Source organism: Nocardioides sp. NPDC127514 (assembly GCF_040302125.1).
Taxonomy (GTDB): domain Bacteria; phylum Actinomycetota; class Actinomycetes; order Propionibacteriales; family Nocardioidaceae; genus Nocardioides.
Genome location: NZ_JBEORF010000012.1, coordinates 112,465 through 158,035, shown reverse-complemented (window position 1 = coordinate 158,035; position 45,571 = coordinate 112,465). Strand labels below are relative to the sequence as shown.

General features: G+C 70.6%; 39 protein-coding genes and 1 pseudogene (1 of these 40 cut by a window edge). 13 read left to right on the top strand and 27 right to left on the bottom strand.

Annotation, left to right across the window (positions count from 1 at the left end):
• Nucleotides 1-516: 516 nt before the first annotated feature.
• The gene (locus tag ABTX24_RS11905; RefSeq protein ID WP_350839781.1) at nt 517-1,791 is read right to left on the bottom strand and encodes an HNH endonuclease signature motif containing protein; all 1,275 of its coding nucleotides are present in this window, start codon (nt 1,789-1,791) and stop codon (nt 517-519) included.
• 399 nt (nt 1,792-2,190) lie between these two features.
• On the opposite strand from ABTX24_RS11905, the gene ABTX24_RS11900 reads away from it, so the two are divergent.
• Nucleotides 2,191-2,610 (top strand): pyridoxamine 5'-phosphate oxidase family protein, encoded by a 420-nt coding sequence (locus ABTX24_RS11900; protein WP_350839779.1) that lies wholly within the window; start codon nt 2,191-2,193, stop codon nt 2,608-2,610.
• On the opposite strand, the gene ABTX24_RS11895 is transcribed toward ABTX24_RS11900, so the two are convergent.
• Nucleotides 2,520-3,683, bottom strand: coding sequence for an NAD(P)-binding domain-containing protein (locus ABTX24_RS11895; RefSeq protein ID WP_350839777.1), 1,164 nt, complete (start codon nt 3,681-3,683; stop codon nt 2,520-2,522). The two genes, ABTX24_RS11900 and ABTX24_RS11895, sit on opposite strands and share 91 nt — an antisense overlap.
• A 123-nt stretch (nt 3,684-3,806) precedes the next feature.
• On the opposite strand from ABTX24_RS11895, the gene ABTX24_RS11890 reads away from it, so the two are divergent.
• The 6 genes and pseudogenes from ABTX24_RS11890 (at nt 3,807) to ABTX24_RS11865 (ending at nt 10,510) form a co-directional block, all read left to right on the top strand.
• Nucleotides 3,807-5,147, top strand: a complete 1,341-nt coding sequence (locus tag ABTX24_RS11890) for a cytochrome P450 (RefSeq protein ID WP_160022476.1) — start codon at nt 3,807-3,809, stop codon at nt 5,145-5,147.
• 8 nt (nt 5,148-5,155) lie between these two features.
• Nucleotides 5,156-6,745 carry a succinic semialdehyde dehydrogenase gene (locus ABTX24_RS11885; RefSeq protein ID WP_350839775.1) on the top strand — a complete coding sequence of 530 codons (1,590 nt, stop codon included), beginning with the start codon at nt 5,156-5,158 and terminating at the stop codon, nt 6,743-6,745.
• A pseudogene (locus ABTX24_RS11880) lies at nt 6,742-7,083 on the top strand (AMP-binding protein); the annotation flags it as partial. The gene ABTX24_RS11885 and the pseudogene ABTX24_RS11880, both read left to right, overlap by 4 nt.
• 92 nt (nt 7,084-7,175) lie before the next feature.
• Nucleotides 7,176-8,288, top strand: a complete 1,113-nt coding sequence (locus tag ABTX24_RS11875) for a class I adenylate-forming enzyme family protein (protein ID WP_350839773.1) — start codon at nt 7,176-7,178, stop codon at nt 8,286-8,288.
• Nucleotides 8,285-9,115 (top strand): SDR family oxidoreductase, encoded by an 831-nt coding sequence (locus ABTX24_RS11870; RefSeq protein ID WP_160022470.1) that lies wholly within the window; start codon nt 8,285-8,287, stop codon nt 9,113-9,115. Before ABTX24_RS11875 ends, ABTX24_RS11870 begins: the two co-directional genes overlap by 4 nt.
• A gap of 84 nt (nt 9,116-9,199) precedes the next feature.
• Nucleotides 9,200-10,510 carry an APC family permease gene (locus ABTX24_RS11865; protein WP_350839771.1) on the top strand — a complete coding sequence of 437 codons (1,311 nt, stop codon included), beginning with the start codon at nt 9,200-9,202 and terminating at the stop codon, nt 10,508-10,510.
• Here ABTX24_RS11865 and pdxR read toward each other — a convergent pair.
• Together pdxR and ABTX24_RS11855 are read right to left on the bottom strand one after the other, a co-directional pair.
• Nucleotides 10,433-11,824, bottom strand: coding sequence for a MocR-like pyridoxine biosynthesis transcription factor PdxR (pdxR, locus tag ABTX24_RS11860; RefSeq protein ID WP_350839769.1), 1,392 nt, complete (start codon nt 11,822-11,824; stop codon nt 10,433-10,435). The genes ABTX24_RS11865 and pdxR overlap by 78 nt on opposite strands.
• A gap of 39 nt (nt 11,825-11,863) precedes the next feature.
• A complete protein-coding gene (locus ABTX24_RS11855; protein WP_160022464.1) occupies nt 11,864-12,436 on the bottom strand; it encodes a hypothetical protein in 573 nt (190 codons plus the stop codon).
• 50 nt (nt 12,437-12,486) lie between these two features.
• Here ABTX24_RS11855 and ABTX24_RS11850 point away from each other — a divergent pair, with 50 nt between their 5' ends.
• Nucleotides 12,487-17,148 (top strand): Lhr family helicase, encoded by a 4,662-nt coding sequence (locus ABTX24_RS11850; RefSeq protein ID WP_350839767.1) that lies wholly within the window; start codon nt 12,487-12,489, stop codon nt 17,146-17,148.
• A 4-nt stretch (nt 17,149-17,152) separates the two neighbouring features.
• Nucleotides 17,153-17,905 (top strand): DNA-formamidopyrimidine glycosylase family protein, encoded by a 753-nt coding sequence (locus ABTX24_RS11845; RefSeq protein WP_350839765.1) that lies wholly within the window; start codon nt 17,153-17,155, stop codon nt 17,903-17,905.
• On the opposite strand, the gene ABTX24_RS11840 is transcribed toward ABTX24_RS11845, so the two are convergent.
• The 10 genes from ABTX24_RS11840 to ABTX24_RS11795 all read right to left on the bottom strand — a co-directional run bounded on the left by ABTX24_RS11840 (nt 17,902) and on the right by ABTX24_RS11795 (nt 26,985).
• Nucleotides 17,902-18,144, bottom strand: coding sequence for a hypothetical protein (locus ABTX24_RS11840; protein WP_160022459.1), 243 nt, complete (start codon nt 18,142-18,144; stop codon nt 17,902-17,904). The genes ABTX24_RS11845 and ABTX24_RS11840 overlap by 4 nt on opposite strands.
• A gap of 113 nt (nt 18,145-18,257) precedes the next feature.
• Nucleotides 18,258-18,545 (bottom strand): helix-turn-helix domain-containing protein, encoded by a 288-nt coding sequence (locus tag ABTX24_RS11835; protein ID WP_160022457.1) that lies wholly within the window; start codon nt 18,543-18,545, stop codon nt 18,258-18,260.
• A gap of 60 nt (nt 18,546-18,605) precedes the next feature.
• Complete coding sequence (locus ABTX24_RS11830) at nt 18,606-19,091, bottom strand: CinA family protein (protein ID WP_160022455.1); 486 nt, start codon at nt 19,089-19,091, stop codon at nt 18,606-18,608.
• Between the two features lie 65 nt (nt 19,092-19,156).
• Nucleotides 19,157-21,130 carry an ExeM/NucH family extracellular endonuclease gene (locus ABTX24_RS11825; protein WP_350839763.1) on the bottom strand — a complete coding sequence of 658 codons (1,974 nt, stop codon included), beginning with the start codon at nt 21,128-21,130 and terminating at the stop codon, nt 19,157-19,159.
• A 154-nt stretch (nt 21,131-21,284) separates the two neighbouring features.
• Nucleotides 21,285-21,926 (bottom strand): CDP-diacylglycerol--glycerol-3-phosphate 3-phosphatidyltransferase, encoded by a 642-nt coding sequence (gene pgsA, locus ABTX24_RS11820; protein WP_350718267.1) that lies wholly within the window; start codon nt 21,924-21,926, stop codon nt 21,285-21,287.
• A 10-nt stretch (nt 21,927-21,936) separates the two neighbouring features.
• Nucleotides 21,937-23,340 (bottom strand): 30S ribosomal protein S12 methylthiotransferase RimO, encoded by a 1,404-nt coding sequence (gene rimO / locus ABTX24_RS11815; protein WP_350839791.1) that lies wholly within the window; start codon nt 23,338-23,340, stop codon nt 21,937-21,939.
• 106 nt (nt 23,341-23,446) lie between these two features.
• Complete coding sequence (locus ABTX24_RS11810; protein ID WP_350718269.1) at nt 23,447-23,869, bottom strand: universal stress protein; 423 nt, start codon at nt 23,867-23,869, stop codon at nt 23,447-23,449.
• Nucleotides 23,869-25,398 (bottom strand): tripartite tricarboxylate transporter permease, encoded by a 1,530-nt coding sequence (locus ABTX24_RS11805; RefSeq protein WP_350839761.1) that lies wholly within the window; start codon nt 25,396-25,398, stop codon nt 23,869-23,871. Before ABTX24_RS11805 ends, ABTX24_RS11810 begins: the two co-directional genes overlap by 1 nt.
• Nucleotides 25,399-25,408: 10 nt before the next feature.
• Nucleotides 25,409-25,939, bottom strand: coding sequence for a tripartite tricarboxylate transporter TctB family protein (locus ABTX24_RS11800; RefSeq protein WP_350839759.1), 531 nt, complete (start codon nt 25,937-25,939; stop codon nt 25,409-25,411).
• Nucleotides 25,936-26,985 (bottom strand): Bug family tripartite tricarboxylate transporter substrate binding protein, encoded by a 1,050-nt coding sequence (locus tag ABTX24_RS11795; RefSeq protein WP_350839757.1) that lies wholly within the window; start codon nt 26,983-26,985, stop codon nt 25,936-25,938. The genes ABTX24_RS11800 and ABTX24_RS11795 overlap by 4 nt, the downstream gene beginning before the upstream one ends.
• A 101-nt stretch (nt 26,986-27,086) precedes the next feature.
• Between ABTX24_RS11795 and ABTX24_RS11790 the strand changes: the two genes are divergently transcribed.
• Nucleotides 27,087-28,781 carry a sensor histidine kinase gene (locus ABTX24_RS11790; RefSeq protein ID WP_350839755.1) on the top strand — a complete coding sequence of 565 codons (1,695 nt, stop codon included), beginning with the start codon at nt 27,087-27,089 and terminating at the stop codon, nt 28,779-28,781.
• Nucleotides 28,778-29,503, top strand: coding sequence for a response regulator (locus ABTX24_RS11785; RefSeq protein WP_350839753.1), 726 nt, complete (start codon nt 28,778-28,780; stop codon nt 29,501-29,503). Before ABTX24_RS11790 ends, ABTX24_RS11785 begins: the two co-directional genes overlap by 4 nt.
• A gap of 9 nt (nt 29,504-29,512) precedes the next feature.
• Here ABTX24_RS11785 and ABTX24_RS11780 read toward each other — a convergent pair whose 3' ends face one another.
• The 4 genes from ABTX24_RS11780 to ABTX24_RS11765 all read right to left on the bottom strand — a co-directional run bounded on the left by ABTX24_RS11780 (nt 29,513) and on the right by ABTX24_RS11765 (nt 36,673).
• Complete coding sequence (locus tag ABTX24_RS11780; RefSeq protein ID WP_350839751.1) at nt 29,513-30,529, bottom strand: LacI family DNA-binding transcriptional regulator; 1,017 nt, start codon at nt 30,527-30,529, stop codon at nt 29,513-29,515.
• A gap of 24 nt (nt 30,530-30,553) precedes the next feature.
• A complete protein-coding gene (locus ABTX24_RS11775) occupies nt 30,554-31,924 on the bottom strand; it encodes a glycoside hydrolase family 16 protein (RefSeq protein WP_350839749.1) in 1,371 nt (456 codons plus the stop codon).
• Nucleotides 31,925-32,126: 202 nt separating this feature from the next.
• Complete coding sequence (locus ABTX24_RS11770) at nt 32,127-34,013, bottom strand: helix-turn-helix domain-containing protein (protein ID WP_350839747.1); 1,887 nt, start codon at nt 34,011-34,013, stop codon at nt 32,127-32,129.
• The gene (locus tag ABTX24_RS11765) at nt 34,010-36,673 is read right to left on the bottom strand and encodes an FtsK/SpoIIIE family DNA translocase (RefSeq protein WP_201450991.1); all 2,664 of its coding nucleotides are present in this window, start codon (nt 36,671-36,673) and stop codon (nt 34,010-34,012) included. The genes ABTX24_RS11770 and ABTX24_RS11765 overlap by 4 nt, the downstream gene beginning before the upstream one ends.
• 76 nt (nt 36,674-36,749) lie before the next feature.
• Between ABTX24_RS11765 and ABTX24_RS11760 the strand changes: the two genes are divergently transcribed.
• On the top strand, nt 36,750-37,403 hold the full coding sequence (locus ABTX24_RS11760; RefSeq protein ID WP_350839745.1) for a lysoplasmalogenase: 654 nt from the start codon (nt 36,750-36,752) through the stop codon (nt 37,401-37,403).
• Here the strand turns inward: ABTX24_RS11760 and ABTX24_RS11755 are convergent.
• The 9 genes from ABTX24_RS11755 to gcvT all read right to left on the bottom strand — a co-directional run bounded on the left by ABTX24_RS11755 (nt 37,400) and on the right by gcvT (nt 45,363).
• A complete protein-coding gene (locus tag ABTX24_RS11755; protein WP_350718289.1) occupies nt 37,400-39,085 on the bottom strand; it encodes a ribonuclease J in 1,686 nt (561 codons plus the stop codon). The genes ABTX24_RS11760 and ABTX24_RS11755 overlap by 4 nt on opposite strands.
• A gap of 11 nt (nt 39,086-39,096) precedes the next feature.
• Nucleotides 39,097-39,984 carry a 4-hydroxy-tetrahydrodipicolinate synthase gene (gene dapA / locus ABTX24_RS11750; protein WP_350718291.1) on the bottom strand — a complete coding sequence of 296 codons (888 nt, stop codon included), beginning with the start codon at nt 39,982-39,984 and terminating at the stop codon, nt 39,097-39,099.
• 16 nt (nt 39,985-40,000) lie between these two features.
• A complete protein-coding gene (locus tag ABTX24_RS11745) occupies nt 40,001-40,939 on the bottom strand; it encodes an LLM class F420-dependent oxidoreductase (RefSeq protein WP_350839743.1) in 939 nt (312 codons plus the stop codon).
• Nucleotides 40,940-40,966: 27 nt separating this feature from the next.
• Complete coding sequence (locus tag ABTX24_RS11740) at nt 40,967-41,587, bottom strand: hypothetical protein (RefSeq protein ID WP_350839741.1); 621 nt, start codon at nt 41,585-41,587, stop codon at nt 40,967-40,969.
• Between the two features lie 183 nt (nt 41,588-41,770).
• Nucleotides 41,771-42,250, bottom strand: a complete 480-nt coding sequence (locus tag ABTX24_RS11735) for a dihydrofolate reductase (protein WP_350839739.1) — start codon at nt 42,248-42,250, stop codon at nt 41,771-41,773.
• Nucleotides 42,251-42,272: 22 nt separating this feature from the next.
• Nucleotides 42,273-43,067, bottom strand: a complete 795-nt coding sequence (locus ABTX24_RS11730; RefSeq protein ID WP_350839738.1) for a thymidylate synthase — start codon at nt 43,065-43,067, stop codon at nt 42,273-42,275.
• A 26-nt stretch (nt 43,068-43,093) separates the two neighbouring features.
• Nucleotides 43,094-43,924 carry a PhzF family phenazine biosynthesis protein gene (locus tag ABTX24_RS11725; RefSeq protein ID WP_350839736.1) on the bottom strand — a complete coding sequence of 277 codons (831 nt, stop codon included), beginning with the start codon at nt 43,922-43,924 and terminating at the stop codon, nt 43,094-43,096.
• 33 nt (nt 43,925-43,957) lie between these two features.
• A complete protein-coding gene (locus ABTX24_RS11720) occupies nt 43,958-44,215 on the bottom strand; it encodes a hypothetical protein (protein WP_160022416.1) in 258 nt (85 codons plus the stop codon).
• Nucleotides 44,216-44,220: 5 nt separating this feature from the next.
• A complete protein-coding gene (gene gcvT / locus ABTX24_RS11715; RefSeq protein ID WP_350839734.1) occupies nt 44,221-45,363 on the bottom strand; it encodes a glycine cleavage system aminomethyltransferase GcvT in 1,143 nt (380 codons plus the stop codon).
• A 77-nt stretch (nt 45,364-45,440) separates the two neighbouring features.
• Between gcvT and ABTX24_RS11710 the strand changes: the two genes are divergently transcribed.
• Nucleotides 45,441-45,571: the start of a leucyl aminopeptidase gene (locus ABTX24_RS11710; RefSeq protein ID WP_350839732.1), read on the top strand. Its footprint extends 1,411 nt past the window's final position; 131 of the gene's 1,542 nt are visible here — the first part of the coding sequence; the start codon lies at nt 45,441-45,443; its stop codon lies off the right edge, out of view.

Genomic DNA, 45,571 nt, shown 5'->3' with positions numbered 1-45,571 from the left:
AGGACGGCCTTCGGCCGCCGGCTTCGCCGGTCGCCTTCGGCGATCCTTGACACCGGGCTCCGTCGAGAATTTTGGCTGGCTATCGGGTCGGCGGCAGGGTCTGGCGCAGCAGATTCAGTTTGGGCACGGGCTTGGGGCCGTGGGCTGGTCGTGCGCCAGCGGATCGTGCTTCGCGGGTGCCTACGGCAGTGGGCGCGACCTTGTGAACCGTTCACAAGATCGCCGTCGCTCTTGGCCGGGGCGGATTTAGTGCCGGTCGAGTCGCGAGTTCCCCACCGATCGGGAGAGCTCCCCACGGGCGTGGAGGTTCCCCATGCACCGGAGCGTGGGGAACCGTCGCTGCGGTGGGGAAGCGTCCCCGCGAGTGGGGAGTCGGCGAGCGTGGGGTCCAGGAAGCTGACCGGAACGCTCATGCGGGCACCGGGTCGGGCGCTTCAGCGAGAGCTGACGACGGGTTGATGTTGGAGTCGTCGGGCCGAGGGGCAGGCCCGGTGGTGTAAGTCCTTGCCCGGCCGGCTAGGGGCGGCGGGTGAACCTGACGGTCCCATCGGGTAGTCGCTCATGAACGTAGGCCGCGTTGTGCGCCAGGCGATGATGATGCGGACACAACAACGCCCCATCTTTCAGATCGGTCTTGCCGCCGGCGGCCCAGGGGTCGAGGTGGTGGGCATCGCACCATTCCGGTGGCATGTCGCAGCCCTCGGCTTGGCAGCACTTCTGCTGCAACCGCAACGCCTTGCGCTGGATCGGCTGGAAGAACCTGCTGCCCCTACCGGCGTCGAGGACCTCACTGTCACCACCCAACACCCAGGGGATGATGGTGGCGTTGCACGCCATCCGCCTCGCCTCCGCTGCGGAGATCGTGACCCCGTTGGTCTCGTCGTAACCCAGGGTGGCGATGCCGAGGTCCTTGCGGAGCTCCTCCAGGCTGATCACCACGTTGATGGTCGTCGCGTCGCCGCCGTGGCGGGGCAGGGCGGCGGGGTCGATGGTCTCGAGCAGCCGCGAGAAGCCCTGGCCCATGAGTCGCTCCCACGGCGGCAGCGGGGCACCCTTGGCGACCAACTGTTGCTTGCGGGGCTGGGCCCAGGCCTCGACCAACCGCTTGAACCGCATCCCGATCAAGGTCGGCAGCACGCCGTCGAACCCGACGGTGCCGTCGTGGTTGTCCCACACCCGCAACGCGGTCCTCTGCTGAGCACGCTCTTCCTCGGCGAGGAGTGCTTTGGCTTCGGCGTCTTCGAACCGGGCCGGGTCGATCTCGGCCAGGATCCGTCGTCCGACGATCCGGAGCTCGTTCGCGGTCAACCGACCGGCGTAATCGACCAGCAGCTTCTCGGCCAACACCAGGTCCTCGCCGCTCGCGACCGGGTTGGCCTCGATCTTGTCGAGCGCTTGGGTGATCACCCGTGCCTTGTCCTGGGACACCACACCTTCGGCGAGGCCGGTGGCGACGAGGTCGTACTTCGCGACACTGGTCGCGAGTTTGATCTGGGAGCGCGCCGCGCCCTTGTCGACCAAGAGCTCGGTCCGCATCCACGCGGAGGCGTCCTTCGCGCCGGTCTCCTCAGCGATATCGCCGGCAGATGCGAGCACCCGGAGTTTGACCGCGGCCAGCTTGGCCTGGAGCTTCTCCAGCCGCTCCAGGGAGTCCTTCTTCTGCCCGGTGCGCCAATAGGCCGGATCCCGGGTCAGCAGTCGATCGAGGGAGGATTCGATGGCGCTCAGGTCTGCGTCGATCGCGTCACCGGGGTTGGTGCCCCAGTGGTTGGTGTCGCGTTCAAGACTCATCGCCATCCCTCCCTTCAAAGAGGTGTTGTGATGGGTCTGATTCTACGCTTTCAACGCCTGGCTGACTATCTATCTTCCCTGATCAGACGCCATTTTCGCGGTGAGCGAACGACCTCGTTCCTGTGGATGGTAAGTGGCCCGAAGGGCCACCCTTCCACCCCATCAACCTCACCCGTCCCAAGCAAGATTCCGCTGCGCCACACCCGGGCCGCCGCCCCGATAGCCAGCCAAATATTTTCTCGACGGGCCCCGGTGTCAAGGACCGCGAAGCGGCCGGCGCAGCCGGCGGCCGAAGGCCGTCCTTGACTCCGGGGTCCGTCGAGAACACCCTCAAAGAACGGGTCGGCGGCCCACCCCAACCCCGAAAACACCCCTGGCCCACGACGTACGGTAAAGAGCATGGGTATCCCACTCGAAGACCGCCAAGAACTCCTGACCCAGCCCCTGATCGCCGCACTCTCTGTGAGCAGAGATGACGGAAGGGCGCCCCTGACAGTCCCGATCTGGTACGACTACACCCCCGGCGGCGAGGTGTGGTTCGTGACCGGGAAGGACTCGCTCAAGGCCCGGCTGCTCGCAGCCGCGGGACGGTGCACCCTGATGGTGGAGCGGCTGGATCCGACGGTGCGGTACGTGTCGGTCGAGGGGCCGGTGCGGATCGCCGACGCCGCCGAGGGCGAGTCGGAGGCGATGGCGCGACGGTATCTGCCTCCGGATGCAGCCGACGCCTACCTGGCGGAGGCGGCGAACTTCCCGCCCGAGGTGACCGTCCGGCTGTCGCCGGAGAACTGGCTCTCCGCCGATCTCGGCGCCTTCTGAGGCTCAGCCGCCTGAGGCTCGGCCAGCTGGCGCCGGACCGCAAGCGCCGCGGCCCGGCCGGCGCGACTGGCCCCGATCGTGCTCGCGGAGGGACCGTAGCCGACGAGCTGGACACGCGGGTCGTACGCAGCGGTGACGGCGGTCTGGACGTCGGCGGAGTCGCGCAGCAGCGGGATCCCGCCGTGAGAGCTGCGCAGATGAAGGGGAGCGAGGTGGGTGACGGCGGGGCGGAAGCCGGTGGCCCACAGGATCGCGTCGACCGGCTCGAACGCCCCCGAGTCCCATCGCGGCCCGTCCGGCTCGATGCGACTGAACATCGGCAGCCGGCGCTCGTAGACCCCGAGCCGCGCGGCCTCCTGCTCCTGCGGCCGCAGCGAGAGACCGGTGACGCTGACGACGCTGGCCGGCGGCAGCCCGGCCTCGACCCGCTCGGCCACGAGCGTGACCGCCTCGCGCCCGCGCTCGGCATCGAAGTCGGAGCGCCAGACCGGCTCCCGCCGCGTGATCCAGAGCACCGAGGTCACCGGCGCGAGCTCGCCGAGGAACTGCACCGCCGAGGCTCCGCCACCGACCACCGCGACCCGCTTGCCCCGGAAATGAGCAGAACCCGGATAGTCGTGGGTGTGCACCTGCTCCCCGAGAAAGGTCGATGCCCCCGGGTAGTGCGGGACGAACGGTCGCGTCCAGGTCCCGGTCGCGTTGACCAGCGTCCGGGTGAACCAGGTCCGTCCGTCGGCCGAGTGCACCGCGAGCAGGTCGCCGACCGAGGTCACCGAGGTGACCTTCACCGGCCGCTCAACGGGCAGGTCGTGCATGGACTCATACGTCCCGAACCATCCCGGCACGGCGACGTTGGCCCGCTCCCCCGACTCACCCGGCGCCCGCCCGTCCGGCAGATCCGCGACCCCGTGGACGTCGTGCATGGTGAGCGAGTCCCAGCGGTGCTGCCAGGCGCCGCCCGGGCGACGCTCGGCGTCGAGCACGACGTGGCGTACGCCCAGCCGGCTGAGGTGGTAGGACGCCGACAGACCGGCTTGACCGGCACCGATCACCACTGATTCGTAGCTCTCCACGCACATCTCAACAACGCTCCGCCGAATTCCATACCCGCAGAATGCTGCGGGAACACGTTCTACTTGACTAACCTCAGCAGAGTCACTCGGGACCGGGAGGTCGGACACGATGGATCAGGCACCATGACAGCGACCGAGGCACTCCGCGAGATCCCACGACTCGTGCCCGGCGACCGGGGGCTCCCCTGGATCGGCCGGCTGCTGGACTACTCCCGCGACCCGGTCGGCTTCTACCGGCACCAGTGGGAGACGTACGGTCCGGTCTCGCCGTTCTTCCGGGCCGGCGAGGCCGGGGTGGTCGCGCTCGGACCGGACGCGTGCGAGGCGGTGCTGCGCAACAAGGACAAGGCCTTCGCCAACGGGCCGGCCTGGGGGCAGATCGTCGGCCCCTTCTTCGACCGCGGCCTGATGCTGCTCGACTTCGAGGAGCACCACGCCCATCGCCGCATCATGCAGGAGGCTTTCACCCGGGACCGGCTCGCCACCTACACCACCGCGATGCACCCGGCGATCGCGCACGGCATGCGCGGCTGGGCCAACGCTCCGGCGTTCCAGGCCTATCCGCGGCTCAAGCAGCTCACCCTCGACATCGCCGCCGACATCTTCATGGGCGGTGCGGCCGAGACCAGCCGGGCCGAGATGGACCGGGTCAACAAGGCGTTCATCGCCTGCGTGCAGGCGGCCGCCGGTGTCGTACGCGGCGATGTGCCGTTGACTCGCTGGGGCCGCGCGTTCCGCGGCCGGAAGGTGTTGGAGGGCTTCCTGCGCCACTACCTGCCCGCCAAACGGGCCACCGCGACCGACGACATCTTCTCGGTGCTGTGCCACATCGAGACCGACGACGGCGAGCGGTTCAGCGACGAGGACGTCGTCAACCACATGATCTTCCTGATGATGGCCGCGCACGACACCTCGACCATCACCTCCTCGACGATCCTCCAGTACCTCGGCCAGCATCCGCAGTGGCAGCAGCGCTGCCGTGAGGAGGCCCTCGCGCTCGGCGAGGCGCCGACGATGCAGGAGATCGAGAACCTCACCAGCCTGGACCTGGTGATGCGGGAGGCGCTGCGGCTGCGCGCCCCGGTGCCGGCGCTGATCCGGCGTACGGTCGAGGAGACCAGCCTCCTCGGAGTCCGTATCCCGGCCGACATGGGGGTGATGGTCGGGGTCCAGTTCAGCCACATGATGGAGGACTACTGGACCAACCCGAGCGTCTTCGACCCCGAGCGCTTCGCGCCGCACCGGCGCGAGGACAAGAGCCACCGGATGGCGTGGGAGCCGTTCGGCGGCGGCGTGCACAAGTGCATCGGCCTCTACTTCGCCGGCCTCGAGGTCAAGTCGATCCTGCACCGGCTCCTGCGCAGCTACCGGTGGAGCGTCTCCCCCGGCTACCGCGCGCCCCTCGACAACAGCTCGCTGCCGTTCCCGAAGGACGGCAACCCCATCCATCTGACCAGGATCTGAGGAGATCGATGACCACGAAGACAACGGAGGCCGCGAGCGTACGTCCCGGCTGGATCGACGAGGCCCGGCTCGCCTCCTGGACGCGCTGGGTCTCGGCTCCGGTCTCCGGGGGCGACGGCACGCTGACAGCGGTCGCACCCTACGACGCCCAGCCGACCGCCCCGGTGCCGTCGGTGACGGCCGCGGACGTCGCCGAGGCCGCGACGGCGGCGCGGGCGGCCCAGCCCGACTGGGCCACGCTGGACTTCTCGGACCGCGCCGAGGTCATGCTCCGCTTCCACGACCTGCTGGTCGAGCGTCAGGATGAGGTGCTCGACCTGATCCAGTGGGAGATGGGCAAGGCCCGCTTCCACGCCTGGCAGGAGATCCTCCAGGTCGGCACGATCGCTCGCCACTACGCCCGGCACGGCCCGGCGTACCTGGCCGACAAACGGGTGCGCGGGGCCATCCCAGGCATCACCTCCGTGAAGGAGGTGCGGGTGCCGAAGAAGGTGGTCGGGATCATCTCGCCGTGGAACTATCCGCTCTATCTCGGGGTCGGCGACGCCATCCCAGCCCTGCTCGCGGGCGCGGCCGTGATCAGCAAGGCCGACCCGCAGGCGCCGCTGACGCTGCTGTGGGCGAGGGCGCTGATGGCCGAGGCCGGGCTCCCCGAGCACGTCTGGCAGGTCGTCACCGGGCCGGGCGCGGCCACCGGTGAGGCGGTCATCGACAACGTCGACTACATCGCGTTCACCGGTTCGACGGCGACCGGGCAGATCGTGGCCCAGCAGGCAGCGGGCCGGCTGATCGGCGCCTCGCTCGAGCTCGGCGGGAAGAACCCGCTCATCGTCCGCCGCGACGCCGACCTCGCCCAGGCCGCTCGCGGCACGGTGATGGCGGCGTTCGCCAACACCGGCCAGATGTGCGTCCACATCGAACGCGTCGTGGTGCACGAGGACGTCTACGACGCCTTCCGTCAGGCGCTGGTCGCCGAGACGGAGAACCAGGTCGTCGGCCAGACCTTCGACTACTCGGCCGACGTCGGGTCGCTGGCCTCGCAGGCGCAGCTCGACAAGGTCACCGCCCACGTCGCCGACGCGGTCTCGAAGGGCGCGACCGTGCTCGCGGGCGGCGAACCGCTCGCCGAGGTCGGTCCGTACGCCTTCGCCCCGACGGTCCTGGAGGGCGTGACCTCCGAGATGGATCTGTGTCTCGGTGAGACCTTCGGCCCGGTCCTCGCGCTCTATCGCGCCGACAGCGACGAGGAGGCGGTCCGGATCGCCAACCAGGGCGAGGCCGGGCTCTCGGCGAGCGTGTTCAGCAAGAACGTACGCGAGGCCGACATGATCGCTCGGCGCATCCGCGCGGGCGCGGTGAACATCAACGACGGCGCCGCCCTGGCGGCCGGGAGCATCGAGGCCGGGATGGGTGGCATGGGGTCGAGCGGACTCGGGCGCCGCCACGGCGCGGACGGGATCCGGAAGTTCACCGACGCCCAGACCGTCGCGGCCTCCCGGATGGGCCCGATCGGGCCCTTCAAAGGCCAGACGGTCGAGAAGTTCGTCGCACTCGGCAACGGGCAGCTCAAGGCGTTGCGGAAGCTGGGCGCCCGATGAGCGGGGCCGCGAGCAAGCCGGGTGAGCACAACCTGGCGGTGCTGGCCGAGGAGTCCTATGCCCGCCACGGCGACCACCCGATGGTCTTCTTCGAAGGCACCTGGCACTCGTCCAAGGAGATCGCCGAGCGGTCCGCGCGGGTCGCCGGCGGTCTGCGCGAGCTCGGGATCGAGCCCGGCGACCGGGTCGTGGTGCTCACCATGAACACCCCGGAGGTCTTCGTCAGCTATCGCGCCCTGTGGCGCCTCGGCGCGGTGGTGACGCCGGTGATCTTCCTGCAGACCCCGCCCGAGCTGCGGCACATCCTGGAGGACTCCGGAGCCAGGGCGGCCATCGTGACGCCCGAGCTCCTGCCGCTGATCCAGGCGGCGGCGGAGGGTCTCGAGCTCACCGTCATCGTGGCCGGACCCGTCGAGGAGGGGCGGGCGTGGTGGCGTACGAGAGCCTGGAGAGCGCCGACCCGATCGACATCGCCCCGCGCGACGACGACGACCTCGCGGCGCTGCTCTACACCGGCGGCACCACCGGGCGGGCCAAGGGCGTCATGCTCAGCCACCGCGGGCTGTGGGAGTCCGGGCACGCCCTCCACCGGGTCGGAGAGAGCCAGGGCACGACACGATGGCTGCTGCCGCTGCCGCTCTCCCACGCGTACGGCCTGATCGTGGTCATCAGCGGGATGCACTCCTCGCGCCCGCAGAGCTCGGTGCTGCAGCGCTGGTTCGACGCCAAGGGATGGCTCGAGCTCGCCCAGGAGCACCGGGTCGAGTCGAGCACTGTGGTCCCGTCGATGCTGCAGATGCTGCTCGACCAGCCCTACCAGGACTACGACCTGAGCTCGCTGCGCTCCTTCGGCAGCGGTGGCGCGCCGCTGCTGCCGGCGCTGCGGGAGAAGGCCGAGGAGGCCTTCGGCGTGACCATCCTGGAAGGCTACGGCTGCACCGAGTCGAGCGCGGTCATCGCCGCCTCGACCATCGAGGAGTCGCGGCCCGGCAGCGTCGGCAAGCCGCTCTCCCACGCCGAGGTGATCATCGCCGGACCCGACGGCTCGCCGGTCCCGACCGGCGAGGAGGGCGAGATCTGGGTGCGTGGCCCGGGGGTGATGCAGGGCTACTGGAACGACCCGGCACAGACCGCCGCGACCGTCGTCGACGGCTGGCTGCACACCGGCGACATCGGCCACTTCGACGCCGACGGCTACCTCTACGTCGACGACCGGATCAAGGACCTGATCATCCGGGGCGGGTTCAACGTCTTCCCCCGCGACGTCGAAGACGCGCTCCTCGCCCACGAGGCGGTCACCGCCGCCGCGGTGGTCGGGCGCCCGGACGCTCACAAGGGCGAGGAGGTGGTCGCGGCCGTAGCCCTCCATCCCGGCGCACGCGCCACTCCCGAGGAGCTGATCGCCTTCGTCAAGACGCGGCTCGCGCCGCACAAGTACCCCCGCGAGGTGCTCATCCTCGACGCCGTCCCCGTCACCAGCGTGGGCAAGACCGACAGAAAAGCCGTACGCAGCCTGGTCCGCACCACCGAAGGAGAGTCATGACACGCCAGATCGAGGGAACCGCCGTCATCGTCACCGGAGGCGCCCGTGGCATCGGCCGCGCCACGGTCGAGCGGCTGGCCCGCGCCGGGGCGTCGGTCGCCGTCGGCGACCTGGACCCGGACCTGCTCGACGATGTGACCGCCGAGTTCGGGTCGCGGGTGATGGCCGCACATCTCGACGTCACCGACCCCGCCTCCTGGCGTACGTTCCTCGAGTCGGTCGAGGACCTGGGGCCATGGGACGTGCTGGTCAACAACGCCGGGATCATGCCGCTCGGGTCGGTCCTGAAGGAGGAGGACGCGCTCACCCGGGCGATCTTCGAGGTCAACGTGCACGGCCCGATCAACGGGATCAAGGCGGTCGCGCCGGCCATGGTCGAGCGCGGCCAGGGCCACATCGTCAACGTCTCCTCGGCGGTCGGCCGGGTGCCGGTGCCGGACGCGGCGACCTACTCGGCCTCGAAGTTCGCCGTGGTCGGCTTCTCGGAGGCGCTACGGATGGAGCTGGCACCCTCCGGGGTCGACGTCTCGCTCATCCTGCCGGCGGTGGTGCAGACCGAGCTCTCCGACGGCGTGCCCCAGGCGAAGGGGATGAAGCCGGTCACTCCCGAGGACGTCGCGGCCGCGATCGAGGACGTCATCCGCGAGCCGCGGCCCGAGGTCTGGGTGCCCAACTGGGCCCAGGCCCTGACCAAGATCACCCAGGCGATGCCGCGCCGGTTCCAGGACTTCGTCGACCGGACGACCAACGCCTCGCAGCTGCTCGCAGGCGTCGACCCGGCGGCTCGGGCGGCGTATGAGGAGCGGGTGCGGCGCAACGTACGTTAGTCGGGATCGGACCAGGATTGGCCCAGGAGATGAGGGCCTGATTGGCCGGGCGCGGAGAGCTCTGGTCTCACTAGCGTCACGCTCGTGAAGAACGACGGACTCTCCGTGCCCCAGGGCGCGGCTCTCACCCTCGGTGCGGTGCTCGGCACCGGTGTCATCTCCCTGCCCGCGCTGGCGGCGAGCGAGGCCGGACCGGCCTCGCTCGTGGCCTGGCTGGCGCTGATCGTGCTCTCGGTGCCGCTGGCGGCGACCTTCGCCGCGCTGGGAGCTCGCCATCCTGACGGCGGCGGGGTGGCGACGTACGCCCGGCTCGCCTTCAACCAGCACGTCGCGACGATGGTCGGCTGGGCGTTCTACCTGACGATCGGCGTGGGGGCGCCGGTCGCGGCGGGGTTCGGTGGGGCGTACGTCGCCGACGCCGTCGGCGGCGGGCGGGGTACGTCGCTGGCGGCGACGGCGGCGATCATCGTGCTGGTCACCGCGATGAACTGGTTCGGGATCAAGGTGTCCGGGGGCGTACAGCTGGGGATCGCCGGGGCCATCGCGGTGCTGCTCGCGGTGGCGGTCGTGGTGGCGCTGCCGCATGCCGAGCTGGAGCGGCTGACGCCGTTCGCGCCGCACGGGTGGGGTGCGGTCGGCACCGCGGCGGCGATGCTGGTGTGGGCGTTCGCGGGGTGGGAGATCCTCTCCTCGCTCTCGGCCGACTATCGCGACCCGGCGCGTGACATCCGCCGGGCGACGTTCCTGGCGCTCGGAGTCGTGACGGTGCTCTACCTCGGGATCGCGTTCGCGACGGTCGCCTCGCTCGGCTCCACCTCCGGTGCGGCGCCGCTGGCGGACCTGCTCGTCCTGGGCTTCGGAGAGCCGGCTCGACCGGTGACAGCCGTCGTGGCCGTGCTGCTGACCGTCGGGGCGATCAACGCCTACTTCGCCGGAGGCTCACGCCTGGGAGCGTCGTTGGCGCGCGAGGGTGCGCTGCCACGGGCTCTGGCAGACCCTGCGTCCAGCATCCCGCGCCGCTCGCTGCTCGCCATCAGTGCCGTGGCGCTCGGTTCCCTCGCGTTCATCTGGGTCGCCGGGTCCTCGACCGACACCCTGCTCCTGATGGCTTCTGGGACCTTCTCGCTGCTGTACGTGGTGGGGGCGGCGGCTGCGCTGCGACTGCTTCCTCGTGGCACCGGGTCCTGGTGGGCGGCGGCCTGCTCGATGGTCGCGGCACTGGTGCTGCTCGGCCTCACCGGCGCCCACCTGCTCGGTCCGGTGCTCTGCGGCGGTGCCGGTCTCATGTGGTCGCTGGTCCGCACGCGTCGTGAGCGGTCACGCCCAGCCCGCGAGCTCGGCCAGCAGCTCGAGCCCGTCGGGCAGGCTGTCTGTCCGGACGGCTCCGTAGCCTAGGAAGAGCCCGTCGCGTCCAGGCAGCTGGCGATGAGCGGCGATCGTGTCCAGAGCCAGCCCCTCGGCAGCGGCACGCTCGGGCAGGTCGGCGGGGAGCTCCGCGTAGGCGGACAGGTGCAGTCCGGCAGCCGACGGGAGCACCTCGACCGGCCACGTGGAGAGGGTCTCGAGGAGGAGCGAGCGGCGCTCGGCGTACGTCTTGGAGGCCTTGCGCACGTGACGGGCGAGGAGGCCCTCCTCCAGGAAGCGGGCCAGGGCGGCCTGGGGCTGGACCGGACCGAAGCCGTCGCCGAGCTGCTTGGCGGCCAAGAGGCTGTCGACGAGCGAGCCCGGGGCGACCAGGTAGCCGGTGCGCAGGCTCGGCAGCAGCGACTTGGAGAAGGTGCCGACATAGATCACCCGGCCCTGGTCGTCCATGGCGTGCAGCGGTTCCAGGGGCCGCTCCGTGAAGCGGAACTCGCTGTCGTAGTCGTCCTCCACGATCCCCGCGTCGTGCGCGTTCGCGAAGTCGAGCAGGGCTCGGCGGCGTGGGAGGGAGAGGCGTACGCCGAGCGGGAACTGGTGGCTCGGGGTCGTGTAGACGAGCCGTGCCTGCTCCGGGATCTCCTCGACGACCAGACCTTCCTCGTCGACCGGGACCGGCACGACCCGGGCGCCGTGGGAGGCGAAGAGGTCGATCGCGGACGGGTATCCGGGATCCTCGACGGCGACGACGTCGCCGGGCTCCAGCAGCACCCGGGCGACGAGGTCGAGCGCCTGCTGGGTGCCGCTGGTGACCACGATCTGTCCCGGGTCGGCCCGCACCCCGCGGTGGTACGCGACCGTGTGCGCCAGCGCCTCGCGCAGCCGCGGCAGACCGGCGGGCGAGGCATAGGTGCCGGGGCTGTGGCCGCGTAGCCGCGACTCCGCCGCGAGGATCCGTCGCCAGGTGTCGAACGGGAAGAGCTCGGCCTCGGGGATTCCCACCCGCAGGTCGTACGCCGGCACCCCCGCCTCTGCGCTCGTCGGCCGGGGCGCCCAGCGCCAGCCCGGGCGCGGGGTCAGCGACCCGGGGGCGTGATCTCGTCGCCGCCGCGTGGTCTCGGCGACGTACGTCCCCGCGCCCACGCGCGACTCCAGGAACCCCTCCGCGACCAGCCGCTCAAAGACCGTGGCGACCGTGTTCCGGGAGATGCCGAGGTCCTTGGCCAGCGCCCGGCTCGGGGGCAGCCGGTCGCCCGCCTTCAGCCTGCCGTCGCCGAGCGCGTCGCGCAGCGCCTGGTAGAGCGACGCGGATCGTACGGCGCGGTCGGTCAGGTCAAGCGCGAGGTCCACAGCGGGATTGGACCACATCCCTGTCGGCGGCGGGGGCTTTCAGCTCGGCAGCCCCAGACGCGCGATGATCTTCTCGGCCACCTCGGCTGCCGACAGATCGGTGTTGTCGATGACGAAGTGCGGGAGGTCGAGCGGGAACGGCACCTCAGGGCCCGTCGAGAGCTCCCAGCGCTCGTTCGACCCGATGACGTCTCCGCGTGCCCATTCGGTGTCGCGTTTGGACGGCTTCGCGGCCAGCCGCTCGGGCGTGCCCTCACGGGCGAGCCGGACCGTCACGTCGGCGTACAGCTCCACGAAGTCGATCCGCGCTCCCGCCTCGACCGCGGGCGCGATCATCCACTCGACCTCCTCCGTATCCGCGGGGACGTCCAGCGCCCAGGCGAAGGTCAGGATCAACCCCGGAAGGTCGTACGCCACCGCCTCCTCGATCACCCGCCGGCGGAACTCCCTCTTCAGCGTGTTGAACGGCTCGGTCCCCCAGTCGAAGACCTCCAGCAGCGGCTCGATCGTGGCGTGGTTGTGAAGGAGGCGGTAGGTCGTCCGGGACGCGATCTCCCGGCCGACGCTCATCTTGCCGACCGCCTGCGGGCCGAAGAGGACGACGAGGTGCATGAGGATCAGTGTGGCGGCTGAGTGTCGGTGGTCGCGACTAGGTTTGTCCCATGAGCGGCAGCACGGACTCGGCGTTGGCTCGCTTCAGCGACCCGACACGTACGTGGTTCGCCGCTGCCTTCGCGGCGCCGACCGCGGCGCAGGCCGGTGCCTGGGAGGCGATCGGGGCGGGGCGCAACGCCCTGGTGGTGGCGCCCACCGGGTCGGGCAAGACGCTGAGCGCGTTCCTGTGGTCGATCGACAAGCTGCTCAGCGAGCCGGTGCCCGAGAAGAAGAAGCGCTGCCGGGTGCTCTATATCTCCCCACTCAAGGCGCTCGGCGTCGACGTGGAGCGCAACCTGCGCAGCCCGCTGGTCGGGATCAGGCAGACCGCCGAGCGGCTGGGCGTGGAGGCGCCCGAGGTGCGCGTCGGCGTGCGGTCGGGCGACACGACCGCGGCCGACCGGCGCAAGCTGACCACCGCTCCCCCGGACATCCTGATCACCACGCCCGAGTCGCTCTTCCTGATGCTCACCAGCCAGGCCCGCGAGACGCTGCGCAGCGTCGAGACGGTGATCGTGGACGAGGTCCACGCAGTCGCGGCGACCAAGCGCGGCTCTCACCTGGCACTGACCCTGGAGCGCCTCGACGCGCTCCTGGACAAGCCTGCCCAGCGGATCGGGCTCTCCGCGACCGTCCGGCCCCTGGAGGAGGTGGCTCGCTATCTCGGTGGCGCCCAGCCCGTCGAGATCGTCGCGCCACCGGCCGAGAAGCGCTGGGACTTGAGCGTGGTCGTCCCGGTCGAGGACATGACCGCGCCGAGCGCCTACGGCGAGGAGGAGGACGACGACCCGCAGCGGGCCTCCTCGATCTGGCCGCACGTCGAGGAGCACGTCGCCGACCTGGTCACCGCCCACCGCTCCACCATCGTCTTCGCCAACTCCCGCCGGATCGCGGAGCGGCTGACCGCGCGGCTCAACGAGATCGCCTCAGACCGGGTCTTCGAGACCGGTCCGCCGCCCGCGCAGGTGATGGCCCAGTCGGGGCAGTCCCACGGCGCGGCCCAGGTGATCGCCAAGGCCCACCACGGAAGCGTGTCCAAGGAGCAGCGTGCGCTGATCGAGGACGATCTCAAGTCCGGTCGGCTGCCCGCCGTGGTCGCGACCTCCAGCCTGGAGCTCGGCATCGACATGGGTGCGGTCAACCTCGTCGTCCAGATCGAGTCGCCGCCCAGCGTCGCCTCCGCTCTCCAGCGCGTCGGGCGAGCCGGCCACCAGGTCGGCGAGATCTCCCGCGGCGTGCTCTTCCCGAAGCACCGCGGCGACCTCGCCCAGACCGCGGTCAGCGTGCAGCGGATGCGGCAGGGCCTGATCGAGTCGATGAGCCTCCCGGCCAACCCCCTCGACGTACTCGCCCAGCAGATCGTCGCCGCCACCGCACTGGATACCTGGGACGTCGACGAGCTGTTCACGCTGGTCAGAAGGACGGCTTCGTACGCAACCCTCCCCCGCTCCGCCTACGACGCCACCCTCGACCTGCTCGCCGGGCGCTATCCGAGCGAGGAGTTCGCCGAGCTGCGTCCCCGGATCGTGTGGGACCGGGTCGCCGGGACCGTGACCGGGCGTCCCGGAGCGCAGCGGCTGGCCGTCACCAGCGGAGGCACCATCCCCGACCGCGGGCTCTTCGGCGTCTATCTGGTTGGTGAGGGGGTGGGCAGGCGGGTCGGCGAGCTCGACGAGGAGATGGTCTACGAGTCCCGGGTCGGCGATGTCTTCGCCCTCGGCGCGACGAGCTGGCGGATCGAGGACATCACCCACGACCGGGTGCTGGTGACCCCGGCTCCCGGCATCCCCGGACGCCTGCCGTTCTGGAAGGGCGACTCGCTCGGCCGGCCCGCGGAGCTCGGCGAGGCCGTCGGCGCCTATACCCGCGAGCTCGCCGCGCTGCCTGCCAAGAAGGCCGAGGCGCGAGCGCAGGAGGACGGCCTGGACGCCTACGCCGCCGCCAACCTGGTCACCTACCTGCACGAACAGGCCGAGGCCACCAACGTCCTTCCCTCCGACAGCAACATCGTCGTCGAGCGCTTCCGCGACGAGCTGGGCGACTGGCGACTGGTGGTCCACTCCCCCTACGGCCGCCCGGTCCATGCACCGTGGGCGCTGGCGATCAACGCCCGGATCCGGGAGCGCTACGGCGTCGACGGGCAGGCCATCGACAGCGACGACGGCATCGTGATCCGCCTCCCCGACACCGATGCCGAAGCACCGACCGGCGAGATCATCGTCTTCGAGCCCGACGAGATCGAGGACCTGGTCACGACCGAGGTCGGCGGCTCGGCGCTGTTCGCCAGCCGCTTCCGCGAGTGCGCGGCGCGGGCCCTGCTCCTGCCTCGTCGTGACCCCGGCCGTCGCTCGCCGCTGTGGCAGCAGCGCCAGCGCTCCGCCGCCCTGCTCGAGGTCGCCTCGCAGTACCCGAGCTTCCCGATCATCCTCGAGGCCGTACGCGAGTGCCTCCGCGACGTCTACGACCTGCCTTCCCTCGTCGGCCTCCTCCGTCGCATCGAGCGCCGCGAGATCTCGATCGTCGACGTCGCCACCCCGACCCCCTCCCCCTACGCCCAGTCGCTCCTCTTCGGCTACGTCGCCCAGTTCCTCTACGAGGGCGACTCACCCCTGGCCGAGCGCCGCGCCGCCGCCCTCACCCTCGACCAGGGCCTCCTCGCCGAGCTGCTCGGCCGGGCCGAGCTCCGCGAGCTCCTCGACCCAGAAGTCCTGGCCGAGGTCGAGTCCGAGCTCCAGCGCTTCGCCCCCGGCCGTCGCGCCCGCGGCGCCGAAGGCATCACCGACCTCATCCGCACCATCGGCCCGCTCACCCTCGACGAGATCACCGCCCGCACCACCCCCGCCGAGGCGTCAGCTACGTCGGCCGAGACGTCAGCTAGGTCGCCCGAGGCGTCACCGACTGCCATCTCGGCCGACGCAAGTGACGCTTCGACCGACGCCCGCGACGCCTCGGCCGACCGGGGTGACGTCTCGGCGATGCTGGAGGACCTCGCCACGGCTCGACGGGTGGTCGAGGTACGGGTTGCCGGGGAGGCTCGGTGGGCGGTGGTCGAGGATGTGGCCAGGCTCCGGGACGGGCTGGGGGTGGCGGTCCCTCCGGGCGTACCGTCGGCGTTCACCGAACCGGTCGAGGACCCGGTCGGCGACCTGGTCTCGCGGTATGCCCGCTCGCACGGACCGTTCACGACCGCCGACGTGGCCTCGCGGCTGGGGCTGGGCGAGGCGGTCGTACGGCACGCCCTGGCGCGGCTCTCGGCGCGCGGGCGGGTGCTCGACGGGGAGTTCCGGCCCGGCGGGAGCGGGCTGGAGTGGTGCGACGCCGACGTGCTCCGGATGCTGCGGCGACGCTCGCTGGCCCGGCTGCGCAAGGAGGTCGAGCCCGTCGAGCCGGCGGCGCTGGGCAGGTTCCTGCCGGCGTGGCAGAAGACATCTGTACGCAAGGGCGCGCTGCGCGGCGTCGACGGGGTGCTGAGCGTGGTCGACCAGCTCGCCGGCTGCCCAGTCCCGGCCAGCGCGCTGGAGAGCCTGATCCTGCCGGCCCGGGTGGTGGACTACGAGCCCGCGTTCCTGGACGAGCTGACCTCCGGCGGCGAGGTGCTCTGGGCCGGCCACGGCACCCTGCCCGGCACCGACGGCTGGGTCTCGCTGCACCCGGCCGACACCGCCGAGCTGACGCTGCCGTCGCCCGCTGAGATGCCACCGGGGCCGCTCGCCGAACGGCTCCTCGAAGCCCTGGCGCCCGGCGGCGCCTGGTTCTTCCACCAGCTCGCCCGGACCATGGCGGCCGACGACGAGAAGACTCCGAGCGACGCGGATCTGAGCGCGGCGCTGTGGGAGCTGGTCTGGTCCGGGCGGGTCAGCAACGACACCCTGCTGCCGTTGCGGGCGCTGACCCGTTCCGGCACGCCGTCGCACCGCTCCCGCCGGCCACCACCGCGCGCCCGCGGCGGGCGCTACACCGGCGGTGCGCGGATGCCGGCCCGGGCCGGTCTCCCGGAGACAGCCGGGCGCTGGACGATCCTGCCCGAGCCCGATCCCGACCCGACCAAGCGCGCCCACGCGGCCGCCGAGCGGCTCCTGGACCGCCACGGTGTGGTCACCCGCGGGGCGGTCCAGTCCGAGCGCACCCCGGGAGGGTTCGCCGCCGTCTACAAGGTTCTCAGCGCGTTCGAGGACTCCGGCCGGGCCCGCCGTGGCTACTTCGTGGAGGGCCTGGGGGCGGCCCAGTTCGGCACCGCGGGCTCGGTCGACCGGCTGCGTACGTTCTCCAGGGTCGAGCCGGCCGACAAGCCGGTCGCCCTCGCGCTGGCCGCGACCGACCCCGCCAATCCCTACGGAGCGGCCCTCCCGTGGCCGGCCGCGGAGGAGGGCCATCGGCCCGGCCGCAAGGCGGGCGCGATCGTGGTGCTGGTCGACGGCGAGCTGGCGATGTACGTCGAGCGCGGCGGCCGCACCCTGCTGACCTGGTCGGAGGACCCCAACCTTCTCGAGCCCGGCGCCGAGGCGCTCGCCGAGGCCGTCCGGCGAGGGGCACTGGGACGGCTCACGGTCGAGAAGGCGGACGGCGCCCCGCTGCTCGGTTCGGGAGACACCCCGCTGCGCCAGGCGCTCCAGTACGCCGGCTTCGTCGCCACCCCGCGCGGCCTGCGCCTGACCTCGACGAGCAGGTGAGGTCGTGCCCGAGGGTGACGCGGTGCTCCGGACCGCCCGCAGGCTCGACAAGGGACTGGCGGGACAGGTGCTCACGCGTACGGACTTCCGGGTGCCACAGCTGGCCACCGCGGACCTGTCCGGCGGCACCGTGCGCGGGACGCTGACCCGCGGCAAGCACCTGCTGACCCGGATCGACCACCGCACCGGCGAATGGACGCTGCACACCCACCTGAAGATGGAGGGCTCCTGGCGGGTCTTCGAGGCGGGCCGGCGATGGCCGAAGCCCGGCTTCCAGGCGCGCGTGGCGCTCCGCACCGAGAAGACCGAGGCGGTCGGCTTCCTCCTCGGCATCGTCGAGCTCGTCCCCCGCGACCAGGAGGAGCGACTGGTCGGCCACCTGGGCCCGGACATCCTCGCCGACGACTGGGACCCCGACGCAGCCGTCGAACGCCTCGCCCGGGAACCCGACCGGCCACTCTTCGACGCGCTGCGCGACCAGACCAACCTGGCCGGGATCGGCACGATCTACGCCGCCGAGACCTGCTTCATCACTGGGATCAGCCCGCTGCGCACGGTCGCGGATGCCGGCGACCGGCTCCCCCGCATGCTCCAGCGCGCCCGCGACCTGATGCAGGCCGACTGGTCACGCTCTCGCCGGATGTGGGTCTATGGCCGCCGGGCATGCCGACGCTGCGGCGGCACCGTGACCGTCGCCCGCGTCGGCCCTCCGGGCAAGGAGCGCCCGGCCTACTACTGCCCGAGCTGCCAGCCCTAGCGGCCGTGCAGCAGACGCAACCGGATCTGGGCGATCCGGACGCGGGTGTCACGCATGTGGCGGGCGACATGCGTCCGCTCGCCGGGAGCGACCGAGGTGAACTCGTCGCGAAGGATGTTCAGGGTCTCCTCCAGCCCGAAGAGCTCGGCCTCGAGCAGGTCGGGGGAATGCACGTCGCCCTCGAGACACGGTGACGGCACCGTCAGGTCTGGACGCTCGTTCTCGACTGCCATGGTCATCGCACCATCTCCCCATGAATGCGCGAGCCCGTGGTGGGCTCACATCAGCAAGGAGACGGAACGGACCCCGTTGAGACACGGGTGAGGAAAACTCCCCCAGATTGGGGAGAGAATCAAGCAGCAGCGGCGTCGGCCGCGGCGCGGACCGGCATCCGGAGGATGGTGGCCTCTTCGACGGCGACCGCGTGGGAGACGTCGCGAAGGACGTCGGAGAGGGCGACGTCGAGGGCGCTGCAGAGCGAGGCGAGGAGCTCGGAGGAGGCTTCCTTCTGGCCACGCTCGACCTCGGAGATGTAGCCGAGGCTGACTCGCGCCTGCGCGGAGACCTCGCGCAGGGTCATCCCACGCTCCAGCCGCTGGGCACGAAGCACCTCGCCGAGAAGTCGACGGAAGAGCACCATTGCGGTCAGCCTCCTACAGTTCACAAGTCACCGACATCTGGGTGACGTCTTGCTCCAACGCTACCTGACCCCTCGATGTTCCCGCCGAAGTAGTCCGAGTAGTTCATCAACAGCGAACAAACACGTATCACGCTGGATCTCCATGCGCGAGCCCGACAGTCCGAGAAGCGTCGTTGTTTCACCGTGCGGACCGGAAAGGCCCACATAGACCGTCCCGACGGGCTTTCCCTCCTGCTCCTCGGGCCCGGCCACACCCGTGGTCGAGAGTCCGTACGTCGCCCCCGACCGCTCCCGCGCCCCCGCGGCCATCGCCGCCGCGCACTCCGCGGAGACCACCCCGACGGTCTCGATCACCGAGATGGGAACACCCAGCAGGGTGTGCTTCAGCTCCGTCGCGTACGTCACGAAACCTCCGCGGAACGTCTTCGACGCACCCGGCGGATCGGTGAGCAGCGCGGCCAGGCGGCCAGCGGTCAGCGACTCGGCGGTCGCCACGGTGGCGCCGGCTTCCCGCAGAGCGGCATGGAGGTCATCGACTGCTGCCATGGGGAAAAGGTAGCGGCCCGGTCACCATTTCGGTGACCGGGCCGCCTCGAGCGGTTCGCGAGCCGTCAGCCCGCGTTGCGCTCCAGCCCGACGATCACGGGATCGTGGTCGGAGGAGCGGTACGGCGAGTCGGTGTGCAGGTCGACACCGGTGTAGTTGTAGCGGCTGTACTCCATCAGCAGGGACTCACCCGAGTTGATCGACCAGATGTCCGAGCCGGCGAAGCGGCGCTGAGCGTGCCTGTTGAGCAGCACGTGGTCGAGCGATCCGGCGAGACCCGAGAAGGAGTAGCTGTACTCGTCGTTGCCGCTGAGCGTCTCGGAGTCGGCGTAGCCGGCCTGGTAGAGGACCTGCATCGGGTCCTCCTGGGTGTAGGAGTTGAAGTCGCCGGCGAGCGCGACGTCGGTGACCCCGGTCTGGGAACGGATCGAGGAGACCCAGGAGACCAGTGCGGTGGCCTGGCGGACCCGCGACTCGTTGGAGGCACCCTGGCCGTCGCCGGTGTCGCCGTCCCCCGGCCACGGGCCGGGCGAGCCCTTCGACTTGAAGTGGTTGACCACGAAGAAGAACGGCGCGCCACCGTCGGCGGGCTTGAAGATCTGGCCGATGGGCTCGCGGGCGTTGCCGAAGGCCTGGTCGTCGCCGCTCTGGTCGCCCAGCGCACGGGCCTCACCGATGCGGCGTACGGCCGAGCGCTTGTAGATGATCGCGTTGGTGATCACGTCGGCGCCGGACGCGTCGGGCAGCTCGGCCGAGGACGGGTTGGCCGTCCAGACCTTGCGGCCGGCGGCCGCGTTGAGCGCGGCGACCAGCGAGCTGGTCGCCTCGTCCGGGGTCTCGCCCAGCCGGGCGGAGTTCTCGATCTCCATCAGGCCGACGACGTCGGCGTCGAGCGCGTTGATCGCGGAGACGATCTTCGACTGCTGACGACCGAAGTCGGCCGGGTCCCAGGCGCCGCGCTGGTCGCAACCACCGCTGACGTTGTTGCCGTCGCCGGCGCGGTCCTTGTAGGCCGTGCAGCCACCATCACCGACGTTGTCGTCGTTGGCGTCGCCGAGCGTGGTGAAGTAGTTGAGCACGTTGAACGAGGCGATCTTCACGTCGGCACGGCGGCCGATCTTGCCCTCGTCGGGGGCCTCGGTGCGTACGTCACCGAAGTCAGCCGGCCACGACGCCGGGTCGGCGGTGGCGACCTGGGTCGGCTGGAAGCGGTAGGTCGGCGCCGAGGGCGAGCCGCCCTCGGAGAGGATCACCGGGCCGCGGAAGTCGACGGAGGCTCCGACCACGACGGGCGCGGCGTTGGAGACGTACGGGATCGTCCGGCTCGTCGGCGGGCGCAGCGTGGTCGAGGAGCCGTCGTCGAGCACGATCCCGCGAGCGGCGTTGTCGGCCTCGACGGCCTCGGCCTCGGCCGACCCGGGACGGGCCACCTCGGTCGGCTGGAGCAGCGGGCGGTCTCCCTGGGCCAGGCCGAGCTCGCCGAAGTTCTCCACACCGTAGGTGTTGCTCACGGTGACGTCGCCCTGGGGCGCGAAGAGCATCCCCTCCAGCGACTCCTTCTGCGTGGCGGTCGCCGGCCACTGCGACACGACCGGGTCGATCGACCCGGTGCCGTCGGTGACGATGTCGGCGGCCGTGGGCACCGAGATCTCGGTCAGCCCGGCGTACTCGACCACCGCACCGGTCACGGTCACCGCGTCGCCCGGCTTGACGGTGACGGCACCTGCCGAGCGGGGCTGGTAGACGAAGACCGCGTCGGAGGCGTCGTGGGCCCCGAGGTCGAGCGACCCGCCCGTGCCCGGCGTCTGGAGGTAGAAGCCGAAGAAGCCGCCCGAGGGGTAGGCGGCGGTGACGATGCCACTGGTCGTGACGGTCTCACCGACGAGCGGGCTGGCGGTGCCGGTGCCCTGGATGTCGGCGATGGTGACGGCCTCGGCCGTCGTGGCGGCGCGCGCGGTCGGGATGGCGACCGCGCCGATGCCGGCGACGGCGGCCGTCAGGCCGACCATCGAACCGAGCACCTGACGTGCTGAGAACATGGATGACTCCCCGCGTGGAAGTAGAAAGCGATGGGCGGTCTGCCCGATTCAGCACCGACCGAAACCACGCGACCATAACGCGGCGTACGCCCTCGCGGCGGGGATCTTGGGTGAACGTCCGGTAACGGAGTTACAACTACCCGAAATTGGAGATCTACGAGGAGCGGAGCGCGGCGCGCTGCTTCCACACGCCGTGGAAGAACTGCGCGCCCGACCACATCGTCAGCGCGACCGCCACCGCGAGGCAGATCTGGAAGGCGTAGAAGAGCAGCTCCCAGACCAGGGCGTCACCGAAGGCACCGCCGTGGGCCGAACCGTGCGGCAGCGGCATCAGCAGGCCGCCGAGGGCGACCGCCTGCACCGTGGTCTTGATCTTGCCGAGCTGGTCGGCGGCGATCACGATCTTCTTGAGCACCGAGAGGCGCAGCAGGGTGACGCTCCACTCGCGCAGCAGCACGATGATGGTCACCCACCACCAGATGTCGCCGACGATCGAGAGGCCGATGAAGGCCATCCCGGTGACCGCCTTGTCGGCGATCGGGTCGGCGATCTTGCCGAAGTCGGTGATCAGGTTGTGCTTGCGGGCCAGGTCACCGTCGATCTTGTCGGTGATCATCGCCAGCGCGAAGATCGCGAAGGAGACCCAGCGCAGCGTCGGGTTGTCGCCGCCGTCGGCGAGCAGCGCCCACGCGAAGAACGGCACGGCGAGGATCCGCAGCGTGGTCAGCGCGTTGGGTACGTTCCAGTTGCTCGTCTTCTGCACCGATGCCTCGGGGGCAGTGCTCTCGTCGTTCACGCGGCGAACCCTATCCGTTCACTTCGGCGACCAGGTCAACGCCTTCGGAGGCGATGACGGTCGCGCTCACGAGATCACCGGGACGTACGCCCTCGACGTCTCCCTCGAGGGAGGTCATGCCGTCGACCTCGGGGCCCTGGTGGGCGGCCCGGCCGAGGATCTCACCGTCTTCGACCTCCTCGACGAGCACGACGACCTGCTCGCCGATCCGCTCCTCCGCGCGCTGGGCGGTGAGCTCCTCGACGAGCTCGTTGACGTGCTCGACGCGGGCACGGATCTCGTCGGCGTCCAGCTTGAGCGAGTCGTCGAAACCGGCAGCCTCGGTGCCCTCCTCGTCGGAGTAGCCGAAGACGCCGGTGACGTCCATGCGCGCGGCGACCAGGAAGTCGGTCAGGATCTGGAGGTCCTCCTCGGTCTCACCCGGGAAGCCGACGATCACGTTGGACCGCACCCCGGCCTCGGGCGCGTAGCCGCGGATCTGCTCGAGCAGGCCCAGGAAGCTCTCCGGGTCGCCGAACCGCTTCATCCGCCGCAGGACTGCGTTGGAGGCGTGCTGGAAGCTCAGATCGAAGTAGGGCGTCACGCCGGGCGTGGTGGCGATGACCTTCAGCAGGTCGGGCCGGGTCTCGGCGGGCTGCAGGTAGGAGACGCGTACGCGCTCGATGCCGTCGATGGCGGCCAGCTCCGGCAGGAGCGTCTCGAGCAGCCGGATGTCGCCGAGGTCCTTGCCGTAGGAGGTGGAGTTCTCCGAGACCAGGAAGAGCTCCTTGACGCCCTGCTGGGCCAGCCACTGGCCCTCGTGGAGCACGTCGGAGGGGCGCCGAGAGACGAACGAGCCGCGGAACTGCGGGATCGCGCAGAAGGTGCAGCGCCGGTCGCAGCCGCTGGCCAGCTTCAGCGGCGCCCACGGGGCGTCGTCGAGCCGCGTACGTCCCGCGAAGCCGGGCACCTGGTCGACCGCGGCCATGCCGGGGACCGAGATGGCGGACGCGTCGCGCTCGACCGGGGAGATCGGGAGCAGCAGGCGCCGGTCCTGAGGTGTGTGCGGGTGGTGGGCCTCGCCGCTGAGGATGGAGCGCAGCTTGGCGGCGATGTCGGGGTAGTCGTCGAAGCCGAGCACCGCGTCGGCCTCGGGGAGCTCGGCGGCCAGGTCCTTGCCGTAGCGCTCGGCCATGCAGCCGACCGCGACGACGGCCTGAGCGCGGCCGGTCTCCTTGAGGTCGGCCGCCTCGAGCAGCGTGTCGACCGAGTCCTTCTTCGCCTGCTCGACGAAGCCGCAGGTGTTGACGACCACGGTGTCGGCCTCGTCCGGGTCGGCGACCAGCCGGAAGCCTCCCGCCGTCAGCCGGCCGGCGAGCTCCTCGGAGTCCACCTCGTTGCGGGTGCACCCGAGGGTCACCATGGCGACGGACACGAGGGGCTGGTCGGTCTCGGCGGAGGGTTCGGTCGCAGTGCTCATCACCGTGAAGTATGACGGGCACACCCGCCTGAGACCGAACCCTCGCGCCGGGATGGGGCGATCAGTCGGGCACGGAGCCCGGCTTCACGGAGAGGACCGGGCAGGACGCGCCGAGCAGGATCCGCTGCGCGACGCTGCCCATCAGCAGCTTGCCGACCGGCGTACGCCGCCGCAGACCGACCACGACCAGCTTGGCGTCGAGCTGCTCGGCGGCATCGAGGACGGCACCGGCGACGTCCGGGTCGATCGACTGCCGGATCTCGTGCGGCCGACCCGACTCGGTGAGCCGGCGTTCGAGCTCGCCGACCTGCTCCTCGAGGGCGTAGCGGTCGTCGACCAGGGCGTCGCCCCGGGAGGCGTTGACGACCACGACGCCACGGTCGCGGCGCTCGGCGTCGGCCAGCGCCCAGTCCAGCGCGACCGAGCCGTAGACGTCGGGCGCCCACGCCACGACCACCCAGCCACCTGCGGGGGTCTCACTCATCACAACACCTTCTCCTTCTCGTCCTCGTCCTCGATCTCGGCCGACTGCTCGGCCCGTGCCCGGAGCCGGGCGATGAACGGCCGGCCCAGGATGAACAGCGCGATCAGGACGTAGATGACCACCGCGAGCGGCTCGCTCAGCAGCGCCGCGTAGTCACCGCCCGAGATCGTCAGCGCCTCCCGCAGCTTGGTCTCCATCAACGGCCCCAGGATGACACCCAGGATCAATGGGAGCACCGGCAGTCCGAAGCGGCGCATCATCAGCCCGAGCAGGCCGAAGGCGACCAGCAGCGCGATGTCGAACGGGTCCAGGTTGGTGGCGTACGCACCCAGGCAGGCGAAGAACAGGATGCCGGCGTAGAGCTGCGGCCTCGGGATCCGCAGCAGCCGGGCCCACAGCGGCGCCAGCGGCAGGTTGAGCACCAGCAGCAGGGTGTTGCCGATCAGGAGGCTGGCCAGCAGCGTCCACACCAGGTCGGCGTGGTCGGTCATCAGCTGCGGACCGGGGGTGATGCCGTAGCCCTGGAGCGCGGAGAGCATCACCGCGGCCGTGGCCGTCACCGGCAGGCCGAGAGCCAGCATCGGCACGAACATCCCGGCGGCCGAGGCGTTGTTGGCCGCCTCCGGCCCGGCGACGCCCTCGATCGCGCCACGGCCGAAGTCGCCGCGCTTGGAGAGCTTCCGCTCGGTCAGGTACGAGAGGAACGTCGGGATCTCCGCGCCACCGGCAGGAAGCGCGCCGAACGGGAACCCGAAGGCGGTGCCGCGCAGCCACGGCTTCCAGGAGCGGCCCCAGTCGTCGCGTCCCATCCAGGGCCGGCCGACCGGGACCACGTGCGCCGGGCGACGGCGCAGATGGGCGGCCACCCACAGGGCCTCGCCGAGAGCGAAGATGCCGACCGCGACGACCACGATGTCGAGCCGGTCGACGAGCTGGGTCACGCCGAAGGTGAGCCGCGGCTGGCCGGTGTTGAGGTCGAGACCGACCAGACCGATCGTCAGGCCGAGGAACAGCGCGGCGAAGCCACGCAGGGCCGAGGTGCCGAGCACCGTTGTGGTCATGACCAGGGCCAGGACCATCAGCGCGAAGTACGAGGGCGCACCCAGCTCGACGGCCACGTCGGCCAGGGCCGGCGAGAAGAAGGCCACCAGGATGGTGCCGATGGTGCCGGCGACGAACGAGCCGACCGCGGCGGTGGCCAGCGCCTGCGCGCCACGCCCCGCTCTGGCCATCCGGTTGCCTTCCAGCGCCGTCATCACCGAGGCGGACTCCCCCGGTGTGTTCAGCAGGATCGAGGTGGTGGAGCCGCCGTACATGCCGCCGTAGTAGAGGCCGGCGAACATGATGAACGCGCTGGTCGGCTCGAGCCGGTACGTCACCGGCAGCAGCAGCGCGATGGCCATCGCCGGCCCGATGCCGGGCAGCACGCCGACGAAGGTGCCCAGCAGCACGCCGATGGCGGCGTAGAGCAGGTTCATCGGGGTCAGGGCGGACTCGAGCCCACCCATGAGAAGTTCGAAGTTCTCCATCAGTCAGTCCTCACAGGATCCCGTCGAGTACGCCAGGGGTGAGCGGGATGCCCAGACCGACGTAGAAGGCGTACCAGCTGGCGACCGAGAGGACGAGCCCGACGATCACGTCCCGCACGAGCGTTCGGCTGCCGAGGCACCAGGCGGCGCCGGCGAACAGCGCCGCCCCCGAGATCGCCCAGCCGAGCAGGTTCACGGTCGCGACCGTGAACAGCAGGACCGCGACCAGCTTGAGGACCGTCAGCCAGTCGGCCGACGAGCTCAGGTCGACGTCCTCCCCCTCCTCGGGCTCCGGCTGGGAGCCGCGGGCGGTGGCGACCGCCAGCAGCGCACCGACGACGACGAGGCCGGCGCCGATGACGTACGGGAAGACGCGGGGGCCGACCGGGTCGGCGAAGCCGACGTCCAGGCCGGTGGCATCGACGACGGTGTAGATCCCGATGACGACCAGGAACAGGGACAGGCCGTACTGGCCGACGTCGACCCGGCGCGCGGGGCTCGTGGGCTCGGGGGGTTGGGTTTCGGTTTCGTGGACGCTCACAGCAGATCCAGCTCCTTCAATGTCGAGGCGACGCGCTGGTCCTGCTCGACCAGCAGGTCGTCGAAGTCGTCGCCGGTGACGAAGGCGTCGGTCCAGCCGTTGTCCTTCAGTGCCTGCTGCCACTGCTTCGAGTCGTGCATCCGGGTGAGCAGGTCGATCAGCTCCTGCCGGCGCTCGTCGCTGATGCCCGGCGGGGCGAGTACGCCGCGCCAGTTGAGGAACACCAGGTCGATGCCGCTCTCGGTGAGCGTCGGTGCGTCGGCGAAGACGCCCGTGCCACGCTCGTCGCCCGAGACGGCCAGGACCCGCAGCTCACCGGCTTCGACCTGGCCCTCGAACTCGGCGAGACCGGAGAAGCCGACGTCGATCTTGTGCCCCAGCAGCGCGCTGGTGAGCGGACCACCACCGTCGTAGGGGACGTACTTGACCTTCTTCGGGTCGATGCCGGCGGCCTCGGCCAGTTGCATCGGGAAGAGGTGGTCGGGGCCACCGGGTGAGGAGCCGCCGCCGACCACGATGGACTCGGGGTCCTCGGACCAGGCCTTCACCAGGTCGTCGATGGTCTTGAAGGGCGAGTCGGCCGGGACCAGCACACCCTCCTGCTCCTCGATGAGCTGGGCGATCGGGGTGGCGTCCTGGGGGCGGGCGTCCACGCCGAAGGAGTAGGTGGAGCCGACGACGCCCAGACCGATGGTCATGAGCAGGTTGCCGTTGCCCTCCTCGCTCATCAGGCGGGACATCGCGACGGAGCCGCCGGCGCCCAGGATGTTGGTCACCTGGATGTCACCGCCGGTCATGTTGTCGCGGTCGAGGACCCCCACGGCCGCCCGGCCGGTCTGGTCGTAGCCGCCACCGGGGCTGTTCGGGATCCACATGTCGAGGTCACGGGACTGCTCGCCACGGGTCACGCCGCAGGCCGATGCCGCGGCGAGCAGGCAGGTCACGAGTACGACGGCGAGGGCACGGGTACGGCGTATGCTCGCTGCCCGGCCCCGCTGCATCGGCAGCGGCGGTCGGGGCGGGGACTGCGATGTCGGCGTCGACAACGGCTGGCCTCCAGACTCCAGGGGATGAAACGGTCAGTGGCGATGGTCACAGTCCGGGGTGACCGCCGTCACCATTCGGCAACCAAAGGAGGTTGTGTAACTTGTGGCCACAGCGACCGCGGCGCCACCTGTCGCTGGCCGGACAGGTGCTGCTGCTGCAGCTCTCGGTGCTGCTGCTCGTCGTCGTGGCGACCAGCATCGTCTCCCTGCGGCAGAGCGACGCCGACTTCCGTGACTCCCGCGAGGACCGGCTGCGTGCCGCCGCGGAGAGCCTGGCCGGGATCGCGGCGATCCAGGACGGGCTGACCAGCAGCGCTCCCGACCGGCAGGCCCTGGGCTTCTACCTGCAGACCCGGGCCGCCGACGCGGGCGCCGACACCGCCTACCTCACCGCACTCGACGGCACGGTCCTGGTCGCCACCGACCCCACCCGGGTCGGCGAGACCCTCGATCTGGGCAGGCGCGAGACGAGCCGGGCCTGGTCCGGCGACATCGACGACGCCGGCCGCCGGGCGATCGCCGCCCAGGTCCCCGTCTACGGCGGTGGCTCGGCCGGCGCGGACGCCGAGGCGCCGCGTCCGGTCGGCGTGGTCGTCGTGACCGAGGACTATCCGCCGCTGACCGAGCGCCTCGCCCGCACCTGGGCCGACGCCCTGACCGTGCTGCTCGCCGGTCTCGCGCTCGGCGTGCTCGGGTCGTGGCTGCTGGCGCGGCTGATCAAGCGACGTACGCGCGGGCTGGAGCCGCGCGACATCGCCGCACTCGCCGACCACCGCGAGGGCCTGCTCCGCTCGATCCGCGAGGGGGTGCTGGCGGTCGGCGCCGACGGGCGGGTCAGCCTGATGAGCGACAGCGCCCGCGAGCTGCTCGGGCTGACCTCGGACCCGACCGGGCACCGGCTCGACGAGCTCGACCTGCCCGCCGAGACCCTCGCCCTGCTCAGCGGAGCCGAGGAGGTGCACGACGCACCGCTGGTCGCCGGCGAGCGGGTGCTCGTGCTCAACCGCAACCGGGTCCACCACGACGGCCGCCCCGCCGGCACCGTCACCACGCTGCGCGACCGCACCGAGCTGGTGGCACTGCAGAGCGAGCTCAACGCCCGCGAGAGCGTCACCGAGACCCTGCGGGCGCAGACCCACGAGTTCAGCAACCAGCTGCACACCATCACCGGGCTCCTCGAGCTGGAGGAGTACGCCGAGGTGGGCCAGTTCGTCACCGGGCTGACCGCGCGCCGGGCGGCACTGAGCGACCACATCACCTCCCGGATCGACGACCCCGCGGTGGCCGCCCTGCTCATCGCCAAGGCGAGCCTGGCCGCCGAGCGCCGGGTGAGCATCGACCTGGACGCCGCCAGCTCGCTCCCCCGGCTCACCCCCGACGGCTCCGCCGACGTGGTCACCGTCCTCGGCAACCTGGTCGACAACGCCGTCGACGCGGCCGCGCTGGTCGGGCCGCTCGACGGCCGGGTCGGCGTACGCCTGACGGCCGCGGGCCAGACCGTGACCGTCCGCGTCTCCGACACCGGCGGCGGGGTGCCCGCCGAACGTCTGCCCGAGATCTTCCGGCGCGGCTTCAGCACCAAGCCGCGCGACGCCAGCGGCCGCGGCGTCGGGCTCGCGCTGGTCCAGCTGGTGTGCCGTGCACGCGGCGGCGAGGTCGAGGTGGAGAATAGCGGGTCGGCGGAGCGCCCCGGAGCGGTCTTCATCGCGACCCTGCCGGGCGCCGCACCGCTCGCCCCACCCACCACCCCACCCGCCGCCCCACCCGGCGATACTGCCCCCGAGGAGGCCCGATGACGTCCGCACCGGAGCTCACCGTGCTCGTGGTCGAGGACGACTTCATGGTGGCCTCGATCCACACCCGCTTCGTCGAGCGCGTCGACGGGTTCCGCGTCGTCGGTGTGGCCGCAACAGGCTCCCAGGCGCTCGCGGAGACCGCCCGCCTCTCCCCCGACGTGCTGCTGCTCGACGTGCACCTTCCCGACTTCAGCGGCATCGAGCTGCTGCGCCGGCTGCGCGGACGAGGCGACGACGCCGACGTCATCGTCATCACCGCCGCCCGCGAGGCCGACACGGTGCGGGCCGCCGCGGCCGGTGGCGCCGCCCACTACGTGGTCAAGCCGTTCCCGTTCGAGGACCTGGCCGCCCGGCTCGACGACGTACGCCGCTCCCGCGAGGCGCTCGCCCGGATCGGGCAGCGGGCCGAGGGAGCCGAGGGGGCCGAGCACCGCGACGAGGTCCAGGCCGGCATCGACGAGGTCTTCAGCCACCAGGGCGCACGCGAGACCCGGGAGCGGCTGCCGAAGGGGCTCAGCGCGGAGACCGCCCGGGCCGTGCTGGCCGCGCTGCAAACCGCCGGCGAGCTCAGCGCCACCGAGTGCGCCGAGGAGATCGGAGTCTCCCGGGTGAGTGCGCGCCGCTATCTCGAGCACTTCGCGAGCACGGGCCGGATCGGCGTACGTCTCAACTACGGCACCGCCGGACGCCCCGAGCGGCGTTACCGGGCGGGCGACTCCTGAGCCGTCGGCTCAGGCGGACTCGCGGATCACCAGGCGCGTCGGGAGCACGACGGAGGGCTCGACGTCCTCCCCCGCGACCAGACGGAGGATCTGCCCGGCCAGGCGGGTGCCGATCTCGTGGATCGGCTGGTGCACCGTCGTCAGCGGCGGGTCCGTGAACCGGGCCGCCTCGACGTCGTCGAACCCGATCACCGCCACGTCATCGGGGACCCGGCGGCCGAGCCGGCGCAGCGTACGCAGGGCGCCGTCGGCCATCAGGTCGGAGGCCGCGAAGACGGCGTCGATGCCGGGATCGCGCTGCAGCAGCCGTTCCATCGCGTCGATACCCGACTGGCGCATGAAGTCGCCCTCCTCGACCAGCGGCACCGCCCCCGGCAAGGCTTGCAGACCGGTGAGGTAGCCCGCCAGGCGCTCGCGCCCGGCGACCATGTCCTGCGGCCCGCAGATGGTCGCGATCCGGCGCCGGCCGAGACCGATCAGGTGGTTCATCGCCGCCTCCACGCCGCTGGCGTGCTCGACGTCGATGTACGGCACGGTCGCCTCGCCCAGCGGCCGCCCGCTGGTGACGACCGGGACGCCTGCGACCCGCAGCTCCTCGGGCAGGGTGTCGGCCCCGTGCATGGACGCCAGCACGACACCGTCGACGGTGCGGCCGTGCACGTAGCGCAGGATCCGGTCGTGGCTCGACTGCGTCGAGGCGAGCAGCAGCACCAGCTGCTTGTCCGCCTTCTCCAGCGCCTCCCCGACACCCCGGATCACGCCGGGGAAGAAGGCGTCGTCGGAGAAGACCCGGGTCGCGGACTCCGGCAGGATCAGGGCGATGGAGTCCGTACGCTGCGTCACCAGGCTCCGCGCCGCCGGGTTCGGCACGTAGCCGAGGTCGGCGATGGCCCGGCGGATGCTCTCGGCGACGTCGGGACGTACGGTCGTGGAGCCGTTGACGACGCGCGAGACCGTCGCTCGCGAGGCCCCGGCGGCCCGGGCCACCGTCTCCAGCGTCGGCCGGCCGGCCGGGGTCTCGTTCATGTATCGAAACCTATCGCCTACCGCTCACCTTGAGAACGTGAACCAGTTGAGGTTGACGAAGTCGGCCGGCTGGCCGCTGGTGAACCGCAGGAACACCGTATGCGTTCCGGTCACCCCGCTGATGCTGCCCGGGACCGTACGCCAGCTCTGCCAGCCTCCGGTGTTGGCCACCGAGAAGCTGCCGATCGGGGCGTTGTTCACGTTGTCGAGGCGTACCTCGACCAGGCCGCTCACCCCTGCCGGCGCACCGGAGGCGACGCGCGCGGAGAACGTACGGGCGGCGCTCGAGCCGAAGTTCACGCCGTCGTAGCGGAGCCAGTCGCCGTTGCTGAGATAGCCGACGTTCTGACCGCCGCCGGTGTCGGTCGTAGCCTCCATCTGGGTGCCGCTCTGGGCGTTGTAGGACTCGGCCTGGATGGTGGAGTAGGCGTCCCGGTTGCCCGGGGCGGGCGGGTCGGTCGGCTCGGTGGTGCCGCCGCCCTTCGAGTAGACCGCGACGTAGTCGACCAGCATGGGCACACCGGAGGCGGTCGCCGAGGTCGGGTTGCCGGGCCAGCCGCCGCCGATCGCGACGTTCAGGATGATGAAGAAGCCGTGGTTGGTCGCGTTGTTCCAGGTCGTCGCGTCGACCTGGTCCGAGCGGACCGTGTGGTAGAGCGTGTTGTCGACGTAGAACCGGATCTGCTGCGGGCTGGTGCTGCGGTCCCACTCCATCGCGTAGGTGTGGAACGACGACTGGCAGGTCGAGCCCGGGCAGCCCTGGAGCGTCCCGCCGAGGCCGGTGGTCTCGTTGCACGGACCGCCGGGGGAAGTGCCGCAGTGCAGCGTGCCCCACACCTGGTTGGCGCCGTTGACGTTCTCCATGATGTCGATCTCGCCGATGCCCGGCCAGTTCCAGTAGTTGCCGCGGAAGGGCTCGCCGAGCATCCAGAACGCCGGCCAGATGCCCTGGGCCGCCGCGCCGGTGACGTTCGGCATCTGGATGCGTCCCTCGACGCGGAGCACGCCGCCGGAGGGCGGCTGGAAGTCGGTACGGGTGGTCTCGATGCGCCCGGAGGTCCAGTTGCCGGCGCCGTCGCGGATCGGCTTGATGACCAGGTTGCCGTTGCCGTCCTGGTAGACGTTCTGGGTGCTGTCGCTGTGGTAGGCGATCTCCCCGGTGCCCCAGTTGGCCGCGCCGCCGGGGTAGGAGTGGCCGATGTCGTACATCCAGTTGTCGGTGTTGATCCGCGACCCGGCCGTGCCGGTGAAGTCGTCGCTCCACACCTTCGTCCAGCCGGCCGGCGTGCCCGGCTCCGACGCCTCGGACGCCTGCCCGAAGGATGTCAGTGGGATCGCCACGGCGACCACGCCGGCCGCGATCACAGCGGCTCCTAATGCCTTGAGACTTCTCATGATGACTCGCTTCCCGATGAATGAGCGATGAGTCTGGCGACTCGTGAGAGCGCTCTCTCGGATGTCATGGTCCCAAACCCGATGTGACCCGCGTCACCAAATCCCGATCTCTTTAACAAGCCCGCCGAGTCGGCGCGTTCTGACCGAAAACAGCGCCGAGTCGGCTCGTCATGACGAGCCGACTCGGCGAAGAAGGTGCGGGCTAGTTGGCGGTGTAGGTGCGCTGAGCGGCCTCGCCGGTCTTGCCGAGGGCCTTGGCCTTGCCGTCGCCGACGGCGACCTTGAGGGACCCGTCGGAGGTCTGTACGCGCAGGGGCGGGGTGACCTGGAGCTCCTTGGACTCACCGAAGGCGAGGTCACCGCTGAAGACCACCTTGCCGCGCGAGTCGCGGACGACCACATGGGCACCGCCACCGGCGGCAGAGATGGTCACCGGTACGGGCGAGGACTTGCCGTAGGGGCTGTCGGTGCCGGCGGAGCCGTCGAGCTGGATCGCTCCGGCCTCGGGCTCGTGCTGGGTGCCGTCGATGACCAGGCGCGCGACCGACCAGACCAGGATGACCGCCATCACCGCGGCGACCAGGACCGACCAGGACGGACCGCCACGCATGCGCCGGACGGGGCGGATCGCGGCGCTGTGGGCGAGCTCGGCCTCGAAGACGGCGCGCGGGCTGACCGGACCTGAGGCGTACTTCTCGTCATAGGTGCGCAGCAGCGGCGCGACCTCGATGCCGAGGACGCGCGCCAGCGTACGCAGGTGGCCACGGGCGTAGAAGTCGCCGCCGCAGGGGCCGAAGTCGTCGACCTCGATCGCCTCGATGACGTGCGGACGGATCCGGGTCCACTCGGCCAGGCCGTCCATGTCCAGGGCGAGCCGGCGGCGGGCCGCGGCGATCTCGGCACCGATCTCGGGGACCTTGGCCGGCACCACCTCGGTGGGCTCGTCGTCGACGCCGTCGATAGCCAGCGCCTTGACGCCTTCGTCGGGCACCGCGATCGCACGTACGCCCTCGGGCTCGGAGTCCTCGAGGTCCTCGTCGACGTCCTCGTCGACATCCGAGTCCTCGACGTCCACGTCGGCGAACGCCGCCTCGGCCAGGTCCAGCTGGAGCGCATTCGCGCCGTGGATGGCGATGGTCTCCTGGGGCTCCTCGGGCACGTAGCGTACGTCCACCCGGACCGCCGTCGAGGGCTCGCGCAGCGGTGCGACCGGCTCCGCCTTCGCCTCTGTCACGAGATTCACTTCGGGCTCGGGGTCGGTCGTCGGCGTCGTCTCGTCCTGCTCAGTGTCCCGGTCCACCTGGTCCTGCTCCGCCTCGTCCACCACGTCTGCGGCATTGATATCAGGCTCGTCCAAGACCCGGAGCATCCGGGGGTTGGTGTCTCCGGCCCGCCCGGAGAGGGGCGGACGGACGGCGGTGTCACCGTCGTCCGAGGCGGCATCGGCAGGGTGGTCCTCGGCGCTCTCGTCGGTGTCCGTCTCCGGCTCCTCCACGTCGAGCGCGGGGTCGATCTCGACGACCTCGACGCCGTCGGCGGCGACGATCGCGATGGCCTCGGTGACGTCGTCACCGGCGCCCAGGACGCGGGTGGAGAGGCCGAGCGGGAGCGAGAACGGGAGGCCGTAGAGGCGCTCGGTCAGCATCGCCTGGCGCCGGGCGGTCGGCGAGAGCTCCTCGAGCACCTCGTCCTCGTCGTGCAGCAGCACGCCGATGCGGCCGTCCTTCCAGAACCGTTCGATCCCGTCCGGACGCGGGGTATGCTCGACGGACTCGATCTTCGACCACGGGATGCCCTGCCAGGTCTGGCCGAAGCGGAGGCGTACGCCCTGCTCGTCGACGAGCAGCAGCGGCATCCGGGAGTCCCAGGCCGTCCAGCCCTGCACCGCCGCGACGACGAGCAGGATCAGGCCGACCAGATAGCCCTCGATGCCGCCACGCAGCACGAAGGCGATGCCGACGAGCAGCGACGCGAGCGCCACCACCAGCGCGAGGCGGCCGTTGCGGCGTACCTCGACGACGTCGACGTCGTGGGTCTCGACGGTCTCGGCAGGGTCGACGGTCTCGACCGCCGGTGAATTCTCGCTCACATCTCCCCCTGGATTGTTGCGATGACGCCGTCGATCTCGTCCGGCTTGACGAGTACGTCGCGTGCCTTGGAGCCCTCGGAGGGACCGACCACACCGCGCGACTCGAGGATATCCATCAGGCGACCGGCCTTGGCGAACCCGACGCGGAGCTTGCGCTGCAGCATCGAGGTCGACCCGAACTGGGTCGAGACGATCAGCTCGATCGCCTGGATGACCAGGTCCATGTCGTCGCCGATGTCGTCGTCCAGCACCCGCTTGGACTCCGCCGGGGCGGTCACGTCGTCGCGGTAGGACGGCTCGAGCTGTCCCTTGACCGACTTCACGACCGCGTTGACCTCCGACTCCGAGACCCAGGAGCCCTGCACACGGATCGGCTTGGAGGAGCCCATCGGCAGGAACAGCCCGTCACCCTGGCCGACCAGCTTCTCCGCACCGGGCTGGTCGAGGATGACGCGCGAGTCGGCCAGCGACGAGGTCGCGAAGGCGAGCCGCGAGGGCACGTTGGCCTTGATCAGACCCGTGACCACGTCGACCGAGGGCCGCTGCGTCGCCAGCACCAAGTGGATGCCGGCGGCCCGGGCGAGCTGGGTGATGCGTACGACCGCGTCCTCGACGTCGCGCGGGGCGACCATCATCAGGTCGGCGAGCTCGTCGACGATGACCAGCAGGTAGGGGTAGGGCGACAGCACGCGCTCGGAGTCGGGCGGGAGCTGCACCTTCCCGGCACGGACCGCCTTGTTGAAGTCGTCGACGTGACGGAAGCCGAAGTTGGCCAGGTCGTCGTAGCGCATGTCCATCTCGCGTACGACCCAGGCCAGCGCCTCGGCAGCCTTCTTCGGGTTGGTGATGATCGGCGTGATCAGGTGCGGCACGCCCTCGTAGGAGTTGAGCTCGACCCGCTTGGGGTCGACCATGATCATCCGCACCTCGTCGGGCGTGGCCCGCATCAGCACCGAGGTGATCATCGAGTTGATGAAGGACGACTTACCCGAACCGGTCGCACCCGCGACCAGCAGGTGGGGCATCTTGGCGAGGTTGGCGACGACGAAGCCGCCCTCGACGTCCTTGCCGACACCGGTGATCATCGGGTGGTGGTCGCCGCGCGCGGCGTTGGAGCGGAGCACGTCGCCGAGGGTGACGATCTCCTTGTCGATGTTCGGGATCTCCACACCGACGGCCGACTTGCCGGGGATCGGCGAGAGGATGCGTACGTCCGCGGAGGCCACCGCGTAGGCGATGTTCTTCTGGATGCCGGTGATCTTCTCGACCTTCACGCCGGCGCCGAGCTCCACGATGTAGCGGGTGACCGTCGGGCCACGGGTGTAGCCGGTGACCGCGGCATCGATGTTGAACTCCTCGAGCACCGCCTGGAGCCGGCTGACGATGTCGTCGGAGGCCTTGGAGCGGGCCTTGTGCGGCGAGCCGGGCTTGAGCAGGTCGCTGCCCGGGAGCGTGTAGGCGACGTCGCCGGCGAGCATCAGCTGCTCGACCCGCTGCGGCAGCTCGGCGTGCGGCGGCGGCTCGAGGTCGCCCTTGGGGCCGCGCTTCTGACCGGGCCTCGGTGCCCCGTCGGAGACCGCGGGCATGAGGCCTGCCGCATCGCTGGGCACGGCCTCGTCGGGCTGGGTGTCGGCGTCCGGGTCCTCGTCAAGGGCGAGCGCGATGTCGAGCCCGTCCTTCTTGCGCTTCTTCTTCGGCTTCTCCTCCTCGAGGAGCGGCGTCTCGTAGGGCTCGAAGCCCTCCGGGTCGAAGGTGTCGTCGTCGGCGAAGAGCTTGTTGCCCCGGCGCACCCGCCGGATGTTGGTGCCGCTCTCGCTCATCTCCTCGGGCGGCGTCAGGCCGAGCGCCCGGTCGCGCAGCTCCACCAGGCGACTCGGCACCTGGTAGAGCGGGGTCCCGGTGATCACCAGGATCCCGAAGACGACCAGAAGGGACAGGAGTACGACGACCACGGCCGTCGAGCGCAGCACGTCGAGCAGCAGGCTGGCCACGACGTAGCCGATCGCACCGCCGGCCCACTGCAGCTCGGTGCTGTCGCCCGAGGTGGGCTGCGGGTTGCCGTTGGCGATCTGGATGATGCCGAGCGTGGCCATCAGGAACGCGGCCCAGCCGATCGCGAGCCGGCCGACCGGAGCGGCGTTGACCGGGTCGCGCATCAGCCGGGCACCGGCGACGACGAGCCCGACCGGCACCAGCCAGCCGACCTTGCCGACGACGCCGGCCACGGCGATGCGTACGACGTCGAAGAACTGCCCGCCGAGCTGGAACCAGACGCCGGCGGCGACGAGGACGGAGAGGCCGATCAGGAACAGGCCGGCGCCGTCGCGCCGGTGCTCCGGCTCGAGGTCGCTGGCGGCCTGGCCGCCGACGCGGAAGATGGCCGCCACTCCCCCGGCGATCGCCAGCCACAGGCTCGCGATGGTCGAGAAGATGGCATCGAAGAGGACCGCGATCGGGCTGGGCCCGTTGCGCACGGCACGGGGTGGCGTACGGTTCGTCGTCTTCTTCTTCGCGGCAGGGCGGCGTTTGGCCGGCGTTGCCTTGGAGCGGGCCCGGCTCGTGGCCGTTGCTCGCTTTGTCGTGGTCGTACTCCGGGGACGGGTGCTCTTGTTGGTGGTCGAGCTCCGCGAACCCGGCGGGGAAGACGTACGGGTCGCCATACAAGCAGGGTATTTGACCGAGCGGCCTGGCTCCGGGACCCCATGGGGGTGTGTTGCATCGGTGTAGTTTGCCGCCATGCAGAGCCTCGCAGTCCTCATCGCCCTTCTCACCACCGCCGACGCCGTGGCGGACTGGACCTGCGTGTGGTTCGGCTGGCGGCGGACCCACTACGTCACCAAGCCCCTGGTGATGGTGGGGCTGATGGTGTTGGTGGGGCTCGTCAGCGACGGCGAGCCAGCAGCGTGGTGGCTGATCGTCGCACTCTTCTTCGGGATGCTCGGCGACATCTCGATGATCGGGGCCTCCACCCGGCGCTTCCTCGGCGGGGTGGGGTTCTTCTTCGTCGGCCATCTGGCGTACGCCGTGACCTTCCTCGCCCTCGGTCTGGAGACCCCCGCGTGGTCCTGGGCCGGAATCGTGGTCGCGGTCGTGCTGGCGATCCCGATGGGCCGGGTGCTCGGGGGCGCCCGTCAGATGGGCGGTGTGCCGACGGCTGCGGCCCTGGCCGCGTACTCGCTGGTGATCGCCAGCATGCTCGTGCTCGGCTGGATGACCGGGAGCGTGTGGATCGCCGTGGGTGCGCTGATCTTCGTCGTCAGCGACACCCTGATCGGGATCAACCTCGCCGAGCACGGCAACGAGCCGCCGCGCCTGACCAACGTGCAGATCATGGTGACCTATCACGTCGGCCAGGCGCTGATCACGGCTGGCGTGCTGCTGGCGCTCTAGGCCTCGATGACGACCGGGACGATCATCGGGCGGCGACGGTGGGTGCTGGAGACCCAGCGCCCGAACGTACGCCGGATGGCCTGCTGCAGCTGGTAGGTGTCGGTCGCACCCTCCGAGATGGCCCGGTTGACCGCCTTGACGATCGGCTGCTTGATCGGCTCGAAGGCGTTGTCCGGCCACACGTGGCCGCGGGCGTGGATCTCCGGGCCGCTGGCGACGGTGCCGTTGACCGAGTCGACCACGACGATGATCGAGACGAAGCCCTCCTCGGAGAGGATGCGGCGGTCCTTGAGCTCGGACTCGGTGACGTCACCGACGGTGGTGCCGTCGACGAAGACGTAGCCGCACTCGACCTTGCCCGCGATCTCGGCCTTGCCGTCGATCAGGTCGACGACCACGCCGTCCTCGGCGTAGACGACGCTCTCCACGCCGGTCTGGCGGGCCAGGTCGCCGTTGGCGAGCAGGTGGCGCACCTCGCCGTGGACGGGCATCACGTTGCGCGGGCGGACGATGTTGTAGCAGTAGAGCAGCTCGCCGGCGCTGGCGTGGCCGGAGACGTGCACCAGGGCGTTGCCCTTGTGGACCACGTTGGCGCCGAGGCGGGCGAGGCCGTTGATCACCCGGTAGACCGAGTTCTCGTTTCCGGGGATCAGGCTCGACGCGAGCAGGACGGTGTCGCCCGGCTCGATGTGGACGAAGTTGTGGGTGCCGTTCGCGATCCGCGACAGCGCCGACATCGGCTCGCCCTGCGAGCCGGTCGAGACCATGACGACCCGCTCCGGCGGCAGCTCGGCGAGCTCCTTGGCGTCGACGATGACGTCCTCGGGCACGTGTAGGTAGCCCAGGTCGGACGCGATCTGCATGTTGCGGACCATCGAGCGACCGACGTACGCCACCTTGCGGCCGTGTGCGACCGCGCTGTCGAGCACCTGCTGGACGCGGTGCACGTGGGAGGCGAAGCAGGCCACGATGATGCGCTGGTCGGACTCGCGGAAGACCTGCTCGATCGCCGGGGCGATCTTCTTCTCGGCGGTCGTGAAGCCGGGGACCTCGGCGTTGGTGGAGTCGGTGAGGAACAGGTCCACACCCTCCTCGCCGAGCCGGGCGAACGCGCGCAGGTCGGTGATCCGGCCGTCCAGTGGCAGCTGGTCCATCTTGAAGTCGCCGGTGTGCAGCACGAGGCCGGCGCCGGTGCGGATCGCGACCGCGAGCGCGTCCGGGATGGAGTGGTTGACCGCGACGAACTCGAGCTCGAACGGCCCGAAGGAGATCGTGTCGCCCTCGCGTACCTTGTGCTGGACCGTCTCGCGCAGGCGGTGCTCGCGCAGCTTGGAGCCGAGCAGGGCCAGGGTCAGCTCAGAGCCGACCAGCGGGATGTTCTGACGCTCGCGGAGCAGGTAGGGCGTCGCGCCGATGTGGTCCTCGTGACCGTGGGTCAGGACCAGCGCCTCGATGTCGCCGAGGCGGTCACGGATCGGGCCGAAGTCGGGCAGGATCAGGTCGACGCCAGGCTGCTGCTCCTCGGGGAAGAGCACACCGCAGTCGACGATCAGCAGCCGGCCGTCGTATTCGAAGACGGTCATGTTGCGGCCGACCTCGCCGAGGCCGCCGAGAGGGGTGACCCGCAGGCCGCCCTTGGGGAGCTTGCCGGGTTCGGTCAGCTCCGGGTGTGGGTGAGACAAAGGCGTTCCTTCTAGAGAAGGCCAGAGGCCTCCAGCCCGGCTCGCAGCGCCTCGACCTCGTCGCTGTCGAGAGCCACCAGAGGCCCTCGTACGTTGCGGTTGTCGATCACGCCGGTCAGCTCGAGTGCGGCCTTGGCAGTGGTGGCTCCGTAGTTCGGGACGCCCATGATGGCGTCGATCGCGGGGAGCATCCGCGCATAAGTCTTGCGGGCGGTCTCGATGTCGCTCGCCGCGAAGGCGTCGATCATCGTCCGCGTCTGGTCGCCGAGCACGTGGGCGGCGACGCTGATCACGCCGACGGCGCCGTGCGCCAGCCAGGCGAGGGTGAGCGCGTCGTCACCGGAGTAGATCGAGTAGCCGAGGTCGAGCAGCCTGGTGCCGCGCGGGAAGTCGCCGGCGGCCTCCTTGACCGCGACGACGGTGTCCCAGGTGATCGCCTCGCGGTAGGTGTCGAGGGTGATCGGGGAGCCGGTGCGGCCGGGGACGTCGTAGAGGATGACCGGGGTGTCCGTCGCGGAGACCACGGTGCGGAAGTGCTCGCGGATGCCGCGCTCGCCCGGCTTGTTGTAGTAGGGCGTCACCAGCAGCAGGCCGTCGGCGCCGATCGACGCCGCCTGCTTGGCGAGCTCGACGGTGGTGCGGGTGTCGTTGGTGCCGATTCCGGCCACGATCTTGGCGCGGTCGCCGACGGCGTCCTTGACCGCGGCCAGGATCTCGCCGTCCTCGGCCGGAGTGGTCGTCGGCGACTCGCCGGTGGTGCCGGAGACGACGATGCCGTCGTGGCCGTGATCGACCAGGTGCTTGGCGACTTTCTGGGTCTGCTCCAGGTCGACCGAGCCATCGTCGTTGAACATCGTGACGAGTGCGGAGAGCACGGTGCCGAAGGGAGCATCAGTCATGGCGTACAGACTATCGTCAGACGCGCTGCATGACCTCGTCGGCTACGAGTGCGAGATGGTCGAGATCGCTCAGGTCGAGCACCTGGAGGTAGATGCGGGTCGCGCCGGCGTCCTCGAACCGCTTGATCTTGGCGACCACCTCGTCCGGGGTGCCCGCCAGACCGTTCTCACGCATCTCGGCGGGCTCGCGGCCGATCGCCTGCGCCCGGCGGGCGATCTCGTCCTCGTCGCGGCCGACGCAGAGCACCTGGGCGGCGGAGTAGATGATCGAGTCGTCCCGGCCGGCCGCCTCGACGAAGCGCCCGACGTTCTCGAACAGCGCCTGGGACTCCTCGACGGAGACGAACGCGGCGTTGAACTCGTCGGCGAAGGTCGCGGCCAGCGTCGGCGTACGCTTCTTGCCGCCACCGCCCACGATCACCGGGATCGAGCCGGCGTGGCCACGGGTCTGGATCGGCTTCGGCAGGCCCGGGCTCTCCTTGATCGTGTAGTGCTTCCCGTTGAAGTCGAAGGTCTCCCCCGGCTCGGTCGCCCACAGCCCGGTGATGATCTCGAGCTGCTCCTCCAGCCGGTCGAACCGCTCCCCCAGGGCCGGGAACGGGATCCCGTAAGCCTCGTGCTCCTGCTCGAACCAGCCCGCTCCCAGGCCGAGCTCGACCCGGCCCTCGGACATGTCGTCGACGTTGGCGGCCTGGATGGCCAGCACACCCGGGAGGCGGAAGGTCGCCGAGGTGACCAGGGTGCCGAGCCGGATCGTGCTCGTGTCGCGGGCCAGGCCGGCGAGCGTCGTCCACGCGTCGCTCGGTCCGGGCAGTCCGTCGACCGAGCCCATCTTCAGGTAGTGGTCGGAGCGGAAGAACGCCCCGAACCCCAGCTCCTCGGCCTTCTTGGCGACAGCGAGGATGTCGGCGTAGGACGCCCCCTGCTGGGGCTCGGTGAAGATGCGCAGCTCCATGCCGTTTACCTTAGAGGGGCGAGACACCTACTCGCGCGTCAGGGAGCGAAGGCGGGCTGTGGAGCTCAGCTCACGGCGCTCTCGTTCGGCCATGACCTGCGCCTGGTAGTGGGCACTCAGCGGATCGGCTCGCGGCGCTGTCGTCACGGGCGCTCCCCACATCGTCCAGGTCGGCCCGTTCTCGATCGGGAGCCAGGTGTTGGTGAAGTCCGCCGCCCAGTCCCCTGGCGGTTCGAGCCGCAAGTCTGATCGCTTGAGCCCGACGAGGTCGGCGGTGAAGACCGCCCAGGCCCCGAGCGTCGCCACGAGCGGGAGCGGCTTGCGGGCGGCGATCTGGAAGGCCGTCAGTAGGGGCAGGTGCCAGTCTCCTGCCACCACGGCGGCCTGCTCCTCCCATGTCGCCTTCAGGTCGAGAGGTCGCTGGCGCCCGATCCGCGCGATGAACGGTCGCCACCGGTCGAGCACCTCGTCGCTGCACCTCGGCCGCGCGAGCAGCTCCTCGAACCGTTCGTTCTCGTAGAAGTACGCCGACCCGACCCGGTGCCGCGGCCCGGCCAGCCCCGCGCGCAGCACCCGCTTCGCCTGGGCCTCGCCCAACAGGTGCACGTCGGCCAGTCGGAGCACGGCCTCGGTCGTAGTGATCCACATACGCCGAACGTACGTGCGAGCACCGACATCGATGATCCGAACGGATCGGCCGGGTCGCAGCAACAACCCGCGATGGGGCGACTATGACTGAGGATCCGAGCTTGTGAATGCTTCACAAGCTCGGATCCTCAGTCATAGCGGGCGAGATCGCACTGCCCTGCCGCTAGCCGACGCGCTTGCGCATCAAGACGTCGTCGACGCCCGGAGCTCGACACGACTGAGAAAGACGCGGTCGTACGCCTCGTGGGGCTCACGCTTCGTCTCGACCCATTCCGTCTCGTCGAAGTCCGGGTAGAGGACGTCCCCCTCCGGGGTCAGGTGGACCCGGGTGATGACCTGCTCGGTGGCGTACGGGAGGGCGGCCGCATAGACCTGCGCTCCCCCGGCGATGACGATGTCGCCCTGCTCCGCTGCGGCCAGGGCGAGGGCGGAGTCGATGTCGTGGGCGACCAGGACACCGTCGTACGCCCAGTTCTCGTCGGTGGTCAGGACGACCGTCGTGCGGCCGGGGAGGGGGCGGCCGATGGACTCGAAGGTGGTGCGGCCCATGACGAGCGTGTGACCCATCGTGATCGCCTTGAACTCGGCCTGCTCGCCGGGGATCTTCCAGGGGATGTCGGGGCCGTTGCCGATGACGCCGTTGTCGGCAACGGCCGCGACCATCACGACGCGCCCCGAATCGCCCTCAGACGGCAACGGGAGCCTTGATGACGGGGGCGGGGTCGTAGCCCTCCAGCGTGATGTCCTCGAGCTCGAACGCGTCGATGTCTTTGACGTCCGGGTTGAGCCGCAGCGTCGGCAGCGGCCTGGGCTCGCGGGTGAGCTGGAGACGGGCCTGCTCGAGGTGGTTGCTGTAGAGGTGGGCGTCGCCGAGCGTGTGCACGAAGTCACCGACCTCGAGCCCAGTCACGTGAGCGACCATGTGGGTCAGCAGGGCGTAGGAGGCGATGTTGAACGGCACCCCCAGGAACACGTCAGCGGAGCGCTGGTAGAGCTGCAGGCTCAGCTTGCCGTCGGCGACGTAGAACTGGCACAGCGTGTGGCACGGCGGCAGCGCCATGTCGTCGATGTCGGCCGGATTCCAGGCGCTGATCACGTGGCGGCGGCTGTCGGGGTCGGTGCGGATCTGGTCGATGATCTTGGCGATCTGGTCGACGTGGCGCCCGTCGGGAGTCGGCCAGGAGCGCCACTGGTAGCCGTAGACCGGACCCAGGTCGCCGTTCTCGTCGGCCCACTCGTCCCAGATCGTGATGCCGCGCTCCTGGAGCCAGCGCACGTTGGTGTCGCCGCGCAGGAACCAGAGCAGCTCGCCGAAGACCGAGCGGGTGTGGACCTTCTTCGTCGTCAGCAGCGGGAAACCCTCGCTGAGGTCGTAGCGGGTCTGGTGACCGAAGACGCTGATCGTGCCCGTCCCGGTGCGGTCGGACTTCTCCACGCCCTCGTCGAGGATGCGGGTCAACAGATCGAGGTAGGACTGCACGGCCCCAGCCTAGGTCAGAGCTCTGCTCAGAGCTCGACCGTCCCTCGGATGGTGGTCAGCGTGTCTCCGCCCACCCACACCTGGTCCTCGATCCGCTCGACGTGCACACGCCCCCGCCGCTTCATCACGGTCCCCTGAGAAGCGACGTACGCCTCCGGCAGCTCCGACCCGGCCAGCCACTGTCCCAGCGCGGCGTTGAGCGACCCGGTGACCGGGTCCTCGAAGGCGACGCCGTCGGCCGGGAAATACGCCCGGACCTCGACCGCGCACTCGCTGCCCTCGGGGTAGCGCCCGACGAGGCCGACCTTGTGACTCCCCAGAGCGGCGTGGTCGGGCGTCACGGCCAGTACGGCTTCCGCATCGGCAAGCATCACCCCGACCCAGCCCGGGCCGTTGTCGCACCACCGCGCGCCCTGGATGTCGCCACGCTCGATCTGCAGACCCTTCGCGATGGCTCCCAGCGTCTCCTCGTCGACCTCGCCGCCCCGGATCAGCTCAGGCGCGGCGAAGGCGATCCGCTCCTCACGGCGCAGCTCGACCAGACCGACGCCGCACTCCTGCACCAGGCTGGTGCCCTTCGGCTTCCCGCCCGCCTCCAGCCAGGCGTGCGCCGACCCGAGCGTCGGGTGGCCCGCGAACGGCAGCTCGCCGCTGACCGTGAAGATCCGCAGCCGGTAGTCGGCGGCCGGGTCCGTCGGGGTCAGCAGGAACGTGGTCTCGGACAGGTTGGTCCACCGCGCGAAGGCAGCCATCTGCTCGTCGGTGAGACCGTCGGCGCCGTGTACGACGGCGACCGGGTTGCCCAGCAGCGGCTCGTTGGTGAAGACGTCGACCTGGCGGAACTCGTAGGCAGTCACGCGCGAGAGCCTAGCCATCGCCGGAGAGAAGCCTCAGGCGGTCAGCTTCATCGGGCCGTAGACCTGCCGGTCGTGCTCGAAGAGCACCACCGCGGCCACGCCCGCGTCCAAGAGGTCCTGCCAGACCTCGCCCACCCACGACTCGGCGTCGCTCTGGTTGGCGAAGCGCTGGCCGGCGAGGTCGCCGTCGACCGGCACCTCGGCGCCCGAGGCGTCGACGAGCTGCCACCACCACGGCCGGTCGGCCGCCGACGGCTGCTTGAAGACGGAGGGAACGTCGGGAATGCTCACGTTGCTCACCCCTCCCGCACGTGCGAGGGGACGAAGGGCGGCTTGGTGAGCTGGAAGATCTCGCGGCGGCCGCGTACGTCGATGCCGATCTCGGCCTCGGGGTTGACCGTGGTCGAGACGAGCACCAGGCCGACGCCCTTCTTCAGCGTGGGCGAGAAGGTGCCGGAGGTGACCTCGCCGACCGGCACGTCGGCGGTCAGGGACGCGGTCATGTGCGGGCGAGGGATGCCTCGTCCGACGGCGACGATGCCGCGCAGGACGCGCTTCGGGCCGGCCTCCTTCTCGGCGACCAGCTTGTCGCGGCCCCAGAAGGCATCCTTCTTCCAGCCGACGGCCCAGCCGAGGCCGGCCTCGTTGGGAGTGACGTCCAGGGCGATGTCCTGGCCGTGGAGCGGGTAGCCCATCTCCGTACGCAGGGTGTCTCGGGCGCCGAGGCCGCACGGCACCGCGCCGAGCTCCTCGCCTCGGGACAGCAGCGCGTCCCAGAGCGCGGCGGCGGCCTCGTTGGCGACGATCAGCTCGTAGCCGCGCTCGCCCGAGTAGCCGGAGCGGCACACGACCACGCCGATCTCGTCACCGAGTACGTCGGGAGCAGCCGCCTCCACGAAGGACATGTACTCGTGTCCGGCCGGCAGCCCCACCGTCTCCAGCAGCTCGTCGGACTTGGGCCCCTGGACGGCGAGCACCGCGTAGTCGCGGTGGTGGTCGGCGAGGTTGATCCCCTCGGGCGCGGCCTCCTGGAGCCGACGCACGACCTCCGGGGTGTTGGCGGCGTTGGGAACGATCAGGACGTGCTCGTCGTCGCGGTAGTAGGCGATCAGGTCGTCGACGATGCCGCCGGTCTCCTCGTCGCAGCACAGCGTGTATTGGGCCTTGCCCGGCTTGATCCGGTTGAGGTCGTTGGTGAAGGACGCGTTGACGAAGTCGGCCGCACCCGGCCCGCTGATCATGACCTTGCCCAAGTGGCTGACGTCGAAGACCCCGACGGCTTCACGGACCGCCGTGTGCTCCTTGATGACGCCGGAATACTCCAGCGGCATCGACCAGCCGCCGAACTCACCGAACTTCGCGCCGAGCCCGACGTGGTTTTCGTGCAGAGGGGACTGGAGCAGCTCCGACCCGCCCCCCGTGGAGGTCTCTTCAGCCATACCGCGAACTTATCGCACCAGGCCGACACTGCCCGGTCGGCGCCCCGTCTGGGCGCGCCACACCTAGACTGCACGGCGTGACCCTGCCTGACATCACCTACACGCTGCGTACCGCCTCCCCTGCGAAGACCCGTGCCGAGGCGGTCGTCGTCGGCATCGGCCAGGGCGCGAAGGCTGTCGAGGTGACCGCCGGCGCGGAGGACGTCAA

What these genes read in the sequence shown, in the direction of transcription:
- ABTX24_RS11905 (WP_350839781.1), bottom strand. Translation starts at nt 1,791, where the DNA reads ATGAGTCTTGAACGCGACACCAACCACTGGGGCACCAACCCCGGTGAC.
- ABTX24_RS11900 (WP_350839779.1), top strand. Translation starts at nt 2,191, where the DNA reads ATGGGTATCCCACTCGAAGACCGCCAAGAACTCCTGACCCAGCCCCTG.
- ABTX24_RS11890 (WP_160022476.1), top strand. Translation starts at nt 3,807, where the DNA reads ATGACAGCGACCGAGGCACTCCGCGAGATCCCACGACTCGTGCCCGGC.
- ABTX24_RS11885 (WP_350839775.1), top strand. Translation starts at nt 5,156, where the DNA reads ATGACCACGAAGACAACGGAGGCCGCGAGCGTACGTCCCGGCTGGATC.
- ABTX24_RS11870 (WP_160022470.1), top strand. Translation starts at nt 8,285, where the DNA reads ATGACACGCCAGATCGAGGGAACCGCCGTCATCGTCACCGGAGGCGCC.
- ABTX24_RS11855 (WP_160022464.1), bottom strand. Translation starts at nt 12,436, where the DNA reads ATGCACCTCGTCGTCCTCTTCGGCCCGCAGGCGGTCGGCAAGATGAGC.
- ABTX24_RS11850 (WP_350839767.1), top strand. Translation starts at nt 12,487, where the DNA reads ATGAGCGGCAGCACGGACTCGGCGTTGGCTCGCTTCAGCGACCCGACA.
- ABTX24_RS11840 (WP_160022459.1), bottom strand. Translation starts at nt 18,144, where the DNA reads ATGACCATGGCAGTCGAGAACGAGCGTCCAGACCTGACGGTGCCGTCA.
- ABTX24_RS11835 (WP_160022457.1), bottom strand. Translation starts at nt 18,545, where the DNA reads ATGGTGCTCTTCCGTCGACTTCTCGGCGAGGTGCTTCGTGCCCAGCGG.
- ABTX24_RS11830 (WP_160022455.1), bottom strand. Translation starts at nt 19,091, where the DNA reads ATGGCAGCAGTCGATGACCTCCATGCCGCTCTGCGGGAAGCCGGCGCC.
- ABTX24_RS11825 (WP_350839763.1), bottom strand. Translation starts at nt 21,130, where the DNA reads ATGTTCTCAGCACGTCAGGTGCTCGGTTCGATGGTCGGCCTGACGGCC.
- ABTX24_RS11810 (WP_350718269.1), bottom strand. Translation starts at nt 23,869, where the DNA reads ATGAGTGAGACCCCCGCAGGTGGCTGGGTGGTCGTGGCGTGGGCGCCC.
- ABTX24_RS11805 (WP_350839761.1), bottom strand. Translation starts at nt 25,398, where the DNA reads ATGGAGAACTTCGAACTTCTCATGGGTGGGCTCGAGTCCGCCCTGACC.
- ABTX24_RS11785 (WP_350839753.1), top strand. Translation starts at nt 28,778, where the DNA reads ATGACGTCCGCACCGGAGCTCACCGTGCTCGTGGTCGAGGACGACTTC.
- ABTX24_RS11780 (WP_350839751.1), bottom strand. Translation starts at nt 30,529, where the DNA reads ATGAACGAGACCCCGGCCGGCCGGCCGACGCTGGAGACGGTGGCCCGG.
- ABTX24_RS11775 (WP_350839749.1), bottom strand. Translation starts at nt 31,924, where the DNA reads ATGAGAAGTCTCAAGGCATTAGGAGCCGCTGTGATCGCGGCCGGCGTG.
- ABTX24_RS11765 (WP_201450991.1), bottom strand. Translation starts at nt 36,673, where the DNA reads ATGGCGACCCGTACGTCTTCCCCGCCGGGTTCGCGGAGCTCGACCACC.
- ABTX24_RS11760 (WP_350839745.1), top strand. Translation starts at nt 36,750, where the DNA reads ATGCAGAGCCTCGCAGTCCTCATCGCCCTTCTCACCACCGCCGACGCC.
- dapA (WP_350718291.1), bottom strand. Translation starts at nt 39,984, where the DNA reads ATGACTGATGCTCCCTTCGGCACCGTGCTCTCCGCACTCGTCACGATG.
- ABTX24_RS11745 (WP_350839743.1), bottom strand. Translation starts at nt 40,939, where the DNA reads ATGGAGCTGCGCATCTTCACCGAGCCCCAGCAGGGGGCGTCCTACGCC.
- ABTX24_RS11740 (WP_350839741.1), bottom strand. Translation starts at nt 41,587, where the DNA reads ATGTGGATCACTACGACCGAGGCCGTGCTCCGACTGGCCGACGTGCAC.
- ABTX24_RS11735 (WP_350839739.1), bottom strand. Translation starts at nt 42,250, where the DNA reads ATGGTCGCGGCCGTTGCCGACAACGGCGTCATCGGCAACGGCCCCGAC.
- gcvT (WP_350839734.1), bottom strand. Translation starts at nt 45,363, where the DNA reads ATGGCTGAAGAGACCTCCACGGGGGGCGGGTCGGAGCTGCTCCAGTCC.